Here is a 57,671-nt window from a genome sequence, read left to right on the forward strand (position 1 = left end):
GATGGCATCCGCTATGGTTTGTTCACCAATCACCTCATACCATTTGTTGACCGGCACCTGTGCTGTGAACAGGGTGGAGTGTTTGCCATGGCGGTCTTCAATGATGTCCATCAGTATGGCCCGGTTCTGCGCATCCAGCGGTTGCATCCCAAAGTCATCCAATATCAACAGGTCCTGTTTTTCTATTTTGGCTATTTCTTTTAAATAGGTGCCGTCCGCTTTTCCCATTTTTAACCGGGAGAACAGCTTGGTGCAATGCTCGTATTGCACTTTATAGCCCAGTGAACAGGCCTGGTGACCCAAGGCTGACGCAATAAAACTTTTTCCTATTCCGGTACTGCCGGTTATAAGCAGGTTTTCTTTTTTCTTGATAAAATCACAATCGGCCAGTCGCAGCAACTGATTTTTATGGAGCTCCCGTTCATTGGTAAAGCTGATTTGCTCAATCGATGCCTTGTAACGGAACCTCGCTCGCAGCACACTCCTGTCCAGTTTTCTATTGTAGCGATCGTCCCATTCCGAACTAACCATTAGGCCAACCAGTTCATCAGGCGTGTAGCGGACGGCTGTATCGGTTTCAAGATTGGTCTGGAAGGCACGTAACATGCCAAAAAGTTTCATGGTTCTCATTTTTTCGATGGTTTGCTCATTCATTGGTGTTGTTTTTATTGATAATAATGATTGCCCCGGATGTTGTCATGGCTGGGCATGGGGGTAGATTGGGACTCTTCCGGATCCGTCAGATCCAGCCCTTTTTGTAAGATATCTTCAATCGCCCGATAGGAGTAAAGGCCATACGCATGCCCTCGCTGGCAGGCCCGGATCAGCCGTTCGTGTCCAATCCGCTTCCCAAAAGAGAGGATGCCATTACAAATTTTATAGGCTTGTTCCGGATGTCGTTTTTTCAACAGCACCTGACTAATGTAGTGCTCCACTTCGGGTGCAATCACGCGGGCGAGGCTTAAAAAATAATCCGGATTCCAGGCGACCTGTACCTGATGCTGACTGGCCATATGACTACCCTCCGTACTGTAATTGTGTGCACTGCGCACCCGGCGGTGCGTGGCAATGCGTTCGTATTTGTAATAAATCTCCACCTCAGAGACACTGAAGAGTATACGTACCTTTTTACTGATATATCCATACGGCACACTGTAGTAGTGCTTATCCACGCTCAGGCAAACATGGCCATTTTTCATAACCGTGGCATGAACGGACCGGCGTAGTTCATAGGGTTTGGCCGGAAGGGGCTGCAGGGCGATCTTTTCCAGTTCATCGAACTGCTCGCGGCGACTGTAGGAACGGCCTTTAAACGGAGTGTTGTTGTGCTGCTCCAACAATAACAGGACCTGCTCATTCAATCGTTCCAGTGTCGTAGCGGGCCCCTCCGACAGCGCCACAAAAACGCGGCTGTACATGATTTTTACAGCCCCCTCTACCAGGGATTTGTCTTTGGGTTTGTAGGCCCGGGCCGGGAGCGGCGTCATCCCATAGTGATCGGCAAAGGCTTCAAAATTTTCGTTTAATGTCGGTTCGTACCGGCTGCTTTTGACAACCGCCGATTTTAGGTTATCCGGAACAATGGCATTGGGGGAGCCCCCAAAATAATGGAGGGCATGCTCACAGCAACCGATAAAGTCCTCTACCCGCTGCGACATGACAGCTTCCATATAGGTAAGCTGGCTGGCACCCAGTATGGCTACAAAGACCTCGGCTTCCTGCAGTTCACCGGTCGCTTCATCCAGAACAGGTAGTTTTTCCCCGGTAAAGTCAACATAGACCTTGTCACCCGCGGTATGCTCCATGTGCATGCTGGGCTGTACACGGCGCTTCCATAAATGATAATGACGGTAAAATGCAGTGTGCCCAAAGCCTGCAGGATGCTCCCGGCGGTAAAGTTCCCATAACCGCAGTAGTGTCATCCCTCGTTGCCGTAAGCGTTTGTCGTTGTCCCTAAAGAAGGCGAGCAGTTCCTTGAGCCTGGTATCCGGAACAACCTCCGGTTCCTTGCAGAATAGTTCGTCTAAATCCTTATCGGACAAGCGGCTGAGCTCTTCCCAGGAAGTGGAAAGCGCATCGACTATGTCCAGGTATTTTTTTACCGTATTACGGGATACACCGGTTAATTTGTTTATCTGCAGTTTATTGTGGCCCTGAAATGAAAGTTTTAGTACTTGACGAAGTTTACTCATCTTAATCGGGTTGTTTGGCATTGTAACTGGTATGAACAGCGAGAATAAGCCATTCAACCAGCATCCTAACTAAACCGATGAACGTACCATAAACAACTAAATGAAGTGCTCAGTTTGACGCGGAAAAGTAGTGGTCAATTTGCCCCGGAATTCAGTGGTCAATTTGCTCCGGAAACCAGTGATCAGTTTGGCGCGGAAAAAAGTGCTCAGGTTACGCGGAATTTCCAGTCAGTCACCCACCGGCAAAAAAGTGAACATCCATTTTACCGGGTTCTGCCAGTCCTTTCCCTTGAAACTGCCCACGGGCGCTTTGATCAGGACAGTGTTCCAGCCTTTCTGCAGGAAGATTTTGGTTGGTTCCCGGTATTCATAGCCTTCATCCACCAATGGAATTTCGGCATGTCCCCTTTGCCCGGCTCTTTTCCATTGTGGCGGTGCAATTGATTTCCCGTTTACCCAAACCGCGCTGCCCTTGTTATCCCAGGCACCCGGGGGCGGTGAGTCGGCGGCAGTTGACCGGGAGAGATTATTGAATCCAATCCAGAAATCTTTCTCGCCGGCTTCAACTGAATGGATCCTGGTGGTAAAATACCAGGTGCTGTTTTCTTTTGGTTCATCAATGATGCCTTTAATCAGGGGTGCCCACCAATGACGGAGTATGATCGTGCCGCCTGTTACCTGTTTAACTATGGGCGATTGGCTTTCATTCCATCCGGCCGCTTCGGGTTCAAATGATTTGGACAGGTTGCCGCCATTGTTAAATGGGCCAACCAGTTTCCAGCGAAGATCAGATTGCCTGGAGTAGGGAAAGGATTGGTTCCTGAAATACAGGAATTTGTTTTCCAGTAAGCGGTTTTCAAAGGCGGTGAAGGATTTTTCATCGCCATCGCTGATATTGGCGATCCAGCCTGCCTGTCCGCCACCACGCCAGATTCTTTCGGCAAAGCTCAGGATGCCCGGGTAAACGGCATTCATGCGCATGATATCATTTTCAGTTCCGGCTGCCCTGTCGTGCCACACACAAAGCGTGCCGCCAAGCGCTGAATTATCTCCCTGCTCACGATTTCCAATTTGCCGGTGAAACAGGGTTACCGGAATTTCCAGCGGATCCATATGATTCAGGTAGAGATGCCTCGAGTCTATGTACTGAATATTGGCATTGCCGCTGGCATGTGTATTGTCTTCCATCCACAACTGGCGGATGGTATTCCCGGTAAAATTTCCGCCCGGTTGCCAGCCGACTAGTTTTTTACCAAAGCCCTCTACAAATCTCGTTATCTCCGGTATGAAATTCCTGTTGGTAATCTTCACTTCATCAGCACCAATATGCAGATAGGGTAAATCGTAGGTGGTAATAAATTCCCTCAGGATGTTTTTTACATACACCAGTCCGGAATCAGATTGCATATCCGTTTTCATGGCCCTGGTAAAAGCCGCACTATGCCCGGGCATATCAATCTCCGGCAGGAAAGTAATATGCCTTTTTTTGCAATAGTCTATCAGGTCTTTTAGCTCAGTTTCCGTATAATATTCGCCTTTGTCCCTTAACATATGCTCGGGAGCATTTAATTGCGGATATATCCTGCTGGCCAGTCTCCATGCGATATCTTCCGTGGCGTGGAAGTGAAACAGGTTGAGCTTGTACCTGGCCATGGCATCGATCTGTTGTTTCAGCAGGTCCACCGTCATATAATTCCTTCCCACATCCATCATATATCCCCGCCAGGGAAATGCCGGCCAGTCCCGGATCTCGCAGGCATCCACCATTAGACCGTCACGCATCAGTTGTGCCAGGGTCTGGATGCCATTAAATATCCCATGCGGGGTATTGGCGATGAGTTGGATACTATTCTCCTTAACATCCAGTTGGTAGGCTTCTTCCTTACCTGTTGGTGAGGCAATGTTCCCGAGGTTCAGTTCTATATAACTGGCAGCAGCAACCGAACTGGTTGTCAGTTCAGGGTGCCAGCCGAAACCAGCCAGTATCTTTTGTAACCGGATGGCTTCCTCCATCAATTGTTGGTCGGGTACCAGGATGTATTTACAGTTATGGAGGGAGAAATTTCCCTTCGTCCATTTTATTTCCCGGGGCAGTGGAATGATACCTGGATTTTTCTCCAGTCCATATACATAGGGGAATACCAGGTGTTTCCATAGCAGGTATCCTTCACCGGTGAGGTGCAGTCCGTCATTGGTGTATTTGGTATCTAACTTTCCATCCGGGTTGGTAAAAGATGGATACAGGTCAACAAAACTGAAATCATGCCTGGAGGCTTCCCGGGACAGGCTTTCATTCAGTTCCCTGATCTGCCGGGCTTTGCTGGTATGTCCGCTGAATTTCCCCAGGCTTTCATTCACGGGTAAGAGGCTTTGCACGAAAAGTTTGGTGGCCGGGGATTGCTGTTTGATTTCATTTGCAATCTGCAGGATATTTTTTAGCAGGCTGTCGGTGCTGATGCCTCTTGCCAGGTCATTTACCCCGATCATCAGGAAAACCTTGGATGGTTTTCTTTTTATGACTTCGTCTATGCGGTTGATAACCCCAACAGAAACATCACCGCTGATGCCCCGGTTTTTAAGGGTGGCATCGTTAAACAACTCAGCCCACTCGCTGCCGTCAGTTATACTGTTCCCGATAAATATGACATCGTTTTTTGATTGCGGCAGGTGTTGAAACAGGGTCCAACGCTGGTGGTAATAGGTGGAGAATAAAGAGTCGGGGTAACGGCCCGTTTTTATTTTAAAGGTGGATGCCGGCAGGTTGGCAGCATTTACCAGGTTACCATCGCTGTAGGGTTTCCAGCCATAATAAACATGCTCCGGTTTTTGGGCGGTGACAATCGTTATGCCGCCTTCCGTAATAGTGGCTTCGGCCTCCTGGTTGCCATCCAGTGAAAAACCCCTGAGGGCCTTGCCATCGGATGTCTTTAATCCACCTCCCAGGTGTTCAAATTGGATCCTCAGCCTGCCATTGTTATAGGTTGCGGACAGGGGCAGGGGGCCGGAGGGAATGGTGTGTTGCTGGTAGGTTTGATGCAGGGCCCACCTGGCCAGTCTTTCGCCCACGTCTTTTTTATTGGTGGGATGTACGTCATTCCTGGCCCCGATATCACTGCTCACGGCCATGCCTGAGTGCGGAATGATGGCCAGTGTTTTTCTTTGTTCCTCCCTGAACTGTGGCCATAGCTGTCCCTTGTATTGGATGGTGTCGATGGAGGAAAGCTGAACGAAATAGTAGGGTAGGTTTGGTTGCCGCCATTTTTTACGGTAGTCATCAATCATCAGTTTGGACAGGTCTGCGTATTCCATCACCCTTTCCATTTCCTGTGCATTGCTTTCGCCCTGGTAGTTCAGGATGCCTTTGATGGGCAGAGGAAGCAAAGGTTCTATCGCTGCCGTGTAAACGAAGCCCGGTTTGTAGGCATGGAATTTTCCGTTTTCGTCTGATGGTATCCGTTGTACACTGCCGGTATTTTGTTTTCCCCTTTCCCTGATCCAGGTGGGTAATGCCGGATTGTTAAGCCAGTCGCCCTGCAGTTTTCGGGAAAACTCCCGGCTGTTTTGTAAAGCATCTTTTGCAATAAATGTTTCCAGCGGTGCCCCGCCGATGCCGAGGTTGATCAGCCCGATCGGAACATCCATCTGTTGGTTGATTTGTTTTCCGAAATAATAGGCAACGGCGCTCATGGACTTCATACTGTTGCTGTCGCAGCTTTGCCACTGGCCCCGCAGGAAACTGGCGGGGGGTAAGCGTTGAACGACGGAATCGGTATAGCTGGTACCGTAAATATTTTTTCCTGCATAGGTGGGGTTGTAAAATCGCAGCAGGGGCTGGTGACTGTTGGATTTTTCTTCCCGGAAATGCGCTTCCCTTTCCATGGGCCATTCCATATTGCTTTGCCCGATGCACAGCCAGATATCGCCCACCAGTATGTTCTTCAGGATGATCTTCTCATTGCCCGAGGACAATTGCAGGGTTTGCGGGCGACTATTGGTGCTTGTTGGTTTTAAAGTAATACTCCAGCTTGAATCTGGTTGAACCCTGGCGGACTTCCGCTCTCCGGCAAAGGAAAGGGAAACTGTTTGTCCGGGTATTGCCTTGCCCCAGATGCGGATGGGTTCCTCTCTCTGCAGCACCATATTGCTTGTAAAGATTTTTGCCGGCCGGAGTTGAGCGGTACTGCTCAGCGGCAGCAGGAAGAGGAGCCATAATATGCGGGACATGTTGAATTCTTTTAATCTGTCTGAATGCTGAAGACAGCATTGCCCCGAAATTATTAAGTCTGACTTAATAATCAAATTCAATCTCTGCGCTGCTCCTGAAATGATGCCAGAACCAGCGCCGCAATATCCTTCGTGGTTTGCGTGGGAGAGAGGCAGTCGCAATTGCTCAGTCCGAGTACATAGATGTCTTCCGACGGGATATATACACCCATGGATTTGAATCCGAAAATGCTGCCGCCATGTTCCCTGCTGGGGATGCCGTTGATGTCCCTCAGATGCCAGCCATAGCCATAGGTAAATGTCTCGCCATTGTTTAGTTTGTATTGGCTGAATACTTTTTTGGTGGCGGCTGAGCTTAATAAGAGGTGTTGGTTTAGGGCATTCTGCCATTTCAGCATATCCGTAGCCGTTGACATTAAGGATCCTGATGAAAAGGGGATACTGTAACTGATGGTGGTTTTGTTGACATAGCCGATTTCTTTTTGGTGATAGCCGTAGGCCCTGTTGGGGATGATCTGCCGGTCGCTGGCATAACGCGACTGGTTCATGCCTGCTTTGCTGAAAATATGATGTTGAATATAATCTTCGTAAGATTCTCCCGATACCAGCTCAATAATATAGCCCAGCAACACATAGCCTGAATTATTGTAGTCAAACTTTTCTCCCGGTGCAAAATCAACCGGTTCGTTTTTGAAAAAGTCCACCATCATTTTCGGTGTCATTTCTTTTTGGGCAATATCCCGGAGTGATTGCATTTTGGTAAAATCCCTGATGCCCGATGTATGGGTCAGTAAATGGTGGATGGTTATCCTGTCGCCCGCGGGATAGTCCGGGATGTACCTGCCAATGGGGTCGGTTACTTTTAACCTGCCCTCTTCTTCCAGCATCAGGATGGCGATGGCGGTAAACTGTTTGGTGATGGATCCCAGTTGAAAAACCGCATCCGGGTTGAGTTTGGTGCCCCATTCCAGGTTGGCTTTCCCAAATGCTTTATGGTATATGGGTTTACCTTTTTTAGCTACCATGAATACGCCACCGGGACCGCTGGTATCATTGAATTGGGTGGTAATGATACTGTCTATTTTGTGTGCGAGGTTTTGTGAATAGGCTGATGTGAGGGGGAGGAAGAATGTAAATAGGATAAGGAGGCGGTTGAATTGGTTCAGGTGCTTCATGTGTTGTATTGTTGGTTGAATGTGGTTATTGGTAGTTGCCGGTTTTATAGACGAGGTTTCGGAGATCTGGGTTACAATTCTTTATGATTGCCTGGTGGTTCATTCACCGGCTATTTGCCCGCAGCTTTGCGGAGACGGAGAAATGAAACTGGTTGGGCCATAGAATGATTTGCTGGGGGCAGATGCTCCGGAAATCCTATATTTGCGTAATTAGTTACGTAAAAAACTACTTATATGGATTTTTACAATCAAACCGGCAAGATGGCGATTGGCAGCCGGCTTCGCCAGCTGACAGATAAAATCACAGCAGATGCTGCCGATATTTACAAGCTCTATCAAATCGATTTGCAGCCGAAATGGTTTCCTGTTTTTTATGCGCTGGCACAGGGAAACCTTACCATTACCGGGATTGCCCGGCAAATCGGGCATTCTCATCCTTCGGTTAGTAAGATCGTTGCTGAAATGTCTGATAAGGGCCTGGTCACAGAAAAAAAGGATAAGGAAGACGGTCGCAAAAATATGGTAAGCCTCTCCAGAAAAGGTAAGGTTCTGGCAGAGAAAATCAAAGACCAGTATTCTGATGTTACCAATGCAGTGGAAGCCATATCAAAAGAAGCGCAACATGATCTTTGGAAAGCCATTGAAGAATGGGAATTTCTGCTCAACCGTAAAAGTCTTCTTCAGTATGTAGCGGAACAAAAAAAGCAAAGGGAAAGTAAAAAGGTCAGGATTATTCCGTTTAAGCCGATCTATGCGGAAGCCTTCAAAAAATTAAATGAAGAATGGATTTCGGCTTATTTTAAAATGGAGGATTCCGATTACAAAGCGCTGGACCACCCGAAGGAGTATATTTTGAACAAAGGCGGTGCAATACTGGTGGCTTTATACGAGGATGAACCAGTGGGAGTGTGTGCCCTGATTAAAATGGACGACCCGGAATATGACTATGAACTGGCTAAGATGGCAGTGTCGCCCAAAGTGCAGGGAAAAAGTATAGGTTGGTTGTTGGGGCAGGCAATTATTGAAAAAGCAAAATCGCTGGGTGCGAAAAAGCTGTACCTGGAAAGTAATACGATGCTAAAACCTGCTATCAACCTGTATTATAAATTGGGCTTTAAAAAAGTGGCTGGTCGTGCCACGCCCTACGAACGCTGCAACATCCAGATGGAACTTGAATTATAACAGGTAAACTTTTACTCTTCCATGCGCAGTCCGGGCAAGGGTTTCAAGTGAAGCAATAAAAAAAAGCCCCGAAAATTCGGAGCTTTTTTCCGTGCCCAGGACTGGATTCGAACCAGCACGCCGTTTCCAGCACCACCACCTCAAGGTGGCTTGTCTACCAGTTTCAACACCTGGGCATCGCTTTAAAAGCGGATGCAAATGTAAGGATTTCATTTAATTACCACCAACAGTTTTCTAAACAGTTTTTTGCTGCTGGGGAATCAGGATCCGGAAAGTGGTTCCCTTTCCAGGTTCTGAGTGTTTTACGAAGAGTTGTCCCCCGTGGTATTGCTCAATGATCCTCCTCGAAAGGGATAGTCCGAGTCCCCAGCCCCGCTTCCTGGTGGTAAAACCCGGATCAAAGACTTTGTTGACATTGCCCCCCGGAATTCCCTTCCCCGTATCAGCCACATCAATAATGATGTCTTGTCCCGATTTTCGGATATCTATCGATATGGTTCCCTTCCCCTCCATGGCATCCAGGGCGTTTTTCAACAGGTTTTCAATCACCCAGTCAAATAGGGTGGGCGATAAGGGGACTATCAGTGGCAGCTCTTCGGGTTTGTGAAATTCGAAACGGATTCCCCCCGAAGCTCTCCTTTTGATATAATCAAGCATGGTTTCCACCTGCACCACGAGGTCCGTAGGTTCCACCTGTGGCGTGCTGCCGATCTTACTGAACCGGTCACTTACCAGTTTGAGGCGGTTTACATCCTTTTCCAGTTCATGGGTGATGGCATCCTGCTGGCCCGATTCCTTCAGCATTTCCACCCATCCCTGCAGGGAGGACAGCGGGGTTCCCAACTGGTGTGCCGTTTCCTTTGCCATGCCTGCCCAAAGCTGGTTCTGGGCCGAACGGTGGCGCGTATTCAGCAGCATGAGCAGCAGGATGATCAGGATCCCAACAATCACGAGTTGAATAATGGGATAGTATTGCACTTCCTTCAGCAGCCTGGTGTTTCCGTAATAATATTTGTTGGCAATGTAGGGACTGTCGCTCAGTACCAGGATAAAAGGTTCGTTGGCCCTTTTGAACTCACGCAATCTTTTTTGCAGGAAACCCGGGTCCCCGGCTGCTTTCGCCGAATCAATATTGATAAAACTGACTATGCTGTCCTGTTCATTGGTTTCAATAATGGGAATGGCGGTCTGGTCGTTGCGGATCATGTTCGGAAGCGTGAGGGGCATATCGGGATTGTCGAATATGGCCTTACTGGCGTTTACCCAGAGTTCTACCTTGTCTCTCTCTTCCTGCGCTATTTGCTGCGCCAGGTAACGCGAATAGAAGATGGTCCCGGTTACAATTGTCAGTGCAAGCAGGGCCAGCCAGGTGCGCCAGTTGTAGAAGGAGGGAATCATCCGTCTAATTTAGCCATTCAAATAGTTTGCAAACTGTATTTTTGGCCACTAATTTATTGTCGATCGATTTTGTCAGCACAAGTAGCCATAGTAATCCTTAACTGGAACGGTAAAAAATACCTGGAAAAATTTCTTCCTTCGGTAATGGCATCGGGTTATGCAGATATGGAAGTGGTAGTGGCGGATAACGCGTCCACAGATGATTCTGTGGCCTGGTTACAGGAAGTATATCCTGCTGTGAGGATCATCAGGCTTCCGGTGAATTACGGTTTTGCCAAAGGGTATAATGAAGCATTGAAACAGGTGCAGTCTCAATATTATGTGTTGCTGAATTCTGATGTGGAAGTATGTCCGGGTTGGCTGGATCCTATGATGAAATTGATGGCTGCGGACGATACTATCGGTGCCTGTCAACCGAAAATCAGGATGTATGGAAATAAATCCTGTTTTGAATATGCCGGTGCCAGTGGCGGCTGGCTCGATGCCCTGGGTTATCCGTTTGCCAGGGGACGGGTCTTTGATTATTGTGAAACCGACGAGGGGCAGTATGATGATATCACCCCCGTGTTCTGGGCCAGCGGCGCGGCATTGCTGGTGCGGGCGGAATTATATCACCGCATTGGCGGACTCGATGAATTCTTTTTCGCCCACCAGGAGGAGATTGATTTCTGCTGGCGCCTGCAGTTGGCCGGATATAAAGTAATGGTATGTCCGCCATCTGTTGTGTACCATGTGGGCGGAGGTACGCTGCCAAAGGGTAATGAGTGGAAAGTATTTTTGAATTTCAGGAACAACCTGGTCATGCTCGCGAAAAATCTTCCATGGAGCCAATTGATTTGGAAGATACCTGTTCGCTTTATGCTGGATGCCGTATCTGCCTGGAAGAGCCTTTTGGAAGGGCAGGGGATCTATTTTAAAGCCATCATGGAAGCCCATATCGGTTTTGTCGGGTGGGTATTGATCAGGAGAAAGAAAAGTATTTTTCCCGTCAGCAGAAAAGGAGAATTGCATGGATGGTACCACGGAAGTGTGGTGTGGCAGCATTTTGTAAAAGGAAGAAAACATTTTTCAGAAATAGTAGGCAGTAAAAAATGATTATTATTGCCGAACCTTTATTTTTGCACTGCAATAATTAAAAACTATGGCGCATCACCAAGCACAAGAATTTGATAATCCACTGGAGCAAGATTTTACACATAGCTGGGTAAATTCTTCCACATATTTATTTTATCTGCAGGTATTCTGTATACTGGCTTTCGTGCTTGGCGGATGTTATGGTTTGTACACTGAGCGTTACAAGGGTAAGCCCCGTGTAAATGTGCCTGAGAGCACCATGTACACACCCAAGTACAAATAAAAATTTTCAAGAAAAAATTTGGCAGAAATAAAACAGTTCTTATCTTTGCCATCCCAATTGAAAAACAGCTCTTTAGATACACTGTCGAAGCCTCAGAAACAGCATTGTTTTTATTAAGTTTGGGCAGTTAACCAGCGGAAGTAGCTCATTTGGTAGAGCACGACCTTGCCAAGGTCGGGGTGGCCGGTTCGAGCCCGGTCTTCCGCTCCAATAAAAAGATTCCAGACTTACCGTTTGGAATTTTTTTTTGCGGATATTTGATCTTTCTGTCGATATCCACCCGACGGGTGCCACCCGACGGGTAAACCATCCACCCGGGTGGTGGAACAGGTAGACACGCAGGACTTAAAATCCTGTTCGCCGAAAAAGCGAGTACGGGTTCGATTCCCGTCCCGGGTACTTTTTAAATTTATAATCCCCTTGATGGTTTAAACTGTCAAGGGGATTTTTTTTTAAGGCGTCTGACATTGGGGTTTAAGGCGTCTGACGTTTAGCATTACTGAATACCGTGGATCCCAACGTCAGACGCCTTTCCGTGGATCCCAACGTCAGACGCCTTTACAATGGATAATGTTTTGATAATATTCCTGAACGGGTAAATCCCTGAGATTTGCCGCAATCTTCCTGAGCCCAAATCAAACTCAGAGACCTGGCTGGGAATAATACTGACATACCATGAAAACGATTTTTAGTATCGGGCTTTATCTGGCTCTTCTCGCTTTTAGTTATTCTGTCCAATCGCAATCCCTTAAAGAACTTGAAAAGAAAAGGGTTATGCTGCCCAATGGCTGGAGCATCACACCGGTAGGTAGTCAGATACCTCTGGGGGACCTGCCGCTGAACCTGGTGATCAGCCATAACAAAAAATTCCTGGCAGTTACCAATAATGGCCAGAGTACCCAAACGATCGACCTGGTGGAACTTTCTTCGGGGAAAAGAACAGACAGTATCATTATCGGAAAATCCTTTTACGGACTGGCGTTCAGCAAGGACGACCGTTTTATATATGCGTCCGGTGGAAACGATAACCGGATCAATAAATATGAAATCACCCACAAAAAACTGAAGCTGGTTGATTCATTGGTCATTGGTAAACCCTGGCCGAATAAAATCAGTCCGACCGGTATTGAGTTAGAGGAAACCAAACTCAATAAGTTATTTGTGGTGACTAAGGAAGACAGCAGTCTCTATGTATTTGACCTGACTTCCAAAAAGATACTGAACAAGGTGTCCCTGGGTGCGGAAGCCTATGCCTGCCGCATCTCGAAGGACCTGAAGACCCTTTATATCAGTGCATGGGGAAGAGGAAAAGTATTACTGTATGATATCGCAGCGAAATCCATCAGGGCCGAGATTCCTGTGGGCAGTAATCCTAATGAACTTCACTTAAGCAAAGATGGCAGGTGGCTGTACGTGGCCAATGCCAATGATAACTCGGTGTCGGTGATTTCGGTGACTACTGAAAAAGTGATTGAAACACTTAATGCCGCATTGTATCCCAATTCACCCAGCGGTTCCACCACTAATGGTGTGGCTCTTAGCGAGGACCAGAAAACACTTTACATAGCCAACGCTGATAACAACTGTTTGGCAGTATTTGATGTATCGGTGCCGGGCAGGAGTAAATCAAAAGGCTTTATTCCTGTGGGATGGTTCCCGACCAATGTAAAAGTGTCGGGTAAGAAAATCTATGTCACCAATGGAAAGGGATTGTCTTCATTTGCCAACCCGGAAGGTCCTAATCCAACCAATAAACGCCAGGTAGTGATAGACCACCAGGGAGACAGCCTGAAGCCGAAAAAAGTGCAGTATATCGGTGGCTTGTTCAGGGGAACCCTTAGTATTATTGAAGAACCCAACCCTGTACAACTCGGCGTTTATACCAGCGCGGTATACAGGAACAGTCCATATTCGAAGGAGAGGGAACTGGTAACGGAAGGTGAAGCAGGCAACCCGGTTCCAATGAAGGTGGGTGATAAATCTCCCATCAAATATGTGTTTTATATTATCAAGGAGAACCGAACCTATGACCAGGTGCTGAGTGATATTCCGGGTGGCAACGGTGATACCAGTCTGCTGCTTTTTGGGGAGAAAATTACTCCCAACCAGCATAAGATCGCCAAAGAATTTGTACTGCTGGATAATTTTTATGTGGATGCGGAAGTGAGTGCAGATGGCCACAACTGGAGTATGGGGGCTTATGCGACGGATTACAATGAAAAGACCTGGCCCACCGCCTACGGACAAAGAGGCGGGGGAGGTGAGTCGCTGGGTCTAAGGGCGATTGCGAATAATCGTGATGGTTATATCTGGGATCATTGTGCCCGAAACAATATAACCTACCGGACCTATGGCGAATTTGTGAAACGCGGATTGGAACCAAATCTGCCGGTACTGGAAGGACATGTGGCGCCGTTTATGCCCCATGATGCGCGTTATCGCGACACAATGCGGATCAACCAGTGGAAAAGGGATTTTGATTCCCTGGTAGCAGTGAATGCTTTGCCTCGCCTGTCCACCCTTCGTTTAAGCAATGACCATACAGAAGGTATGCGGCTCGGAAGGCCTACTCCCTACGCACATGTGGCGGACAATGACCTGGCCGTGGGCATGATGGTGGAGCATCTGAGCAAGAGTCCGGTTTGGAAAGAGAGTGCAGTCTTTATATTGGAGGATGATGCGCAGAACGGTCCCGACCATGTGGATGCGCACCGGAGTACCGCTTATGTGATCAGTCCCTATGTAAACCGCAGATCCGTTGATCATACTATGTACACTACTTCGGGAATGTTAAGAACAATGGAGCTGATCCTGGGACTGCCGCCCATGACACAATTTGATGCAGCAGCCACGCCAATGTGGAGATGTTTTACCACCACACCTGACTTTACGCCGTTTAGCAGTCTTCCATCCAATGTTGACCTGAATGAGGTGAACAAGAAAAATGATGACCTGGCCAAAAGAAGTGAGCAGTTTGACTGGACCAAAATTGATGCAGTACCGGACCTGCTTTTCAATGAAATTCTCTGGCAGGGACTGAAAGGCAAGCCGGCGCCAGGCCCTGTACGTGCAGGCTTTTTGAAAGAAACAAAATAGCAGTGGTCAGTTTTTATAAATACAGGCACTGGCCTCTCCATTGTGAGGGGCCAGACTGTTTTTTAGGTACCAGATCGTTTCACATACCTTAAAACAAAATATTCGAATTCTGATGACAGAACAATACAGCAACGAAGAACTTTTTTTTCAATACCTGTTACAATATAAATTCAACGAAAATGATTTAGACTATTCATTAATTGAAAAACACACCGCTGTCTTACAAACCTTGTCTGCTATTGGTAATTCCGGAATTAGTGTATTTGACATCAATAAACGACAGGTTGTCTATTATTCTTCGAATTTCGGGGAACTGTTAGGGTATATTCTATCCGATTATGAGAAAACGGGGCAGCAGTTTTTCTATGAGAAAATCCATCCGGAGGATAAGCTGAAATTGAATATTAATGGGATTTCAATTTTAAAAATATTCAACAATTTTTCCAGTAATGAAAAGGTGAATCATAAGGCGTTGTATGAATATAGAATGTTAAATGCTGAAAACAGGTACGTGCGCCTTATTGAGCAGTACCAGGTTTTGGAATTGGATAAATCAGGTCAGATATGGCTAATGATCGGGTTGGTTGACCTTTCTCCCAATCAGGAAGAGTACAATGGGATTAAAACTCAGTTATTGAATTTCAGAACAGGGAAAATCATCCCAATGGAACTGTCTCCGAAAATACAGTTTGAATTAACGAAAAGAGAACTGGAAATCTTAAAACTTGTAAAAGACGGGTATTTGAGCAAGGAAATTTCCAGCAAATTGTCTATTAGTCTGAATACAGTAAATACGCACCGGCAGCGGTTTTTAGAAAAACTCGGTGCCAATAATTCCTTTGAAGCGATAATGTTTGCTTCAAAATACGGGCTTCTGGATTAAGACTACTGATAAATCAGTATTGTATAAAATTGGGATTTGAGGGTCATTTGCACTTTCAAGCTTAATCTCAATAATCATGGCACGCACAGTTCTGTTTTTATACCTTATCATATTTGCAACCCAATCATTTGCACAACCATTTCAATCAATCCGCGGTACGGTTTTGGATTACGCATCAAATGCGCCACTGCCATTTGCTACGGTAGTAGTACTCGGAACAAATCCTGTGATTGGTGCAATTACAGACAGTTCGGGGAATTTTCAAATTCAAAATATTCCTGTTGGCAGGTATGATTTACAGGTTGAATTTACCGGTTATGAACCTGCAATGATTCGTGAAATAATCGTCGCCTCAGCAAAGCAGAATTTTTTGACTATCCAGCTGAGAGAAAATATTTCTGTGTTAGGAGAAGTAGTTGTAAGGCCTCGCGTAAGCAAGGAACTTCCAATTAATGCTATGGCCACTGTAAGTGCCAGAATGCTGAGTGTGGAGGATGCAAAAAGATATGCTGGTGGTTTTGATGATCCAGCTCGTTTAGCTGCTTCGTTTGCCGGTGTGGCAGGTAATACAGATCAAAATGGAATCATCGTAAGGGGTAATGCTCCAAGGTTTTTGCAATGGAAAATGGAAGGAGTAGAAATCCCAAACCCGAATCATTTCGGAGACTTGAATTCTTTCGGTGGGGGAGCTCTTACCGCGCTAAGCAGCCAGATGCTTTCAAACTCCGATTTCTTTACGGGGGCATTTCCTGCTGAGTACAGTAACGCATTGTCTGGCGTATTTGATATCGGTATGAGAACAGGAAATAATCAAAAACGGGAAAATACCTTTCAGGCAGGCATTATTGGTATTGACGCATCTTCTGAAGGACCTTTTAAGAAAGGAAACCGGGCTTCTTACCTATTTAATTATCGTTATTCCACATTTGCCTTATTGGGGCCACTATTACCCGATGACGCCGATGGAATTAAATACCAGGATCTGTCATTCAAGCTGAATTTTCCAACGAAAAGGGCAGGAATCTTCTCGGTATGGGGTATTGGATTGAGAGACAGGGCAGGCGCAAAGGCTAATATCGATAGTGCTGAATGGCAGTATTCCCGGGATAGTGAAGAGGATGAAATGAAACAGTATATGGGTGCGGCCGGAATCAGTCACAAATATCTTTTCAGCAAAAACACCTATGTGAAAACATCCCTTGCAGGGACAGTAAGCAGTACCGATTGGGCAACCCAAAAGCTAAATCATCAGTTATCCCTGCAGCCGAAGAGTATGATTGAAAATAAAAATTGGAATATTGTTTTATCCTCCTTCATAAACAAAAAATTTAGTGCAAAGCACACCAACAGGACGGGAATATCGCTGACGGGCATGCTGTATGATATCAAGCTCAATAGCACACCGGCATCAGACGGGTTGCTTCGGGAAATAGTTAAGAGCCGGGGGAACAGCACCCTGGTTTCCGGGTATAGCAGTTCCTCATTTAACCTGACCACCAAACTTTTAATGAATATTGGAATTAACAGCCAGTATTTTACATTAAACAACAAGTACACAATTGAACCCAGACTTGGGTTTCGTCAGCAGGTCGGGGGAAACCAATCGATTGGTTTTGCCTATGGATTACACAGCCGGATAGAAAAATTAAACTATTATTTCAATAATTCACTTTTAACAGGGGAAACAGCAGTAAACAAACATCTTGATTTTACAAAAGCGCACCACTTTGTACTTAGCTACGATTGGAAGATTACCGACCTAATTCATTTTAAAATAGAACCGTATTTTCAGAAATTATTTTCCGTACCAGTAATACCAGACAGTTCCTTCTCCTTCATAAATCTTCATAATGATTGGTTTTTTGCTGAGAAGTTGCAAAGTACAGGCGGGGGGAGAAATTATGGTCTGGATATTACAATTGAAAAGTATATTTCCGAAGGATACTATTACCTGTTTACGGCATCAGTATTTAATTCGGAATATAAAGGCGGGGACGGAGTCTGGCGTAACACCAGATTTAATCGTAATTACGTATTTAATATTTTATTTGGTAAGGAATGGAAGGCTGGTAAAAACAAGCAGAACATTTTTAGTTTGAATACCCGTTTTTGCTACCAGGGCGGTAACCGATATTCTCCTGTAAACGAAGCAGCATCTCACCTGGTAAATGACATAGTTTATGATGAAACAAATGCATTCAAAATGCAGGCACAATCTTCCTTAAATGTACATTTTACTGCCAGTTACAAAATAAACAGGAAGGAAAGCTCCCGCGAGATAGCATTCAAAATACTGAATCTTACCGGGCAACCTGATTTTTACGGATACCAATACAATCAAATAGATAACAGAATAAGTAAGGAGCAGTCTATTGTAATCATCCCAAACCTGAGTTACAAAATAGAATTTTAATGGCAACATAAATACCAGAGCCACTTTCGGCTGCTGATTTCACCTGAATAATTATTCATAACTGTACTCCACTTTTCCCATCAACTGCTGTTGTTTGTTATATACCAGTTCCATCCGTTTCAGGCCATTAGGAAGGTATTGGTAATACCATATCTGGTATTCATTGGTGCCTTCCGGGATAACCGTCATTTTTTTCAACTGACCGTTCTCGTTGTATTCGAACATGTAGTCAGGTAAAAGCCTTTGTGCCTTGGCGTTATATCGTACGATATCAGTCAGCCGGTTAGCCTGGTCATAATAATAGAATACGGTTACAGCGGGGAGGTTACGGCGCACAGCTTTCTCTTCCACCACATTCCCGTTTTCATCGAGCACGAAACTGACCCTGGTGGTATCCACATTGTTCCTGATTCGCAGCATTCCGGAAGGTTTGCCTGCAGCATCATAAGACCACTGGTGCGTTTCCGTAGTGGTGACATTGTCAGACGTGCTGCTGGTGCTGATTTGCAACAACCTGCCATCTGCATCGTAGCTGTAACCCGCTTTGCTGCTGGCATTCTGTGCGCTGTCCTTACTGGATGCCAGCTGACCCTTTTCGTTATAGGTTGCCTCGAAAAAGGAATCGCCCATTACGGCCGTACGGGTAATGGTGCTGATGGTTTTTTTCCGGTTGTCAACCCGTTGTTCGCAACTGAAACCGGCTGTTTCGGCAGAATTTCCATCGTAACTACTGAGGGTGATCTTTTTTATATTTTCACGGGTTAGCTGGTTGTAAAGCTGGTTTGTCTGGCTGGTGGTGAGGATATCCTTATAATAGTATTGAGCAAAAAGAACTTGCTGGAAACTGGTCAGGATAAGCGCTAACAGGATTTTTTTCATTCCGGTAATTGGTTTGTACATACGATAATATTGCAAGATACGGGCCGCATATAGTTTTCAATGCTTAAATAATTGTATTTATTTTTAATCAAATTTCAGCAAGTGTCCCATTACCAGGAAAGAACCGAAAAAGACTGCTTAAACTGCGGAACCATTGTCGAAGGCCTGTATTGTCACAAATGCGGACAGGAAAACGTTGTGCCCAAAGAAACTTTCTGGGGGCTTCTGACCCATTTCGTGTATGATATCACCCATTTTGACGGGAAATTCTTCAGTACCGTCAAATACCTTGTCAGCAAGCCCGGGTTCCTGTCGCTTGAATTCATCAAAGGACGCCGCGCCAGTTATCTTCATCCCATCAGGATGTATGTATTTACTTCCGCTTTCTTCTTCGTGATCTTTTTCACCCTTTATAATGCGAAAACACTGGTTCCATCTGAAAAGGAAAAAAATACACAACAGCGGGAAAAGTTGCTGGCAGCCAAAGAAAACCTGCAGGAAAATTTTAGCACCGGATTGGACAGTTCTGAACGGATTGCCAGTTCTAAGGTTATACTGGACCTGGACAGGGAACTTGCCATCCTGGATAAAAAGCGGGGTAGCCTTACGGAAGAGCCAATGATTGAATATGACAGCGCCAAAGCTGAGGGGCTTAATTTTGGTAAAACCAGCCTGAATTATAAATCCGTTTTGGCCTATAAACGGATGCAGTTGGAGTTGCCAAAAGATAAAAGGGACGGCTGGATTAAAAAGGCATTTATGACCCGAATACTCGCTGCCGTAGAAGCGGGTGAAAAACAGGGAGAACGGGCATTTGTGACCGGGTTTATTAACAACCTCATGCACAGTTTTCCCAAAATGCTGTTTGTTTCCCTTCCGCTTTTTGCACTGTTGCTCCATCTGTTGTATGGCCGGAGAAAGGACCTGCTTTATTCGGATCATGCCGTATTCACCATCCACCTGTATTGCGCTACCTTTATTTTACTTCTTTGGATTTTCGGGCTTGAATACCTGTATGATATTTCGGGTTGGTTGATTGTTGAAATAGTGAGACTGGTATCCGTTTTTGGAATTTTTCATTATCTGTATAAAGGTATGCGCAGGTTCTACGGGCAGAGCCGGGGAAAAACGATCGCTAAGTTTCTTTTATTAAATATGCTGTCTTTCTTTATGATGGTACTGCTGCTCACCATTTTTACAATGATCAGTGCCTCGCAGATTTCACCAGACGGCAGTCATTAATGTTAATATTATGCACCAGGAGGCAATCAGTCAGTTCGGGCGGTTATTGGGTATCATGGATGAGTTAAGGGAGAAATGTCCCTGGGATAAAAAACAGACCATCCAATCGCTCCGGCAGCAATCAATTGAGGAATTGTATGAACTCGCTGATGCCATCAGTGAGGAAGACTGGAAGGGGATAAAGGAAGAACTGGGGGACCTCTTTCTACACCTGGTGTTTTACGCGAAAATCGGCCGCGAAGAAAACCAGTTTACGCTGGAAGAGGCGCTGGCGGGTATCTGCGATAAGCTGATCCGCCGGCATCCGCATATTTATGGGGATGTAAAAGCGGGAACAGCGGAAGAGGTAAAAAGAAACTGGGAACAGCTTAAACTCAAAGAAGGTAAAACTTCTGTGCTCAGTGGCCTTCCGGCTTCGCTTCCGGCCACGGTAAAAGCCATGCGCCTGCAGGAGAAGGCTAAACAGGTGGGATTTGAATGGGATCACCGGGAGCAGGTCTGGGATAAGGTGAAAGAGGAAATGCAGGAATTGCAGGACGCAGTTGCCTCCGGGGATGCTGACCATACAGAGGAAGAATTTGGCGACCTGGTGTTTTCGCTGATCAATTATGCACGGTTTTTGCAGGTCGATGCGGAACATGCACTGGAACGAACCAATAAAAAATTCATGCAGCGTTTCATGAAAATGGAGTCCATAGCCACCGCAAGGGGCCTGCAATTACAACACATGAGCCTGGCTGAAATGGACGCCCTCTGGAATGAAATAAAAGCCGAAAAGCCGAAAACTTGATCAAATTCATTATTTATATCTTTAAGCGCAATGCCTATTTCCTGCTGGCAGCGGCATGGTTGTTTACGATTGCGTTTATCATCAATAACTATTTTGCCGGTGCATCCTCTGCACCATATCTCCGAAAGGGCATTGAAGAAAGGCTGCAACGCCTGGAGCAGAAGACCAACCAGTTGGCGAAAGATACCACCCTGCTGAAAGTGCTGGCCGAAGGAAGTTATGGGGAGAAACAGTTGAAGGAACTGTCATCTTCCGATTTTGGTGTTTTCATTTACAAACCGGCCCAGTTTGATAACTGGTCGCTTGCCTTCTGGAGTAACCAGGAAATTGAACCAACTTCTGATATCATTTACTCCCGCGACTCTCACCGGCTGTTCAAGCTGCAGAACGGGCAATATGAAGTTATCAGGAAAATAATACCCCTGGCCAGGGAAAACCTGCTGATGATTGCCCTCCTGCCGGTTCGTAAGGAATATTTTGTCCAGAATAAAAACCTGCAGCAGCAGTTCGTCGGGTTTTCGGCTGCTGAAAACAGTTTGAGCCTGGTGGAAACACCCACTGATTTTCCTGTTCGCTGCCAGAATGGGACCATCCTTTTTTACCTGCAGCCCAAAAGCAGCGAAGTCATTGGGTATGCAAACGAATGGGCACTGGCACTGGATGTGCTGGCCATATTACTGCTGCTGATTGTGGTGCATAATATCGCCAACAGCATTGGGGAGAAATATGGTTTTTTACGCGGGTTGATTTTTTTGTCTGGCACAATTGTTTTACTCAGGGGAGCCAGTTATTTTGTTAAAAGCCTTTTCGCCTGGCGGCAATTTGAATTATTTGATCCTTCAATTTATAGTTCCAGTGCGTTTTTGCCTTCACTGGGTGACCTGTTGATCAATGTATTGCTGTTTTGCTGGATACTGCTCTTCATTTATAAGCGAAGCAGGGCTATCGATCTTTCCCGGTTCAGCACCAGCCTGCTTTGCAGGCCCGTTGTTTCCTTTGGGGCTTTATTGCTGGTGAGCATCAGCTTCTCATTTGCCATAGTGATCAGGAGCCTGATCGCGGACGCCCGCATTTCATTCAATGTCACCAATTTCTTCAGTCTCGATATTTACAGTTTCCTGGGATTCGTGGTGCTGGCCACCCTTGCCCTCAGTTATTTCCTGGCATCCAGTGTGATCATGCGGGCATTAATGCCCCTGCTGAAGAATGAGGCCTATTTTCTGTATGCATTTGTAGCAGCCTTAGGACTTCTGCTGATCAGTTTCACCCATTCCGCCAACCTGGTGGAACTGAATATATTTGTCCTGGTATGGCTGTTGGGCTATATCTGGATGATGCGCCAGCCAATCCTGCAAACCTGGAGTGAACAGTGGTCTGTTTCAGTTCTATTATTATGGATATTCCTGTATTCGGTTTCCATTTCCATGATCATAATCGGGGAAAACAGCCGAATTGAAATGGAGCAACGGAAAAGGACAGCCGAAAAACTATCGACCCAGGCTGACCCCACCAGTGAACGCCTGCTCAGTATTGCCCTTACTTATTTTGACAATGATTTCCTGTATGCGAATTTTGACCGGTTTCGGCTGGCTTCCTCCAACCAATACCTGAAAGACAGCCTGATCAACAAGAATTTCGTTCCTTATCTCAATATCTACGATACCCGTATATATACTTTCGATGAAGCCGAACGGCCCCTGTATAACGATGCCCCGGTGTCCTATGATACACTGGACATCATTTTCAGGATGGAAGGAAAGCCCACCAATGTGGCCGATATGAGGTATTTTGAAAAGGCTTTTGATAAGTATGCCTATATCAGCCGAAAGATGGTGACCGATCATCAGGGAGTGGCAGTTGGGTATGTGTTCATCCTTTCCGAACCAAAAAAGTATAAGAACGATGCCCTTGTGCCGGAACTCTTCCGTACGAGGAAGGATTTTCTTCCCGATGAATATTCACCGATATACAGCTATGCGATCTATAATAACAGGGAACTGATCGATTATTACAACGATTATGCATTCCCTACCAGGCTGAGCAATGCACAGGTTCCGAAAAACAATTTCACCTACAGGAAAAAAGCTGATTATGATGAATTGTGGTACCGTGATAACAATAAGGTGGTGGTGATCGCCAGGCTGAATAATCTGTGGCTCGAATCCATCACCCTGGTGGCTTATCTCTTCAGTACCTTCCTGTTGCTGCTGGCGATATTCAGGCTGATTACACTAATGGTAAGGTCGAGGCTGAGGTTATCCTATATCCGCAAGGAAATGCAACTGAACCTGCGAACCCAGGTGCACGGTACGATCATATTCATCAGCCTGTTTTCTTTCCTGGTGATAGGGGCGGCAACCATTTTCTTCTTTATCAACCGGTATAATAAGAACAAGCAGGACCAGTTGAGCAAGGCCATCCAGATCATGACCAATGATGTGCAGAACAAGATGGACAGCCGGACCTTCTTTGATTACATGCTGCGCCTGTATGACAGTGGTTATAATGAATACCTCGAAAACCTGGTGCAGGAAGTGTCAGAGATCCATGGTACCGATATTAATATTTATGATACCAAGGGTGAACTGCGCCTGTCTTCCAATCCGTTTATCTACGAAAAGGGCATTTTGAGTGTGCGGATGAATCCTGAGGCCTATTTCCGGATTCACCGGCAGCGGCTGGTGCAATACACCACTGAAGAACAGATGGGGGAGATAAGTTACCAGAGCATCTATTCCCCTGTGCGTGATGATGAAGGCAACGCCTATGCCTACCTGAATATGCCTTCTTTTGATTCACAGGTGGAGCTTAAAAAGGAAATCTCCAATTTCCTGGTGACCATCATCAACCTGAATTCTTTTATTTTCCTGATCGCCGGGGTGATTGCATTGTTCATCACCAACAGGATTACTTCATCGTTTTCCCTGATCAGCGAGAAGATGAGGGCGGTGAGCCTCGGGCAGCACAACGACGCCATAGAGTGGCATCGGGAGGATGAGATAGGGGAGCTGGTGAAGGAGTACAATAAAATGGTATTGAAACTGGAAGAAAGTGCCGTGGCGCTGGCTAAAAGCGAGCGCGAAGGGGCATGGCGTGAAATGGCACGCCAGGTTGCCCATGAGATCAAGAATCCACTGACGCCGATGAAGCTCAGCATCCAGTACTTGCAGAAAGTCATCGACAACAATAACGGGGATGTGAAACAGCTAACCAGCAATGTTGCCCGTACGCTGGTTGAGCAGATCGATCACCTTTCGCATATTGCATCTGAGTTTTCGCAATTCGCCAATATCAGCAATGCGCACAATGAGGTGTTTGATCTTCATGAAATATTGCATTCACTGTCGTTGTTATATGTCTCCAGCGAACAAGTTCAATTTTCCTGGAAACCGGTTGCGGGAAAAGTGATGGTGAACGCGGACAGGACACAATTGAATCGCCTTTTCACCAACCTGTTGCAGAATGCAGTTGAAGCGATGGGGGAAAAGGAAGAGAAAGTAGTTGAAGTAAATGAGGCTTTCGGAGACGATCATGTAATCATCAGCGTGCACGATAACGGTCAGGGAATCCCGCCTGAAATCCGGTCCAGCATTTTTATCCCGAATTTTACCACCAAGACATCCGGAACAGGCCTGGGACTGGCCATGAGCAAGGGAATTGTGGAACAGGCAAGGGGGCGAATCTGGTTTGAAACGAATGAAAATACGGGCACTACTTTTTTTGTCGAGTTACCCTTAACCAGTCTTCCAGTTGCGTCAAGGTGAAACTGCTGAGGTTAGTCATGGCCGTTAGTCCGCCTTTCCTGGCGCTGATGACGCCATACCTGATATCTTCATAGCCTTCTACCTGGTGGGCATCGGGGTTTATTGACAGGAGACATCCTTTTTCCATGGCATAGGGAATCCAGCTCCAGTCGATATCAAGTCGCCTGGGGTGGGCATTGATCTCAATAGCCACATTGTGTTCAGCGCAGGCATCGATGATCCGGCGATGGTCAACCGGGTAACCGGGCCTGCTCAGCAGCAGGCGGCCGGTCATGTGACCAAGGATGCTGGTGGCCGGGTGTTTGATGGCAGTGAGCAGGCGCTGCATCGCTTTTTCTTCCGTCATTTTCAGGTTACTGTGAACAGAAGCAATGACCAGGTCGAAGCTGCTGAGGACATCATCGGCATAATCGAGGCTGCCATCGCTGAGGATATCACACTCAATACTTTTGAATATCCTGAAAGGAGCAAGTTTGCTGTTCAATTCATCTATGTAAAGGTGTTGTTCACGGATACGCTCAACCGAAAGTCCGTTTGCGTAAAAGGCAGACCTGCTGTGGTCGCTGATCACCAGGTATTCATAACCTTTTTCGATACAGGCTTTTGCCATGACTTCAATAGTATGGAGACCATCGCTCCAGTTACTGTGCGAGTGGATTACGCCCCTGATATCGGAAAGATTGATTTCCGGTGCCAGTTGGGACTTCAGCGCCTGCTGCACCGTTTCAGGCAATTCGCGCCGGTAGACTGGAATCGGATGAAGGTTATAAGTCGTGAAAATCTCCTCCTCTGTAGCAAAATTCCTGTCGGTGTCAAAGCCTGTAGTTTCTTTGAAAGCCTGCAGGAAAACATCCGAACAGCTCGCGGCAAAGTTCCTGGCGATGAATCTGTCTGCACCTGAATGGTACACCACCAGTTTGGCACCGTCACTCGCTATTGCGGTAATGGTATCTTCTTCCCGGCTGGTTTCAAAGTTTTGTGACTGCAGGAAAGACGCCAGTTCACCGGCCGGAATGGTGGACATCATTTCAATGCGGGTGATGGTAACCGATTGACGACGGATCTCGCCACTCAGTTCCACCTGCTGTGTTGGGAAAGCATCGCGTATAATTTTAAGTGCCTGGGCTGCATAGGTTTCTATTTCGGCATATAAGAAATGTCCCTTGTTCTGGTTGAAGAACTGGATGGATTGCTTCACGCTTTCCTGTGTTTTCTCGCCAAAGCCCTTGTACATCAGCAACCTGTTTTCATTGCAGGCGTAGAGCAGTTCGCCGAGTGACTCAATGCCCATTTCCTTCCAGATGGTGGCGATCTTTTTTGGCCCCAGCCCCTTGATCTGCATCATCTCTAAAATTCCCGGTGGTGTTTTAAGGATTAGGTCTTCCAGTGCCTGCAGTTTTCCTGTACTGAGCAGCTCAATGATTTTTTTTGCTGTGCTGTCGCCGATACCCTTCAGGCCTGCAATCTTATCGGTGGAAATATCCGTCAGTTGTGCCGGCAGTTTTTCAATATTGAAAGCTGCAGCGGCATAGGATTTTGATTTGAACGGGTTGTCGCCATGAATATCCATCAGTTTGGCGAGCAGTGAAAATTGGTCGGCGATAGCATAGTTATCCATGGGGCAAATTTAGCCGCTAGAATTCAGAATGTGGAAGGAGGGTGTCGTATAAGTTTTGTGCCCAGCCCATTAAAATGAAAAAGGTCCCGGTAAACCGGGACCTTTCGTATCATTTTTACTAAATGATTAAGCTTTCTTTGGAGCGGCCTTTTTAGCAGCAGCTTTCTTAGGAGCAGCTTTCTTAGCGGCGGCTTTTTTAGGAGCAGCTTTCTTAACAGCGGCTTTCTTTGGAGCGGCCTTCTTTACAGCAGCTTTTTTAGGAGCAGCTTTCTTAGCGGCTTTTTTAGGAGCAGCCTTCTTAGCGGCGGCTTTCTTTGGGGCAGCAGCTTTTTTAGGAGCAGCTTTTTTTGCAGCTTTTTTAGGAGCAGCTTTTTTTGCAGTTGCCATTTTTTTAGAATTTAATGATTAGTAATTGGGTTACCAGAGGTAAAAATATAAACTAATCTTTAACTGCAAAATTTTTTTTTGCTGTTTAATCGGAATTGATTAAGCGCTTACTTCTACCGGGGATACAGAAACGATGGTTTTGTTTTCCCTGGTTTTGCGGAATTCTACCACACCATCAGCAGTTGCGAAGATGGTGAAATCCCTTCCTACACTTACGTTCTTGCCAGGATGGTATTGGGTACCACGCTGACGAATGATGATGTTGCCGGCGATAGCAGGTTGTCCACCGTAGATTTTTACACCCAGGCGCTTGCTTTGTGAGTCGCGACCGTTCTTAACACTACCTTCACCTTTTTTGTGTGCCATGACGTATGATTTTTAAATGGTAATCTGAATTACCAGGTTATGCGATTTCGTTGATCTTGATTTTGGTAAAGTGGGTCCTGTGACCTATTTTCTTACGGAAACCTTTCCTTCTTTTCATTTTGAAAGCGATCACTTTGTCACCCTGCAGGTGATCAACGATCTCAGCTTTTACTACTGCCTTCACATCGGCGCCTGCGGTGAGGCTGCCATTGTTGTCTAACAGCAATACTTCTGCGAATTCTACCTTGTCGCCGGCGTTACCAGATAATTGGGGAACGTACAATGTTTGGTCTTTAGAAACCTTGAATTGCTGACCGGCTATTTTAACAACTGCTAACATAACTTACCAAAATTAGGAGTGCAAAGGTAAGGGTAATTTCCTTACCTCCAAACAGATTTTCAGAAATATTTACCTCAAATTTAAGACGATTCCTGCAAACTAGCCCCTAAATTTGCCGGCATTCATTCCCTACAGCACCATGAAATTCAAGTCTTTTCTTGCCAAGCCCTTTGCCTCCTATGTGTACAAGCAGGTAAAGCGGTCCATGCAAACGGCCGTGAACGACCAGGATGCCATCTTCCGTGAGCTACTGAAAGTGGGGGCGGCTACTCAGTTTGGCAAGGATCACCACTTTGGCGAAATCTCCGGCCCGGAAGAATTTCGCCAGGCAGTACCCGTTCGCGACTACGAGCTCCTTAAGCCATATATTGAGTTGGTGAAGGAAGGAAAGCACAACGTGCTCTGGAAAGGGAAGCCTATCTATTTTGCCAAGACCTCCGGTACCACCAGCGGGGTCAAGTACATACCGATTTCCAAGGAGTCCATTCCCAATCACATCAATTCGGCGCGTAACGCCTTATTATGCTATATGGCCGAAAGCGGAAATGCTGCCTTCGCCAACGGTAATATGATTTTCCTGTCTGGTTCACCTGAACTGGAAAGGATTGCCGGCATCCCGACAGGTCGGCTCAGTGGCATCGTAAACCACCATGTACCCAGTTACCTGCGCAAAAACCAGTTACCATCTTACGAAACCAATTGCATCGAAGACTGGGAAACCAAGCTCGATAAAATTGTGGATGAAACGATTAACCGCAACATGACACTTATCAGCGGTATCCCACCCTGGGTGCAGATGTATTTTGACCGCCTGATGGAACGCAGTGGAAAGAAAGTCGGCGAGCTGTTTCCCGATTTCTCGATCCTGGTGCATGGGGGAGTGAATTTTGAGCCCTACAAGGCAAAGCTATTTGAAAGCATCGGTCGCCCCCTGGCCGCCATTGAGACCTTCCCGGCCTCCGAAGGTTTTTTCGCTTTCCAGGACAGCCAGCATGCAGAGGGATTGTTGCTCAATACCAACAGCGGCATCTGGTTTGAATTTATCCCTGTGGGTGAGGTTTTTTCTGAAAACCCCACCAGGCTGGGCTTGCGTGATGTAAAAATTGGCGAGAACTACGCCATGATCATTACCAGCAATGCGGGATTGTGGAGCTATAACCTGGGGGATACCATCAGGTTTGTATCTACTGACCCATACAGGATTGTTGTGTCCGGAAGGATCAAGCATTTTATTTCAGCATTCGGCGAACATGTGATAGGGGAAGAAGTGGAATACAGCCTGATGAAAGCAGCCACAGAAACAGGCGTACACATCACCGAGTTTACCGTTGCGCCGGTGATCTCACAGGACAGGGGGAAATCATATCACGAATGGCTGATCGAGTTTGAAAACTTGCCGGAGGATATGAACGCTTTTTCCATTAAGGTGAATGAAAACCTCCGTAAGAAGAATATCTATTATGATGACCTGATCAGGGGTAATATTCTTTTACCGCTGAAGATCACTTCCGTCAGGAAAAACGGTTTTATTGACTATATGAAAAGCATTGGCAAACTGGGTGGACAGAACAAGGTACCCCGGCTCAGCAATGACCGGAAACTGGCAGAAGCCCTCGGCCCATGGCTGGAAAACTAACGTTCGTTTGAATAATATTCAGGAAAAGAGCCCGGTTGCCATATAATAATTGGCAACCGGGCTCTTTCATTGAGGAATTACCATGATTTTAAAAGAATTTTTGGGACAATTAATTCAAAAACGTATAATTTTGGCTCGCATTTTAAAACAAGGCATTTTATCTGTCAGAAGAGATGAAATCATTCCAACCACATACCGCCTTTTGTTTTCTACCGCGACCACGACGTGGTTGCTGATAGGACGAGCCCTTTGCACCGGCCCCTATCAGTGAAAAAAGCCCAATCGGATTTTACTTTACACTGTTCGTGTACGCTAAAAAAATTACTGATCCTTAATTTATTGTAAGTGGAAACACCATCCATTATTGTCAGGGTAGCCACTCCCGATGATATTCATTATGCTACTACCATCACGGATGAGATGGAGTCATCAGCAAAGGCACGTGGAACCGGTATCGCCAAACGATCACCGGAATACATCGAGCTGAAAATGCGTGAAGGGAAAGCTGTCATCGCACTTACTGCAGATGGTACCTGGGTTGGCTTCTGTTATATCGAAACCTGGAGCCATGGAGAGTATGTGGCCAATTCGGGACTCATTGTTTCCCCTTCTTTCAGGAAAAGCGGCGTAGCCAAACGGATCAAGGAACGCATTTTCGAATTGTCGAGAAAGCTCTATCCGGAAGCAAAAATCTTTGGTCTTACCACCGGACTGGCCGTGATGAAAATTAATTCCGATTTGGGCTATGAACCGGTAACTTACTCTGAGTTGACACAGGACGAGGCATTCTGGGCAGGTTGTAAAAGTTGTGTGAATTATGATATCCTGATGAGCAAGGATCGTAAGAACTGCCTCTGTACCGCCATGCTGTATGATCCTAAGGATCATTATAAGCCGGAAGAAACCGCAGAGGACTTCAAACAGCATTCAAAAGCTTATGAGCGGCTGATGCGTTTCAAACAATCAAGGTTCATCCAGGCGTTCAGGAAAAAGTCTTCCGGGGTTGCCGGCGGTGGCGGCGACGCAACCAAAAAGAGGATGTTCTCGATCTTTAATTTCTTTTATAATCTTTAACCAACATATAAATCGATGAAGTCTCAGAAAGTTGTTTTAGGATTCAGCGGTGGATTGGATACCACCTTCTGCGTAAAATATCTCTACGAAGACCTGGGATATGAAGTGCATTCCATTATTGTAAATACCGGTGGTTTCAGTGAGGAAGAGTTGAAGAAGATTGAAGCCCATGCGTATAAGCTTGGCGTGAAAACCCATACCACTGTAAACGCCGTAAAAGATTACTACGATAATATCATCAAATACCTCGTATTTGGCAATGTGCTGAAAAACGCGACCTATCCTTTAAGTGTAAGCGCAGAACGGCTGAGCCAGGCCATTCATATCGCAGAACATGTGAAGAAGGTCGGCGCCGATGCGGTAGCGCACGGCAGTACAGGGGCCGGTAATGACCAGGTTCGTTTCGATATGGTCTTCCATGTGATGATACCCGATGTAACAATTCTCACCCCCATCCGCGACCTGCAACTGAGCCGCGAGGCTGAGATCATCTACCTGAAGGAGCGTGACGTGGAGATGAACTATGAAAAAGCACAGTACTCTATCAATAAGGGGCTCTGGGGAACCAGCGTGGGAGGGAAGGAAACGCTTTCCTCAAAAGGGATGCTTCCCGAAGAAGCATGGCCTACCCAGGTGACCAAAAAACAGGCGGAGGAAGTTAAGCTTCATTTCGAAAAAGGCCAGCTAACGGCAATAAATGACCGCAGTTTTGATCATCCGGTGGAAGCCATCCAGTACCTGCAAACCATTGCCGGTCCGTTTGGAATCGGCCGTGATATTCATGTGGGTGATACCATTATCGGCATCAAGGGCCGGGTTGGGTTTGAAGCCGCCGCACCGATGGTGATCCTGAAAAGTCATCATGCCCTCGAAAAGCATGTGCTCACCAAGTGGCAGTTGAGCTGGAAAGACCAGTTGGCGCAGTTTTACGGAAACTGGCTGCATGAAGGCCAGATTCTTGACCCCGTAATGCGTGATATTGAAGCCTTCCTGGAAAACTCACAACAGCATGTTACCGGTGACGTATTTGTGCAGTTAATGCCCTACCGTTTCCAGGTCATCGGTGTAGAATCCGGATTTGACCTCATGTCTTCAAAATTTGGCCGTTATGGCGAAATGAACAGTGGCTGGACCGGGCAGGATGTGCGTGGCTTCAGCAAGATTTTCGGTAACCAGACTGCGATATGGACTATGGTGAACAAGGAAAACCAGAAATAATTATGATTCGTATTGGTATCATAGGTGGTGCCGGCTATACCGGTGGTGAACTGATCAGGTTGCTGGTCAATCATCCGCATGTGGAGGTCGTTTACGTGAACAGCAAAAGCAGTGCAGGCAAGCCTCTTCATGCAGTGCACCAGGACCTGCTGGGTGAAACGGAAATTTGTTTTTCCGGTGAGTTGCGGGATGATATCGACCTGATGTTCCTTTGCACGGGCCATGGCGAGGCAAGGAAATTCCTGGAAGCCAATCCTCCTGCTTCACATGTCAAAGTGATCGACCTGTCAAACGATTTCAGGATATCGGATAAATCATCCCTGGGCAACCTGCAATTTGTGTATGGCCTGCCGGAACTGAACCGTGAGTTGATCCGTACTGCAAGTGCAGTGGCCAACCCCGGTTGTTTTGCCACCGCCATCCAGGTTGGACTATTGCCGTTGGCAAATGCCGGACTGCTGGATGAGGTTTATACCACCGGCATTACAGGATCTACCGGTGCCGGTCAATCGCTTTCAGCCACTTCCCACTTCAGTTGGAGGGCCAATAATATCCAGGCGTATAAAACACTAACCCACCAGCACCTGGGCGAAATCGGGCAGTCGCTCCTGCAATTGCAACCCGATAGTGATATCGACCTGAGCTTTGTGCCCTGGCGCGGTGATTTTACCAGGGGTATATTTATCAGTTCTACCCTGCACCTCGATTTGCCCGGGGATGAACTGGCGGATCTGTACAAGGAGTATTACCGGGACCATCCCTTCACTTTTGTGAGTGAAAATCCGATCTTTTTAAAACAGGTGGTCAATACCAATAAAGCCATTGTGCAACTGGAAAAAGTTGGTTCGAAACTCGTAGTGCATTCTGCCATTGACAATTTACTTAAAGGCGCCAGCGGACAGGCTGTACAGAATATGAACCTGATGTTTGGACTGCCGGAAGATGCAGGGCTGAGGCTGAAGGCGGCGGGGTTTTAGGGGGGAGGGGTGAATGGGTCAATGGGTGAATGGGTGAATGAGTGAATGGGTCAATGGGTCAATGGGTGAATGGGTGAGGTTTAACTATAAACTAAAAACTACAAACTGTTACATGAAACTCTTCGATGTATATCCTTTAAACAACATCACGATCGTGCGTGCAAGCGGATCTTCGGTGTGGGATGATGCGGGTAACGAATACCTCGACATGTATGGCGGGCACGCGGTGATTTCCATCGGTCACACCCATCCGTACTGGGTGAAGCGCATTGAAGACCAACTGGAGCAGATCGCGTTTTATTCCAATTCGGTAATGATCCCGCAGCAGCAGGAACTGGCTGAAAAGCTGGGCCGATTGTCGGGAAAGGAAAACTACCAGTTGTTCCTCTGTAATTCCGGTGCAGAAGCCAATGAGAATGCCCTGAAGCTGGCCTCCTTCCATACCGGCAGGAAGAAAATTGTAGCCTTCAGGAAATCTTTCCATGGTCGTACTTCCCTGGCGGTTGCGGCTACTGATAATCCGGCTATAGTGGCGCCGGTAAACCAGACAAACAATATCATCTTCCTTCCATTTAATGATGTGAGTGCCTTGCAGGCCTGTTTTAAAGCCCAGGGTGAGGAGATAGCGGCGGTGATCGTGGAAGGAATCCAGGGAGTGGGTGGTATCAATGTGGCAACGGATGAATTCCTTCGTGCCATCCGCAGTAATTGCGACCAGTACGGTGCCGTTTATATTGCCGACTCTGTACAGTGTGGCTATGGACGAACCGGATTGTTTTATTCGCATGATCATGCTGGAGTGAACGCCGATATTTATTCGATGGCAAAAGGAATGGGCAACGGGTTTCCGATAGGTGGTATTTCGATCGCCCCACATTTACATCCGAAGCATGGCATGCTGGGAACCACTTTCGGCGGTAATCACCTGGCCTGCGCCGCAGCCCTGGCAGTGGTGGAAGTGATGGAGGAGGAGAACCTGATGGAACATGCTGCAGCGCTCGGTAAATATATAATGGAGGCACTTAAAACAATGCCGGTAATACAGAATGTAAGGGGAGTTGGACTGATGATCGGCTTTGATGTTCCCGAATCGCATAAGGATCTGCGTAAGAACCTCCTGTCGAAGCATCGCATCTTTACCGGTGAGGCAAAACCGAACGTAATCAGGCTGCTGCCTTCACTGGCATTAGGCAGGAAAGAAGCTGACCGGTTCCTTTCGGCACTGCGCCAGGAACTTTTAGGCTAAATACCAGCATTCATTCACCATTCACTCATTCACCATTCAACAATTCTCTGTTTTCCCATGAAACATTTCACCTCCGTTCACGACGTATCCGACATCAAGGCCCTGGTGAAGCAGGCGCTGGAATACAAGGCTGATCCATATAAGGATCAACGCCTGGGATCCCGTAAAAGGATCGGCATGCTGTTCCTGAACCCCAGTATGCGTACGAGGCTGAGCACACAGGTGGCTGCCCAGCAATTGGGTATGGATGCAGTTGTCTTCAATGTGGGAAGTGAAGGCTGGTCACTTGAATTTGAGGAAGGTGCCATCATGAACGGCACAACCGTGGAGCACGTGAAAGATGCGGCGCCTATCATGGGAAAATATTTTGATATCCTTTGCATCCGGACTTTCCCATCACTCAAAGACCGGGATGCAGATTATAGTGAATTTTATATCAACCAGTTCATCAAATACGCAGGTATTCCTATCGTCAGTCTCGAGAGTGCTACCCTGCATCCCTTGCAGAGTCTTACCGATATAGTGACCATAACAGAAGCGATCTCCGGACCGGGCTTTCAACCAAAAACAGTGAACCGCAAACCGAAAGTGGTCCTTACCTGGGCCCCGCACGTAAAACCCCTTCCCCAATGTGTGGCCAACAGTTTCGCGCAATGGGTGAATACCTGGGGAGAAGCAGAATTTGTGATCACACATCCCGCAGGTTATGAACTGGATGAACAGTTTACAAAAGGTGCAACCATCATGCATGACCAGAATGCGGCCTTGAAGGACGCGGACTTCGTATATGTTAAAAACTGGAGTGAATTCAGGGATTACGGTATGATATCCTGCACTGATACCTCCTGGATGCTGACCAATGAAAAACTTGCGCTGACCAACCAGGCCAAAGTGATGCACTGCCTGCCCGTGCGGCGCAATGTGGAATTGAGCGATGAGGTACTCGACGGGCCGAACAGCCTGGTGACCACACAGGCGGGTAACAGGGTGTGGGCAGCGCAGGCGGTTCTGGCAGAATTGGTGAGATAAAATCCATCAAACAACAAATAGTTTTACTTGAACAATCTATTCGTCATAAAAATTGGTGGTAATGTCATAGACAATCCGGCAGCATTGGAAAACTTTCTCGCCGATTTTGCTGCTATCCGGGCGCCAAAGATTCTGGTGCATGGAGGGGGAAAGATTGCTACAAGACTGGGGGATAAACTGGGCATTGAATCGAAATACATCGATGGAAGAAGGATCACCGATGATGAAACCATTGACCTGGTGACCATGGTCTACGGGGGACTGGTCAACAAGAAAATCGTAGCACAATTGCAATCGCTTGGCTGTAATGCGATGGGCGTTACCGGTGCAGACGGCAACCTGGTTCCGGCAATAAAACGTCCCGTGGAGGAAATCGATTACGGCTGGGTGGGAGATGTGGCCGCGGAAAGTCTTCCCGCCAGCCGCTGGCAGTTATTGCTGGACAATGGCATCGTTCCTGTGCTGGCCCCATTAACGCATGACAACGCGGGACATATTCTGAATACCAATGCTGATACCATGGCTTCCTCCATTGCGGTGGCATTGTCGGCTGTTTATTCCACCAGGCTGATATATTGTTTTGAAAAAAAAGGGGTGCTTGAGTTTGTGGAAGATGAACATTCGGTTATACATACCATTACAAAAGCATCTTATGCCCGGTTGAAAGCCGAACAGAAATTGTTTGCAGGCATCCTGCCCAAGCTTGATAATGCCTTCGCAGCGATAGATGCGGGTGTGAAGGAAGTCCTGATCGGGCATGCAGATGACCTGCTGCAGAATACCACAGAAACCACCACCGGAACCCTGATTACTGCATGAAGCAAGTTCAACTATATGAAGATGCCATTGCTTTATTGCAATCATTAATTGCCACCCCTTCCTTCAGTAAGGAGGAAGATAAAACTGCGGAATTGATCGGCCGGTTTTTGCAGGACCGTAAAGTTGATGTCCATCGCTCGGGAAATAATATCTGGGCGCTGAACAAATCCTTTGATCCGGCCAAACCTACATTGCTGCTGAATTCCCACCATGATACCGTAAAGCCGAATCCGCAATACACCAGGGATCCTTTCCTGCCAATGGTGGAAGATGGAAAATTATATGGGCTGGGTAGCAATGATGCGGGTGGACCATTGGTTTCGCTGATCGCTGCCTTCCTGCATTTTTATGCGCAGGCTGACTCGCCCTGGAATATTGTACTTGCGGCAACTGCGGAAGAAGAAATCTCCGGATTGAATGGGATTGAGGCTTTGCTGAAAGCACCGGAGTTCCTGGGTGCAACCGCACAGGGTGGGCACCCCTACCCGAATTGGTCAGCCATCGTTGGTGAACCAACACAGATGCAAATGGCGGTGGCAGAGAAAGGCTTGCTGGTACTGGATTGTACCGCGCACGGAAAATCGGGTCATGCGGCCAGGGAGGAAGGCATCAATGCCATTTATAAGGCAATGGACGATATCAACTGGTTCCGGTACTTTCGTTTTCCAAAGGAATCAGCCACACTGGGCCCGGTGAAAATGAATGTCACGGTCATTCAAACCGAGAACAAGGCCCATAATGTGGTTCCGGCGACCTGTCTGTTTACTGTGGACATCAGGGTGACAGATGCGTATACACATGAGGAAGTGCTGGACATAGTGAAACAATATGTCAGCGCTGAAGTGAAGCCGCGCAGTATGCGGATGCGTGCAAGCGGCATATCGATGGAACACCCGCTGGTGGCGGCCGGACTCTCCATGGACAAATCCTGTTATGGATCACCCACCTGTTCCGATAAGGCGCTCATGCCTTTCCAGGCATTGAAAATCGGTCCGGGCGACAGTGCCCGCAGCCATACCGCCGACGAATTCATTTACCTTAGCGAAATTGAAAACGGAATATCAGAATACATTGAACTGATAAGTAGAACGATAAAAACCAGGCCTGAAATTCACCCATTCACCCATTGACCATTCACCATTCACCATTCACTACATGAAACTCTGGCAAAAAAATATAACGTCTTTAAAAGAAGTAGAGAGATTTACGGTTGGACGTGACCGTGAGTTCGATACCATGATGGCCAAACAGGATGTGCTGGGAAATATGGCCCATGCGATTATGTTGTCAGAAATCGGCCTGCTGACAAAAGAAGAAGCTGCTGAACTGCTTGCCGAACTGAAAAAGATCTATGCCCGTGCAGTGGCTGGTGAGTTTGTGATTGAAGAAGGAGTGGAAGATGTACACTCCCAGGTGGAATTTCTCCTTACCGAAGCCCTTGGTGATACCGGCAAAAAGATCCATAGTGCCCGCAGCCGGAACGACCAGGTGCTGGTGGACCTGAAACTGTTCCTGCGCGATGAGCTGCAGCAACTGGCGGAAGCCATCAAGCCATTTTTTCAATTGCTGCAGTCGCAGAGCGAAGTGTATAAGGACCACCTGCTGCCCGGGTATACCCATCTCCAATTGGCCATGCCATCCTCCTTCGGGCTTTGGTTCGGCGCCTATGCGGAAAGTCTGGTGGATGATATGGTAACTCTCCAGGCTGCCTATAAAGTAGTCAATAAAAATCCGCTTGGGTCTGCCGCAGGTTATGGATCATCTTTCCCGATCAATCGTACCCGTACTAAGAAGCTGCTTGGATTTTCCGACCTGAACTATAATGTGGTATATGCCCAGATGGGCAGGGGGAAGGCTGAACGCATTGTAGCCATGGCGCTAGCCAATATTGCTGACACACTGGCCAAATTATCAATGGATGCCTGCCTTTTCCTGAACCAGAATTTTGGATTCATCAGCTTCCCGCCGGAACTGACAACTGGTAGCAGCATCATGCCGCATAAGAAAAACCCGGATGTGTTTGAGCTCATCCGTTCTCATTGCAATCGCCTGAAAGCCCTGCCCAATGAGATCATGATGATGACCACCAACCTGCCATCGGGTTATCACCGCGATCTCCAGTTGTTGAAGGAGCACCTGTTCCCTGCCTTTGGTACGCTGAAGGATTGCATCAATATGGCTGCGCTGATGCTGCAGCATATTGAAGTAAAAAAGAATATCCTGGCCGACGAAAAATACCGTTACCTGTTCAGTGTGGAAGAGGTGAACAAACTGGTTTTGCAGGGAATGCCTTTCCGGGACGCCTATAAAACGGTTGGTTTATCCATAGAGGAAGGTAGTTATACATATGAAACTAAGGTTCAGCACACCCATGAAGGAAGCATCGGAAACCTCTGTAATGACGCGGTTGCTGATGCAATGAATGAGGTGCTGGAAGGCTTTAATTTTCACCAAACAAATAAAGCATTGGAGCAATTATTGCGTTAATTTGCCGTTTTCTGACCTGTCCAACCGCTGGTACAGGCGGTCTACTAATCAAGATAAGATGCAGAAACGTATAGCAATATTTGGATCCACCGGTTCAATCGGAACCCAGGCGTTGGAAGTAATTGCGGCAAACCCGACCTTGTTTTCGGCTGAAGTACTCACTGCCCAGCAGAACGATGAATTATTGGTGCAGCAGGCAAGGCAGTTCAATCCGAATATTGTAGTGATTGGTGACGAAAACCGCTACCAGAAAGTGAGGGATGCATTGGCCGGAACAGATGTGAAGGTTTTTGCTGGTGAAAAGGCCCTGGAAGAAGTGGCGGCGATGGATTGTTATGACCTGATGCTGGCGGCCATTGTTGGTTTCGCGGGATTAAAGCCAACCCTCCAGGCGGTGGAAAATGGTAAAACCGTTGCACTTGCCAATAAGGAAACCCTGGTGGTGGCAGGTGATATCGTGATGAAAAAAGCCATCGAAAAGCGGGTGCCCATTATTCCGGTAGATTCTGAGCATTCAGCGATTTTCCAATGCCTGGTGGGAGAGAACCTTAATCCGATTGACAAGATAATTCTAACGGCATCCGGCGGTCCTTTCCTTGGCAAGAAACCCAATTTCCTGGTGAATGTAAAGCGTGATCATGCGCTGCAGCATCCCAACTGGAGCATGGGAGCGAAGATTACCATCGACTCGGCCACCCTCATGAATAAAGGGCTGGAAATGATTGAGGCCAAATGGCTGTTCAACCTGAAGCCAGACCAGGTGCAGGTACTGGTTCATCCGCAAAGTATCATCCATAGTATGGTCCAGTTTGAGGACGGAAGTATCAAGGCCCAGATGGGATTGCCCGATATGAAACTTCCCATCCAGTATGCCATGGCATTTCCGCAGCGACTGGTAAACAGCTTCCCCCGGTATGATTTCAGAAAACCAAATACATTGACATTCGAAGAGCCGGATATTAAAACATTTCGCAACCTGGCACTTGCCACAGAGGCGCTTTTCAAGGGGGGCAATCTTCCCTGTATCCTCAATGCAGCGAATGAAATCGCGGTTTTTGCCTTTTTAAGGAACAGGGTAGGATTCCTGGATATGACCGATGTTGTTGAAAGGACCATGGAAAAAGTTTCCTATATCGAGAATCCTACCCTGGAGGAATATTTTGAAAGTGATGCGGCCGCCCGTGAATTTGCGGCAACGCTCATCCATCTTTAAATCTTATTTGATGATTAGGGTGTCGGCACTGAAAATCTGCTGGCCATTGTAGAACCGCAGCACATACTTGCCGGTGAACGGTAGCTTGAACTTGAAGGTGGTATCCTTTACATATACCGTTTGTTCACAACCCGTAGAAGGCAGGTCCGGGTTAGGTTTGCTGCCTACAGCCTGGATATCATATTGTTTTTCCCCTGAATTGAAAGAATCAAATCCTTCGAAACGGTAACATAAATTGGGTGCGGTAACCCTGACAGCCGCAACGATCGTGTCACCAACATTGGCGGTATCGGGCAGATTGGTGGCCGAGATTGTAATTGGGACAAGTATTCGCTCTGACGGCGGGATATTGTTCGTTTTAAGGCAGGCGACCAGACCCACCATGGCAAATGCAATAAAAACTATTTTTTTCATTCGGTTGTTTTGTTTCCTGACAAGAGAGGCGCCGGAACCGTTGTCCGGTTATAAAATTTTATCTTCCTGATAGGGTTTTTTACCGGATATTTGTCACTATTCAAAAAATTGGACCTCACTGATTTATCTATGACTTTGTTAGCAATTAATTGGGCGGAAGTTGGTGTTAAGGCCGGACAATTTATCCTATCCTTTTCGATCATTGTAATTCTTCATGAGCTTGGACATTTTTTACCTGCGCGCTGGTTTAAGTGCAGGGTGGAAAAGTTTTACCTGTTTTTTAATCCATGGTTTTCACTGTTCAAAAAGAAGATCGGGGAGACGGAGTATGGTTTAGGCTGGGTGCCCTTCGGCGGTTATGTGAAGATTTCGGGCATGGTGGACGAGAGTATGGACAAAGAGCAGATGAAGCTGCCGCCACAGCCATACGAATTCCGGAGCAAGCCGGCATGGCAGCGACTGATCATCATGGTGGGCGGAGTCGTTGTGAACCTGATACTGGGTTTCCTGATCTATGCCATCATGTTGTGGTATTGGGGCGAATCCTATATTCCAACCAACAAATTTACCTACGGTATAGCTACTGATTCACTGGCCCAGAGCATTGGTCTGCGGGATGGTGATAAAGTGATGAGTGTGGATGGTGAATACATTGACCGCTTTAATAAGATACCCCTGAAGGTATTACTGAGCGGCGCAAAAACCATTGAGGTGGAGCGGGATGGCAAACCGGTGGTGGTAAATATCCCCGAGGATTTTGCTGCCAAGCTGATTCATTTCAAGACCATCAATTTTATTGATATGCGGATGCCATTCCTTGGGGTGGATTCTGTGGTGGATACCAGTGCCGCGGCGAGGGCCGGACTGAGGGCTGATGACAGGATACTGGCCGTGAATGGTCAATCCACGGAGTATTTTCATGTATTTCGTAAGCTGATCCAGGTAAACAAGGAAAAGAATGTAAAGCTTGATGTGCTGCGAGGTACGGATACGATGCAGGTGTCGCTGCTGGTTCCTGCAACTGGTACCATCGGTGTGTATAATAAAACACCCAGGGACCAGTTTGAGGTAAAGGAGATCAAATACGGATTTTTTGAGGCCATTCCTGCCGGTTTTGTCAGGAGTCTTGAAACCCTGGAGTCATACTGGCTGCAATTGAAACTGATCTTCAGCGGCAAGGTAAACACCAATGAGTCGCTGGGCAGTGTGATCAGTATCGGGAAGATGTTTGCTCCGGTGTGGGATTGGCAGCAGTTCTGGGCTCTGACGGCGTTTTTCTCCCTCGTTCTGGCCCTGATGAATATTTTGCCTATACCGGGACTTGATGGCGGTCATGCATTGTTCACCATTTTTGAGATCGTATCCGGGCGCAAGCCGAGTGATAAGTTCATGGAATACGCGCAGATGGTCGGCATGGTGCTGCTCCTTGGCCTGATGGCCTACGCCCTTGGCCTCGATATTTTCCGGCTTTTTAAATAGCGTCTGACGTGCGTCTGACGTACGTCAGACATATGTCAGACGCACGTCAGACGGTCGATTCTATAAAAATTGCATAGATGCGTGGTTAGTAAAGCCATGTTTCTATGCAATTTTTGTTGGTGCGATCCCTCATGCAGGCTGGTATTCCTGGTTATCCTTGTTTGCTGGCTCATTCGGGCCTTTCGGCCATCGGTGTTTCGATTAAAGCGTCTGACGCGCGTCTGACGTACGTCAGACGCGCGTCAGACGCTTTAATTATTTCCATAAGCCCGGTTGAGGAACTCGTAGCGGGCATCATGCTTCGCGCGGATGGCTTTGGATTCGGTATCGAGGATCATTACCGGCGGGTCGGTGGATTTGGGTTCCGCTGCCGGCCATTCGGGCAATCCATTCCCGTTCGGATTTCCTGTAATGATGAAATTGGCAAAATACTGAAGCATGGTAGCCGATACCTTGTGGTCGTCTTCGGTCCAGGCATAATCCTTAATCAATGCAAGGTTACCCATGCAATATTCGATTTCGCAGGCATGCGGAGCACCAAGCGGTTCCGGCATTTTTGTCCCCGGTTGTGCATTCCTGTTAGTGCCTCCTGCCAGTCCGGGTGTAAGCGACTGGTCCACCATCAGCGGACGCAGTTTGGAATAAAGGTAACGGTACACTTTCTGGTTGCTGTGCTTGCGGTGCAGGTCAAACCATTTCCAGGTACTGTAGGCGATAAAACGGTCGGAAGCCAGGTTGGTGGCCGACCACTCGATCTCTTTTTCAGAACCATGCGGATAGAGTTTCAGGACCTCCTCAAAGTCTTTCGGGTATTCAGCTTTTACGCGGTTGATATAATTCTCCTCTTTGTATGGTTGCCCCTGCATAAAGGCCATTCCGGGGATTTCTGCCGAGTTCCAGCCCAATAATAGCGGCACCTGGCTCTGTTCGCGGGCGGTAAAAATTTCAGGCAATGTTTTTGGATAAAAATAACCGTCGATGACTGTCGGGAACCCGAAACGCTTTGAATCCTGGTAAACCTGGAAGATCTCGGCCGTACTCATATTCCTCATTTCTGCCAGGCTTCTGATGCCTGCTTTCTCCATAAATTCCACACCGGTTTTTTCTGCCTGAACCAGCGGCACAGGTGCAAGGGTTGGGTGGATGGCAGCACCGCTTTCACCAATGGCGCCATGTATCAATCCCTTTGACAGGGGTGAAGCCATTTGTGCACTCACTGAAATGGAACCCGCGGATTCACCGGCAATGGTTACACGATTTGGATCACCCCCGAATGCTGCGATGTTTTCCCTCACCCATTTCAGTGCAGCATGCTGGTCAAGCAGTCCATAGTTGCCCGAGGCCCTATAAGGTGCTTCCCTGCTCAACTCAGGATGCGAAAAGAACCCGAAGATGTTCAGGCGATAATTTACCGTGAGCACTACGATCCCTTTTTTCGCCATACTGGCACCATCGTAGCGTGGCTCGGATCCATCACCGGCAACAAAACCGCCACCATAAAAATAGACCAGCACCGGCAGGTTCTTTTTGTTATTGCGGGACGGAGACCATACGTTAAGGTAGAGACAATCTTCGCTCATGCTCTCGGTTCGCGCACCCATGTCACCAAAGACGATTCCCTGCACCGGGCCGGGACCAAATTTTTTCGCTTCCCTGATGCCTGTCCAGTTTTTAGCCGGCTGGGGAGCTTTCCAGCGGAGTGGTCCAACTGGCGGCTGGGCAAATGGAATACCCAGGAAAACCTGCAGGTCAGATTTGATATCGTACACTCCCTCAAGAATACCGTTTTTGATGGTTGCCCTTACCGGGAATCCTTTCACAGGCTGGGCCATGAGGCCGGCATTTGTGGCCAGTATCAGGATCAGCAACAAGCGTAGTAGTTTCATTTTACCTCTATTTATTATTATTGTGTCTTTTTGATACAATGAATGTAAGTATTTTTACAGTTCACAATATTTTATGTCGAGAAAAATAGCCAATCCGGCAAAACAGGCAGACGGGAAAGACTATCTCGCGCACATTGCGTATGATTCGGTAGTCTTCGGGTTTTCCGGCGATAAACTGAAGATCCTGCTGATGGAATACCGTAACACCGGTTTATTTGCCTTGCCGGGAGGTTTTGTTGGCAGGAAGATGAACCTTGATGATGCTGTCAGGGCGGGACTTGAGGAACGCACGGGCCTGTCGGGGATTTATATGGAACAGTTCCATACTTTTGGTGATTGCAACAGGCAGGATGCTTCCGTGCTTAAAAAAATTATGAAAGCCAATGGTATAGAAGCAGAAAAAGATCATTGGTTGCTGGATCGTTTTATATCCGTTGCCTATTATGCGCTGATCAATTATAAAGCGGTAAAACTACAACCTGATGCTTTATCGGATTCCTGCGACTGGTACCCCGTGGATGCACTGCCACAACTGATTTTGGATCATGGGAAAATTGTAGAGAAGGCTTTGCAGGCATTGCGCTGGAACACCGATGACCGGATCATTGGCATGAAACTGCTGCCGGAAAAATTCACCATGAAAGAACTGCAGCAGGTTTATGAGAATATCCTGGGTGAACAACTCGAGCGTGCTAATTTCCAACGCAAGATGATTGCATCGGGGTTACTAACCAGGCATGCTGCGCAGTTCACGGGCAAAGCACATAAGGCACCATACCTCTACAGTTTCGCAGAGAAAAAGACTTCCGTCTTTTGACAGGTGTTTGGCAACCGGGTGCACAATCATGTAGGTTTCTTAATCAAGCTGTTCCCGGAATACAGTTTTAAAGGTCTATACCAATCTTTTTCATAAGGATGGATGCGTTCATACTCTGGCAGATACCCGTTTTGAGTTTGTAATCGAAATACAGTTCTTCACCTTCCACGGAAACATCAAAATGATAATTGGTGATGGCATCGGGATACTGCTGTGCCAGTTCCGTGAGGGCCAGGTCGTGGGTGGCCAGCAGTCCGCAGGCTGATTGTTTGATCAATTGAATGATCAGGGCCCTTGAGCCAGTCTGGCGGTCCTGTGAATTGGTTCCGCGCAGGATCTCATCCAGCAAAAGAAAAACGGGTTCTTTGCGGTTGACAGCTTCGATGATGGATTTCAGTTTACTCAGTTCGGCATAAAAGGTGGATGTATTTTCCTCGAGGTTATCGGCAATACGCATGCTGCTCATAATACGCATATTGGATACCGTTAGTTGAACCGAGCAGGAAGGAGCGCCGCTCATGGCCAGTACCTGGTTGATTCCGATGCTGCGCAGGAATGTGCTTTTCCCGGCCATATTGGAACCTGTAATCAGTGCAATAGCGGGCAGGTGATCGGTGCTGAAATCGTTGTTGATCCTTTTTCCCGCGGGAATCAGCGGATGGCCAATTCCCTTTCCTGAAAAATGCCCGGGTGTTTCTGTCAGTTGCGGAAAAACCCAAGCTGGGTGATTGAACGCCAGTCGCCCCAGGCTGTTAAGTGCTTCCATTTCTGCAAGGGCTTCGAACCAGCGACCGATGAACCTGCTGTTCCGGTGTTTCCATTTTTCGAGTGACCATACCTGTTGAAGATCCCAAAGCGTGAAAGTGTTGAGGGGCACAAACACCAGCGGGTTCAGGCGGTAATCGAAGCGGTCAAGGATCTTCCGCAATTGAAGTGTAGCCAGGGATGCCTGGGGCAAATTTGCAGGGTGTAATAATGCCTGGATATCTTTTAGTTTTTGGCTGGTAAAAGAGGCCTTTTCAATGGTTTGGAGGGCATCGGAAAGCGTGTTGAGTTGGGGTACAATGCTGTCAAGTGCGCGGTATTGGGGCAGCACTTTGCGGCTGATGCTAAAAGCAATGATCATGAACAGGATTACCAGGGAATAGAAAACGGGTGATTCCACTATTCCCAGGATATGTAGTGCCAGCACGGAAAGTGAGCCGACAGGGAAGAGGATCGCCAGCCAGCGCCAGCCTTTTTTGGGAAAGAATCCTGCCGGTTGAACAAGCCAGTTTTGCAGGCTGGTTTCCGTTTTCAGGCCGACAGGCGTCAGTAACCCAATGGCCTGGAAACGCGCACTCCAGTCGGGCTGGCCGGACAGTTCCCTGGCCGCATCCTGCCTCGCCCGGATGGTATCATTGGACGCAGGCTCCAGCAACCAGTTTGCCAGCAGTTGATGTCCCTGTTCACTGGTACTCCGATGGATATACTGGAAAAGGGAAGCCTGTCCGAACAGGTCAAGGTCACCCGAATAGGCATGGTTTTTAGGCGCCAGGGGCAAGCCATTAAACCGCTGGTTGAACTGGTGGCCGGCGATCTGTTCTTCTTCCTGGTGGATACTGATCAGGTGTTCCAGCAGGCGTATATCATCTGCCAGCCCGAGGCTTTTCCGCAAAAGCCAGAGGAAGATGCCTAATGCCACGGCGAACACGAGAAATGCCGCCCCAGGGCCCATTTGCCAGGCCTGGTACACCAGCCAGGCTCCTGCCAGGAGTGTGCCCACCCGGGCCCAGGCGATGGTGTTTTTCTGTTTGGCCAGTTTTTCCTTTTCTTTCCTGAATGCTGTTTCTTTTTCCTTGTGATATGTCAGCGGATCCATGTAAACCATGGGCTGAAACTAGTACATTTTACCATCCATTAACTATCCGGTCATCCATTTTATACTATCTTTGCATACTGAAAGTTGCGTGAGTTTTTATTTAACTGACTACTCAACATTCACGAAATGGGGCTGTACTGGCTTCGACAGCGTAGTTCTTTGAGAGTGTAAGCATGTCGTGCGTTGGATAATTAGCACGTAAATCTGAATACCCGAAATTCAAATGGCAATACACAGTATGCCATGGCTGCCTAATCAGTGATTAAGTAGTCATTAGGGCCGCGTTGAGCAGGTTGGTCTGTTACCAGGCTCCGCCGCCGACTCAAAAACAAATACAGGCTGCTGCAAGTGAAGGCTGTGACACTTGCTTAAGACCATCCAGCTAAGGAAAGAATCGGTTTGTTGGTTCCCTGTTCTTTCCCGACAAATAATAATCAAATAAACATGTAGAAAGCTTTCGGCGAATATGTTTGGACGGGGGTTCGACTCCCCCCAGCTCCACTGAAACTCCACCAAAGGCCCGCGATACATTTGTGTTGCGGGCTTTTTTTTGCCCTGCTCGGGCAGCGTAATTTTCATTATTATTCAATAATAGCATCGCTCATTTATGAGCCAGGAATGCTGGTGCCAATACTGAAGACTGCTCCTTCATTTCAATAAAATGATCATCAGGGCTCACAACAATTGATGGCTGGTCAGACCTTTTGAATTATTTTGCACCAATGAATATGCAGAACAGGATCACAGATGTTTTCAGGAATCAATTTGGAAGCCAACCATTACTATTTCGTTCACCCGGCAGGGTCAACATCATCGGTGAGCATACTGACTATAACGAAGGTTTTGTATTGCCGGCGGCAATCGACAAATACATTTATATCGCAATAGCTCCCAGGACTGATAAAGAAATCCATCTCTACTCGCAGGATTTCAGGGAGGGTTGCGTGTTTTCCCTGGACAATGCATTAAGCCCGGTAGCCGCAGGCTGGCCGAATTATATCCTGGGTGTAGTAGACCAGCTGCAAAAGAAAGGCTGCCCGCTTTCCGGCTTTAACCTGGTGATCGACGGTGATGTGCCGATCGGTGCCGGACTTTCCTCCTCCGCTGCAGTGGAATGTGCTACCGCCTTTGCCCTGAACCACCTGTTTTCTTTGCAACTTGACAGGATGGAAATGGTGAAACTGGCGCAACAGGCCGAACATACTTTCGCAGGTGTCCGTTGCGGAATCATGGACCAGTTCGCCAGTATGTTCGGAAAAAAAGGACATGCCATCAAACTGGATTGCCGAAGTCTTGAATATGAATATGTTCCGCTTGACCTGAAAGGGTACAAGATCGTGCTGCTCAATACCAACGTAAAACATAACCTGGCATCCACTGAATACAATACCAGGAGGGAACAGTGCGAACAGGGGGTGGCCTGGGTTAAGGAACACCATCCCGAGGTAAAAAGCCTGCGGGATATTACCCTGTCAATGCTGGAACAATTGGTGCTTCCCAAGGACGAACTGATCTACCGGAGATGCAAATTCATAGTGGAAGAAAACCTGCGCCTTCAGCTTGCCTGTGAAGACCTGAACAGGGGCGACCTGATAGCGCTCGGATCAAAAATGTTCCGGACACATGAGGGGCTCAGCAAAGAATACGAAGTAAGTTGTAAGGAGCTTGATTTCCTGGTGGACGCCGTGAAAAACAATCCGGCTGTGCCGGGTGCCAGGATGATGGGCGGCGGCTTCGGCGGATGCACCATTAACCTTGTAAGGGAAGATGCAATTGAGGGTTTGGTTGACAACCTCAGGCATTCCTATGAGGATCAAACCGGACTTAAACTGACCTACTATATCGCGGATATCGAGGACGGGAGCGGGTTGGCTTAACGCGCTTCCCACTCTTTGTAGAACTGCTCAATAAATTGTTCCATAAAATGGTGCCTTTCCGCAGCCATTTCTTTTCCCGCTGAAGTATTCATCCGGTTCATCAACAGGAAGAGTTTTTCGTAGAAATGATTGATGGTGGGTGCGTTGCTTTTTTTGTATTCCTCCTTAGTCATGTTCAGGTTGGGCGGTATTGCCGGATCGTAGATCTTCCGGTTCCTGAAACCTCCGTAATGGAAAGCGCGGGCAATACCAATGGCGCCAATGGCATCCAGGCGGTCTGCATCCTGCACAATGTTCAGTTCAACAGACTCAAAAGCTGCCATCTCTTTACCGCCTTTGAAGGAAATATGGGTGATGATCTGTTCTACATGGCGGATTACTTCTTCTTCCACCTGCAGGCTGCTGAGGAATTCCCTTGCCTTTGCAGGTCCGATGCTTTCATCGCCTCCATGGAATTTTGAATCGGCGATATCGTGCAGCAAGGCACCCAGTTCAATGATCAAAAGATCGGGCGTTTTTTCAAGCCCTGCCGTTTCCTGTCTCGCAATCTCCCTGGAATTCTTCCAGACCCTTTCAATATGAAACCAGTCGTGTCCTGCTTCCGCCTCTGCCAGGCAGGACTTTACGTGTGCAATGGTTTGATTGATGATGTTATTTTCTTCCATGAGTAGCAGCGTGGTTCTATTGGCTGACCTGCAAGATAATTGATGTGTTTGTTTCGTGATGAGTACACTTATGATGTAATTTCAAGGGACCATGACAAATTTTAACCGATCCCGTTTATTGCTTGCCTGCCTGTTGCTGCCGGCTTTCCTGCCGGCCCAGGTGCGCCCGAATCCCGTTAAGAAACTCTTTCCTGAAGGAACGGTATTCCATGAAAATATTTCCTATGCAGGGGACACCCTTGCCAAGCACCTGTTGGATATCTATCTTCCGGCCAATACAAAACCAGGTATGCCGCTGGTGATCTGGGTTCATGGCGGGGCCTGGCTTTCAAATGACAAGTATGCAGATATGGGTTATATGAAAAACACCATCAATGCCATACTGGATAATGGATTTGCACTTGCATCCATTGATTACCGGCACAGCACGCAGGCCGTGTTTCCCGCGCAGATCCAGGATTGTAACCAGGCCATTGAATTCCTGTACCGGCAATCAGAACAATATGGCTTCGACCGGAAGAATTTTTTCCTGATGGGATTTTCTGCCGGTGGTCACCTTGCTTCCCTGCTTGGACTGGCTGCCAATAATAGTATGAAAGAATTCACTGCACCCGGTTCCCGGGTATCTTTCCGGATAAAAGGGGTGGTTGATTTTTATGGCCCCGCGGACCTGACTGCCATGCCAATGCCGGCTGAGGATGAGACCGGGAAAGACCCCATCACCTTATTGTTAGGCGCACCTGTAGTTGAAAGGCCGGACCTGGCAAGAAAAGCCAGTCCGGTCAGCTATGTTGACCCAAAGGATCCGCCGTTTTTAATTATACAGGGAGAAAAGGATATGTCGGTTCCAAATACCCAGTCGAGGATGCTGCATTCCTGGCTGCACCTGGCCGGTGTGAAATCTGATCTCATCATCGTTAAAGACGCGCCGCATTACGGTGAAATGTTTGATGCCGAAAAAATAAGAACGGCAGTAACAGCATTCCTGAAAGAACATAGTGCCAACCGGTAAACTGAAAATAGCTTAAATTGATTGCTGAATTTAATATCTCATTCTTATATCTAATCATTGTTTCATATGAAAAAACTTTTTGCAATTAACTCCCTTGCTTTTATGTTATTGACCGCAGCACCTGCCGCCATGGCGCAGGATATCCTTGCAGTAAAGCCTGCTGATCCCGCAATAGAAGGCCGCTGGGATATAACGGTGATGGTTGATGGAAAAGAGTATCCATCCTGGCTGGAGGTAACCCATTCGGGAAGGAAAAGACTGATTGGTCATTTTGTTGGCATGAGCGGCAGTGCCCGACCTATTTCCCAGGTCTTTTTCAATGACGGAAAACTCAGGTTCAGTCTTCCGCCACAGTGGGAAGAACAGGACAATGACTTTGTTTTCGAAGGCAGCCTGACTGACGGAAAATTACATGGCAGCATGATTGCGCCGGATGGCAGGAAACATAACTGGACAGCCCAACGTGCTCCATCCCTTCGTTCTGCCGCAGCGCCCTCCTGGGGTAAGCCGGTTAAATTATTCAATGGTGTGAATCTCGATGGCTGGCAGGCGATGGGAGAGAACCAGTGGGTAGTAGAAGGAGGCGTGCTGAAGAGTCCGAAATCTGGTGCAAACCTGGTAAGTGTACAAAAGTTCAATGATTTTAAACTGCATATTGAATTTCGTTGTCCCAAAGGAAGCAACAGTGGTGTGTACCTCCGCGGACGTTACGAAGTACAGATAGAAGACAGTAAAGGCAAGGAACCCCAGAAGGATTTGCTGGGTGCCGTTTATGGCTTTATTTCACCCAGCGAAATGCCTGCAAAGGATGCCGGTGAATGGCAGACATATGATATCACGCTTGTTGGCCGGATGGTGACCATTGTACTCAATGGCAAGCAGGTTGTCTGCAACCAGGAAATTCCCGGTATTACCGGTGGGGCATTAGACAGCAGGGAAGGTGAGCCTGGCCCCATCCTGTTCCAGGGCGACCATGGTCCGATTGAATTCCGGAATATCGTGATCACTCCGGCCAAATAAAGAGGGCAAATTATTTGTAACAATATTCGGCAGATAGTTATGAAAATAAAAGCGTTGGGATCCCAGGGACTCATGGCTTCAGAACTGGGGCTGGGTTGTATGGGCATGAGTGAATTTTACGGTGAAAGAGATGACCAGCACTCGCTGGCCACCTTGCAGCGGGCATATGAACTTGGCGTCACATTCTGGGATACAGCTGATATGTATGGGCCATATCTTAATGAAGAATTATTGTCCAAAGCATTGAAAGGCATCAGGCAGCATATTACCCTGGCCACCAAGTTTGGCATTACCCGGGGCGGAGAACAAGCGACGACGAGGGGAACCAACGGGAAACCGGAATATGTATTTCAGTCCTGTGAGGGAAGCCTGAAGAGATTGCAGGTGGATACCATTGACCTTTACTATCTCCATCGTGTTGATCCGGACACGCCGGTTGAAGAAACAATTGGTGCGATGGCTCAACTGGTGAAGCAGGGCAAGATCAGGGGTATCGGGTTGTCGGAGGCATCGATCGAAACAGTGAAGAGGGCACATGCTGTTCATCCTGTTTCAGCCGTGCAAACAGAATATTCCCTGTGGAGCAGGGATCCGGAAAGCGGAATGCTGGAAACCTGTAAAGAGCTGGGTATTGCTTTTGTGGCTTATTCGCCGCTGGGACGGGGTTTTCTAACGGGACAGATCAAACGCTTTGAAGACCTGGCGGAGAATGACTGGCGTCGGTCTGCACCAAGGTTCATGGGCGAAAATTTTGAGAAGAACCTGGCGTTGGTTGAAAAGGTAAAACATATAGCTGCTGAAAAGAATTGCACTCCTGCGCAACTGGCACTTGCCTGGGTAATGGCGAAGGGGGAACATATCTTTCCTATACCCGGCACCAAAAGGATCAGTTACCTGGAAGAAAATCTGGGGGCGTTGAATGTCAGATTAACAGCAGAGGATCTTGGGATAATTGATTCAGTCATTACACCGGAGATGGTGGCAGGAACACGCTATACAGAAGCGGGGATGAAGTCTGTCAACAGGTAAGCAAGGAGAAAATCTGGTATGAAACCGATGATTTATCGATCTTTGCCCACCTAAAATACACCCTATGCGCATCGCGATAAATGGTATGGGCAGGATTGGCAGGCTGCTGTTCAGGCGCCTGTTACATCAACCTGGCGTGGAACTGGTTGCTGTAAATGATATCATGCCTGTTGACAATCTTGTATACCTCCTGAAATATGATTCTTTATATGGCCCGTTTACAGAGCCGTTAAGCCTGGAAGGAAACACCATTGTTGCTGGTGGCCGGCAGGTGAAGGCCTACCAGGCATCTGATCCGGGAATGCTCAATTGGGCAGCACTGGGTGTGGATGTGGTACTGGAATGTTCCGGAAAATTTACCAGCCGGGAAGGTGCGTCCCGACACCTGCAGGCCGGTGCTAAAAAAGTGCTGTTATCAACCACTGGTGCCCCGGAAATCCCCCTCATGATCTATGGCTTTAACCAGCACCTGTTGCATGCGGGTATTGACATCGTTTCACCAGGCGGATGCATGACCAACTGCACTACACATATACTTTACCTGTTGCAATCTATCGGTATCGAATCAGCGCATTTCAATATACTGCACTCCTATACTTCCCGCCAGGAACTGGTGGATACTTCTCACAGTCAATTCAGGCGGGGAAGGGCAGCAGCCGAATCCATTATTCCGGTTGAAGTTGACCTGGTTCAGTCACTGGAGCGAATATTTCCTTTGAAAGGCAAGCTGGCAGCACTTTCTATCAGGGTGCCCGTTACCAATGGTGCACTGGTGGATTGCACCCTTCAAATGGCAGAAGATGTTACCGTTGAGCAGATCAACCATCTTTTCCATACAGCTTCTGAAAACTCATACAGGCAAATTCTTGCCTACACGGAGGATCAGCTGGTTTCTGCAGATTTCAAGGGTAATACACATTCCGTGATCATTGACGGAAGCCTTACATCCGTTGTGGGACGGCAGCTGAAGCTGATTGCCTGGTTTGATAACGAATATGGTTATACGAGCAGGATGCTGGACTGGCTGGCTTACTGGAAACCGCTGATGTAATCAGGAACCAATGATTTACTCCTGGGTTATACCGTTGTGCTGTATTGGCGCCGCTTCCTTACTGACAGCGGCATTGGGCTTGTTAAGCAGGATGGGCGCTTTGTCCGGTGGTTTGATCGCCTTCCTGATTTATGCCGGAGGCGGGTTAACCGGCATTGCCTTGCTCGCCGGATTTTTTATCCTTGGGGCAGGTGCCACTTTGTGGAAGAGTAACACTAAATCAGGGGCTGGATTGTCAGAAGGGAAAGTGCCGGGAGGACGAAGCGGGTACCAGGTCTGGGCCAATGGGGGTGTGGCCGGAGTAGCCGGGCTTGTTTCCTTTATGTATCCCGTTAACACTGAATTTTTCCTGCTTTTGATGGCAGCAAGCCTCGCGGCCGCCACGGCAGATACGCTGTCTTCAGAACTGGGGGTGGTGTACGGCAGGAAGTTTTACAATATCACCAGTTTCAGGCCTGACCGGCGGGGTGAAAATGGTGCAGTAAGCCTGGAAGGAACGCTGATCGGGATGGCCGGCGCGGCGGTGTTGGCAATTATCTATGGTATCGGTGTGGGGCACCAGCAGTATTTTATCACGATCCTGGTTGCCGGGGCAATTGGCAATATAGCCGATTCGATTTTTGGTGCCACCCTTGAACGGAGGCAGCTGATTGGCAATGATCTTGTTAATTTGCTGAATACGGCAACCGGTGCATTTGTCGGCGCACTGATGTATTATTTTGTTGTCCGGTAGCCTGTACTCAATCAGTCATACATCCACGCCTATTGCGGTTTACGATTTTATTTTATACTTTTTCAGCAAATTAAAATCCAATGGAATTCCAAACCCTCGAAGAACTCACCAATCTTTATTTATCCCGGCTGGATGAATTGTCCACAGCGGATGCCGAAAAATCTACGCATGAACAACAGTTGAAGACCTCTGTTGCCGCATTTGACGGAACGGTGGATGTGGTCGGAAATCGCCCTTTCCTGGAAGAGGTTGATCAGTACGTGCGTCTCCTGCACCATATCAAATCATTGAAAGATGAAATAGCTGAAACAGAGAAAGAATTACAATCCAGGCTCCAGATAATTACACCGCTTGTACTTACCCAGTCTGTCAGGAGGCGCGGCAAGAGATTTACCTACAAATTCATGCTGGAAGAAGGCAGGCTTAAAGTGGTGATGGATATGCCGGCAATCACCAGCCAGGTGATCAGTTATCAATAACTTTATAAAACGGATATTAGAAATTTGTGCTCATGAAGCGAATCATTCTCCTTTTTCTGGTACCGGCTTTTTTACTTTCCGGTTGTGACACCACCCAGGCGATTTTAGGCGGCCTCCCCGGATCCACTGATCCGAATACCCAGCAGATTGCAGCGGGATTAAAAGAAGCGCTCACCATTGGTACGCAGCACAGCACGGGCCGCTTGTCTGCTGTCAATGGATTTTTCTCCAATGCTGCGATCAAGATCCTGATGCCGCCGGAAGCGCAGAAAGTTGAATCAACCCTGAGGAATCTTGGTCTGGGCAATCTGGTGGACAAAGCCATTAAATCCATGAACCAGGGTGCAGAGGAAGCATCCAAATCAGCCATGCCCATTTTTAAAAATGCCATCCTGCAAATGTCCATCACTGATGCTGTGGGTATTTTAAAAGGCGGAGATTTTGCGGCGACCAATTATTTCAGGGATAAGACCACAACGGAACTGACCACAGCTTTCCGTCCGGTGATTGAGTCGGCCCTGAAAAAAGTGGATGCCACCCGTTACTGGAACGATGTATTTACTGCTTATAATAAGTTCGCAAGAAATCCCGTGGATACTGATCTCTCTGCCTATGTAACGGAAAGGGCCATCAGCGGCATATTCCATGAAGTGGCACTGGAAGAACAGAAAATCCGGAAAGACCCGGCTGCCAGGGTAACCGATTTGCTGAAAAAGGTTTTTGGCAATACCCAGGGACAATAATTGTTCCGGGAAAGAATTTATTTACTGCGCGATCCAGCCGCCATCAATGGAAAGGCTGGATCCGGTGGTCAATACAGCTAAAGGATTTCACATTCGGGTAACATTAAAAAGGTCAAATTGCAGGTGGGCATCGTTTCAGCCATCAATTTATGGAGTTACTCATATACACAATTGCGGGTCTGGCGATTATTCTACTGGTCGTCTGGACTTTCCGGGTCAATATGAAAGAACGTTCAAAACTGACCGACAGGTTGAATAAGGACTTCCCGCATCATGAGAAACATAAGGAAGCCGAGGATCCGGATGATGTGAAGGGCGACTAGAATCATCCCGTCATATGACCTGGGATCAGTTTGAATTTCTATTATTTAGAGTATTTTGGCAGCGTATAAATATTCTGAATAATGGATTATTTTAAAGCCTCCCTTCAGCTGCACGAAGAATTGAAAGGGAAAATCGGGACCTATAACAAAATTGATATTAAATCGCTGGCAGATCTCTCCATGGCCTATTCCCCGGGCGTAGCGCAGCCCTGTCTTGCCATAGCAGAAAGTCCGGCAAATGTTTACAAATACACCGGTAAGGGAAACCTGGTGGCGGTGATCAGCGATGGGTCCGCCGTACTGGGTTTGGGGAATATTGGCGCATTGGCAGCTATTCCGGTTATGGAAGGCAAGGCGATGCTGTTCAAGAAATTTGCGGGACTGGATTCTGTTCCCATTTGCCTTGATACGCAGGATACGGAAGAGATCATCAAAACGATCCGTCATATTGCACCTGTTTTTGGTGCCATCAACCTGGAAGATATTGCCGCTCCCCGTTGTTTTGAAATAGAGGAAGCCCTGCAGGACCTTGGGATTCCTGTATTCCACGATGACCAGCATGGTACGGCCGTGGTGGTGCTGGCTGGGTTACTGAATGCGGCAAAAGTTGTGGGCAAGAAGATGGAGGACCTCAGGGTGGTCATCAATGGCGCCGGCGCTGCAGGTACAGCCATTGCCAAATTGCTAAAATGCATCGGGGCCGGGAAAGACGACATCTGCTATAGTGTGAAGGATGTAATCATGTGCGACAGCACCGAAGTGATACACCGCGAACGAACCAACCTGAACGAATCCAAACATGAATTGCTGGAGTTTACCAACTTGGAAAACCGCCATGGCAAACTGCACGATGTGCTTGAAGGAGCCGATGTGTTCATAGGCGTTAGTAAGGCCGGTTTGTTGCATGCGGATGATATCCGGATGATGGCAAAGGATCCCATCATCTTTGCGCTGGCGAATCCCACCCCGGAAATATTCCCGGAAGAGGCATTTGAAGGCGGGGCTGCAGTAGTAGCTACCGGCAGGAGTGATTATCCCAACCAGGTGAATAATGTGCTTTGTTTCCCGGGCATCTTCAAAGGAGCACTGGAAGCAGGCGCCACCAGTATCAGCTTTGCAATGCAACTGGCGGCAGCGCATGCCATTGCTGATTGTGTGGAAGTACCCGGCCGGGACCTGATCATTCCGTCCCCGCTGGACCTGAATGTGGCGAAGAATGTTGCGGCTGCAGTGAAGTTAACTGCTTTAAAATCAATGCCAGAGGCTGTCTGATAAGATTTACACCAGGATTGCAGGGTGACAGTTGTTACATTAGGATGTGATAGCCGTCACCTTTTTTCTTGAAAGTCCTTGATAGTTTTGCTATCAAATTGAGATAATGATGGCAAATACCAGGCTTAGATCAGGATTTTTATTTTTCCTGCTGCCACTGCTCAGTACCGCTGCCATTGCACAGGATTCTACGAAAATACTCTCCCTGGATGAAGCGGTCAATGCAGCACTTGCAAACAATTCACAGATAAGGATTGCGCGGGCCGATGAAAAGATTGCGCAGGCAAAATTCAAACAGACAGATGCTGTGTTTATGCCGCAGGTTTCTTTTTCCTATGCGGCCATGACCACCAATAACCCGCTGAATGCGTTTGGCTTTAAACTCCAGCAGCAGGTCATCAAACAAAGTGATTTTAATCCCGATCTGCTCAATAAGCCTGGTAATACCGGCGACTTCGTAACAAAGCTGGATGTATTACAGCCAATCGTTAATCCCGATCACTGGTTCATGCGAAAAGGCGCGCAGAAGCAGATTGAACTATACCAGTTGCAAACCCAGCGCGGGGAAGATTTCATTCGATTTGAAACAGAGAAGGCTTACCTGCAGTTAAATCTTGTGTACGAATCCGTGAAGGTGCTGGAAGAAGCACTTGCCACCACCAAAGCCCTGTATACGTTTACTAATAACCGTTATGAGCAGGGGCTTCTCCAGAAATCAGACCTGCTGAATGTGCAGGTGCAGGTTACTGCCATGGAAGCACATCTCGCCACTGCGAAGAACAATATCCGCAATGCTTCAGATTACATTGGATTTCTGATGGGGATGCAGACCGGGATCATTTATGAAACCACTGAATCAAGGAAGGCGGAGGGTTCTGCAATGACGGATTCACTTCCGCTGAACCGGGCCGATTTCAAAGCCATGAAGGCTGCCATCGAAGCCACCGACCTGATGATACAGTCAAACAAAAAAAGTTACCTGCCGAGGCTGAATGCATTCGGAACCTACCAGCTCAATGACAAATCAATGCTGGGTTTCGGCTCTAATGCCTACCTGGCCGGATTACAATTATCCTGGGATATATTTAAAGGGATGAGGACCAAAAACACCATCGCTACCCAGGTGGCAGAAAAAAACAAACTGGCGCATCAGTTGGATGACCAGGTGGCCCAGGGACAACTGGCCCTGAACAAAGCCCGGCGGGACCTGGCAGATGCTGAGTTTACCATAAGGCAGCGGGAAGCGGCAGTAGCGCAGGCGGAGGAGGCATTCAGGATACTGAATAACCGGTACCAGCAGGGCCTGGTAAATACCACCGATGTATTGATGGCGCAAACGCAATTGTCACAGCAGAAACTGCAGTTGGCCCAGGCCAGTTACAACCGGCAGGTGACCATTTCCCACATAGCATTACTAACCACTACTTCCAGATAATATCAAACAGCAATTATGATACAGCGTTTAACAGCAGCAGGATTGGTGATCGCCATGGCATCAGTTTTCACAGCCTGCTCTTCAGATGAGCATAAAACAGCCGACACGACCATGGTACAGCCCGTGAGTGTGACCGTTAGTTCACCTTCAGTTGACACCAAACAGGACATTTCTGTGAGTGGAAAAGTGGAGTCGGTACATACAGCTTATATCAGCACCCGTCTTATGGGTATTATTACCAGACTCGATGTGAAGCCGGGTGACCGCGTGCGAAAGGGACAGGTACTGGCTACCATCAGCAGCCAGGATATCCAGGCAAAAAGAGCCCAGGCTGAAGCCATGATTGCCGAGGCTGAAGCCAACCTGCAGAATGCCACCAGGGACCTGGATCGGTTTACAGTACTGTATAAACAACAGAGCGCTTCTGCCAAGGAACTCGACAATGTTACGCTTCAGTATAATTCTGCCAGGGCAAGAGTACAGGCAGCGCAACAGATGAAAAATGAGGTGAATGCCATGATGGGATATGCAACCCTGACCGCCCCATTTTCAGGAACTGTGACCCAGAAG

General features: G+C 47.5%; 47 protein-coding genes, 3 tRNA genes and 1 other RNA gene (1 of these 51 running past the window's edge). 36 read left to right on the forward strand and 15 right to left on the reverse strand.

The features are described 5' to 3' along the window. From BC349_RS13855 to BC349_RS13870, 4 genes are all read right to left on the reverse strand, one after another. Positions 1-654: ATP-binding protein (locus BC349_RS13855; protein WP_187257354.1), on the reverse strand; the 654-nt coding region annotated here is incomplete at its 3' end. A gap of 11 nt (positions 655-665) precedes the next feature. Then, a complete protein-coding gene (gene istA / locus BC349_RS13860) occupies positions 666-2,192 on the reverse strand; it encodes an IS21 family transposase (protein ID WP_222840114.1) in 1,527 nt (508 codons plus the stop codon). A gap of 228 nt (positions 2,193-2,420) precedes the next feature. Further along, complete coding sequence (locus BC349_RS13865) at positions 2,421-6,416, reverse strand: family 20 glycosylhydrolase (protein WP_187257381.1); 3,996 nt, start codon at positions 6,414-6,416, stop codon at positions 2,421-2,423. 77 nt (positions 6,417-6,493) lie between these two features. Then, positions 6,494-7,591 carry a serine hydrolase domain-containing protein gene (locus BC349_RS13870; RefSeq protein WP_187257382.1) on the reverse strand — a complete coding sequence of 366 codons (1,098 nt, stop codon included), beginning with the start codon at positions 7,589-7,591 and terminating at the stop codon, positions 6,494-6,496. A gap of 234 nt (positions 7,592-7,825) precedes the next feature. Here BC349_RS13870 and BC349_RS13875 point away from each other — a divergent pair, with 234 nt between their 5' ends. Further along, the gene (locus BC349_RS13875; protein ID WP_187257383.1) at positions 7,826-8,773 is read left to right on the forward strand and encodes a bifunctional helix-turn-helix transcriptional regulator/GNAT family N-acetyltransferase; all 948 of its coding nucleotides are present in this window, start codon (positions 7,826-7,828) and stop codon (positions 8,771-8,773) included. Between the two features lie 92 nt (positions 8,774-8,865). On the opposite strand, the gene BC349_RS13880 is transcribed toward BC349_RS13875, so the two are convergent. Together BC349_RS13880 and BC349_RS13885 are read right to left on the reverse strand one after the other, a co-directional pair. Further along, positions 8,866-8,949: transfer RNA gene (locus tag BC349_RS13880), tRNA-Leu, on the reverse strand. A 58-nt stretch (positions 8,950-9,007) separates the two neighbouring features. Then, positions 9,008-10,171 (reverse strand): sensor histidine kinase, encoded by a 1,164-nt coding sequence (locus BC349_RS13885; protein WP_187257384.1) that lies wholly within the window; start codon positions 10,169-10,171, stop codon positions 9,008-9,010. A 69-nt stretch (positions 10,172-10,240) separates the two neighbouring features. On the opposite strand from BC349_RS13885, the gene BC349_RS13890 reads away from it, so the two are divergent. The 7 genes from BC349_RS13890 to BC349_RS13920 all read left to right on the forward strand — a co-directional run bounded on the left by BC349_RS13890 (position 10,241) and on the right by BC349_RS13920 (position 17,920). Beyond that, the gene (locus BC349_RS13890) at positions 10,241-11,266 is read left to right on the forward strand and encodes a glycosyltransferase family 2 protein (RefSeq protein WP_246456961.1); all 1,026 of its coding nucleotides are present in this window, start codon (positions 10,241-10,243) and stop codon (positions 11,264-11,266) included. A gap of 46 nt (positions 11,267-11,312) precedes the next feature. After that, on the forward strand, positions 11,313-11,528 hold the full coding sequence (locus BC349_RS13895; RefSeq protein ID WP_187257385.1) for a hypothetical protein: 216 nt from the start codon (positions 11,313-11,315) through the stop codon (positions 11,526-11,528). A gap of 134 nt (positions 11,529-11,662) precedes the next feature. Then, a tRNA-Gly gene (locus tag BC349_RS13900) sits at positions 11,663-11,738 on the forward strand. 102 nt (positions 11,739-11,840) lie between these two features. Next, positions 11,841-11,927: transfer RNA gene (locus tag BC349_RS13905), tRNA-Leu, on the forward strand. A 276-nt stretch (positions 11,928-12,203) separates the two neighbouring features. Continuing rightward, the gene (locus BC349_RS13910) at positions 12,204-14,624 is read left to right on the forward strand and encodes a beta-propeller fold lactonase family protein (protein ID WP_187257386.1); all 2,421 of its coding nucleotides are present in this window, start codon (positions 12,204-12,206) and stop codon (positions 14,622-14,624) included. Positions 14,625-14,736: 112 nt separating this feature from the next. Further along, positions 14,737-15,507, forward strand: a complete 771-nt coding sequence (locus BC349_RS13915) for a LuxR C-terminal-related transcriptional regulator (RefSeq protein WP_187257387.1) — start codon at positions 14,737-14,739, stop codon at positions 15,505-15,507. 76 nt (positions 15,508-15,583) lie between these two features. Continuing rightward, on the forward strand, positions 15,584-17,920 hold the full coding sequence (locus BC349_RS13920; RefSeq protein WP_187257388.1) for a TonB-dependent receptor: 2,337 nt from the start codon (positions 15,584-15,586) through the stop codon (positions 17,918-17,920). A 51-nt stretch (positions 17,921-17,971) separates the two neighbouring features. Here BC349_RS13920 and BC349_RS13925 read toward each other — a convergent pair whose 3' ends face one another. Continuing rightward, positions 17,972-18,799 carry a hypothetical protein gene (locus BC349_RS13925; protein ID WP_187257389.1) on the reverse strand — a complete coding sequence of 276 codons (828 nt, stop codon included), beginning with the start codon at positions 18,797-18,799 and terminating at the stop codon, positions 17,972-17,974. A gap of 102 nt (positions 18,800-18,901) precedes the next feature. On the opposite strand from BC349_RS13925, the gene BC349_RS13930 reads away from it, so the two are divergent. Genes BC349_RS13930 through BC349_RS13940 form a run of 3 tightly spaced genes read left to right on the forward strand, consistent with a single transcriptional unit; the run spans position 18,902 to position 24,595 of the window. Next, entirely contained in the window at positions 18,902-20,041 is a 1,140-nt protein-coding gene (locus BC349_RS13930) for a DUF3667 domain-containing protein (protein WP_187257390.1), read from the forward strand. Positions 20,042-20,051: 10 nt separating this feature from the next. Further along, positions 20,052-20,831 carry a nucleoside triphosphate pyrophosphohydrolase gene (gene mazG, locus BC349_RS13935; RefSeq protein ID WP_187257391.1) on the forward strand — a complete coding sequence of 260 codons (780 nt, stop codon included), beginning with the start codon at positions 20,052-20,054 and terminating at the stop codon, positions 20,829-20,831. Next, the gene (locus tag BC349_RS13940) at positions 20,828-24,595 is read left to right on the forward strand and encodes a sensor histidine kinase (protein WP_187257392.1); all 3,768 of its coding nucleotides are present in this window, start codon (positions 20,828-20,830) and stop codon (positions 24,593-24,595) included. The genes mazG and BC349_RS13940 overlap by 4 nt, the downstream gene beginning before the upstream one ends. On the opposite strand, the gene BC349_RS13945 is transcribed toward BC349_RS13940, so the two are convergent. From BC349_RS13945 to rplU, 4 genes are all read right to left on the reverse strand, one after another. After that, complete coding sequence (locus tag BC349_RS13945; RefSeq protein ID WP_187257393.1) at positions 24,543-26,213, reverse strand: DNA polymerase/3'-5' exonuclease PolX; 1,671 nt, start codon at positions 26,211-26,213, stop codon at positions 24,543-24,545. The genes BC349_RS13940 and BC349_RS13945 overlap by 53 nt on opposite strands. Positions 26,214-26,339: 126 nt before the next feature. Then, on the reverse strand, positions 26,340-26,600 hold the full coding sequence (locus BC349_RS13950) for a hypothetical protein (protein WP_187257394.1): 261 nt from the start codon (positions 26,598-26,600) through the stop codon (positions 26,340-26,342). Between the two features lie 99 nt (positions 26,601-26,699). Next, complete coding sequence (gene rpmA / locus BC349_RS13955; protein WP_187257395.1) at positions 26,700-26,966, reverse strand: 50S ribosomal protein L27; 267 nt, start codon at positions 26,964-26,966, stop codon at positions 26,700-26,702. A 37-nt stretch (positions 26,967-27,003) separates the two neighbouring features. After that, entirely contained in the window at positions 27,004-27,306 is a 303-nt protein-coding gene (rplU, locus tag BC349_RS13960; RefSeq protein ID WP_187257396.1) for a 50S ribosomal protein L21, read from the reverse strand. A 139-nt stretch (positions 27,307-27,445) separates the two neighbouring features. On the opposite strand from rplU, the gene BC349_RS13965 reads away from it, so the two are divergent. From BC349_RS13965 to BC349_RS14010, 10 genes are all read left to right on the forward strand, one after another. Further along, positions 27,446-28,942 carry a GH3 auxin-responsive promoter family protein gene (locus tag BC349_RS13965; protein WP_187257691.1) on the forward strand — a complete coding sequence of 499 codons (1,497 nt, stop codon included), beginning with the start codon at positions 27,446-27,448 and terminating at the stop codon, positions 28,940-28,942. 345 nt (positions 28,943-29,287) lie between these two features. Next, positions 29,288-30,016 (forward strand): GNAT family N-acetyltransferase, encoded by a 729-nt coding sequence (locus BC349_RS13970; protein ID WP_343063725.1) that lies wholly within the window; start codon positions 29,288-29,290, stop codon positions 30,014-30,016. Between the two features lie 15 nt (positions 30,017-30,031). Continuing rightward, a complete protein-coding gene (locus BC349_RS13975; RefSeq protein ID WP_187257397.1) occupies positions 30,032-31,234 on the forward strand; it encodes an argininosuccinate synthase in 1,203 nt (400 codons plus the stop codon). A 2-nt stretch (positions 31,235-31,236) separates the two neighbouring features. After that, positions 31,237-32,211: an N-acetyl-gamma-glutamyl-phosphate reductase gene (gene argC, locus BC349_RS13980; RefSeq protein WP_187257398.1), complete on the forward strand. Its 975-nt coding sequence runs from the start codon at positions 31,237-31,239 to the stop codon at positions 32,209-32,211. A gap of 112 nt (positions 32,212-32,323) precedes the next feature. Continuing rightward, positions 32,324-33,457, forward strand: a complete 1,134-nt coding sequence (locus BC349_RS13985) for an aspartate aminotransferase family protein (protein WP_187257399.1) — start codon at positions 32,324-32,326, stop codon at positions 33,455-33,457. A 57-nt stretch (positions 33,458-33,514) separates the two neighbouring features. Continuing rightward, positions 33,515-34,486 (forward strand): N-acetylornithine carbamoyltransferase, encoded by a 972-nt coding sequence (locus tag BC349_RS13990; protein ID WP_187257400.1) that lies wholly within the window; start codon positions 33,515-33,517, stop codon positions 34,484-34,486. A 27-nt stretch (positions 34,487-34,513) separates the two neighbouring features. After that, positions 34,514-35,305 (forward strand): acetylglutamate kinase, encoded by a 792-nt coding sequence (gene argB, locus BC349_RS13995; RefSeq protein WP_187257401.1) that lies wholly within the window; start codon positions 34,514-34,516, stop codon positions 35,303-35,305. After that, entirely contained in the window at positions 35,302-36,435 is a 1,134-nt protein-coding gene (locus tag BC349_RS14000; RefSeq protein ID WP_187257402.1) for a M20 family metallo-hydrolase, read from the forward strand. Before argB ends, BC349_RS14000 begins: the two co-directional genes overlap by 4 nt. Before the next feature lie 25 nt (positions 36,436-36,460). After that, positions 36,461-37,792, forward strand: coding sequence for an argininosuccinate lyase (gene argH, locus BC349_RS14005; RefSeq protein ID WP_187257403.1), 1,332 nt, complete (start codon positions 36,461-36,463; stop codon positions 37,790-37,792). Between the two features lie 58 nt (positions 37,793-37,850). Beyond that, positions 37,851-39,005 carry a 1-deoxy-D-xylulose-5-phosphate reductoisomerase gene (locus BC349_RS14010; protein ID WP_187257404.1) on the forward strand — a complete coding sequence of 385 codons (1,155 nt, stop codon included), beginning with the start codon at positions 37,851-37,853 and terminating at the stop codon, positions 39,003-39,005. 3 nt (positions 39,006-39,008) lie between these two features. Here BC349_RS14010 and BC349_RS14015 read toward each other — a convergent pair whose 3' ends face one another. Further along, a complete protein-coding gene (locus BC349_RS14015) occupies positions 39,009-39,419 on the reverse strand; it encodes a hypothetical protein (protein WP_187257405.1) in 411 nt (136 codons plus the stop codon). Positions 39,420-39,548: 129 nt separating this feature from the next. On the opposite strand from BC349_RS14015, the gene rseP reads away from it, so the two are divergent. Beyond that, the gene (gene rseP, locus BC349_RS14020) at positions 39,549-40,898 is read left to right on the forward strand and encodes an RIP metalloprotease RseP (protein WP_187257406.1); all 1,350 of its coding nucleotides are present in this window, start codon (positions 39,549-39,551) and stop codon (positions 40,896-40,898) included. Positions 40,899-41,149: 251 nt separating this feature from the next. Here the strand turns inward: rseP and BC349_RS14025 are convergent, their stop codons facing one another. Next, positions 41,150-42,784, reverse strand: coding sequence for a carboxylesterase/lipase family protein (locus BC349_RS14025; RefSeq protein WP_187257407.1), 1,635 nt, complete (start codon positions 42,782-42,784; stop codon positions 41,150-41,152). A gap of 73 nt (positions 42,785-42,857) precedes the next feature. On the opposite strand from BC349_RS14025, the gene BC349_RS14030 reads away from it, so the two are divergent. After that, a complete protein-coding gene (locus tag BC349_RS14030; RefSeq protein ID WP_187257408.1) occupies positions 42,858-43,601 on the forward strand; it encodes an NUDIX hydrolase in 744 nt (247 codons plus the stop codon). Positions 43,602-43,668: 67 nt separating this feature from the next. Here the strand turns inward: BC349_RS14030 and BC349_RS14035 are convergent, their stop codons facing one another. Next, positions 43,669-45,471, reverse strand: a complete 1,803-nt coding sequence (locus BC349_RS14035; RefSeq protein ID WP_187257409.1) for a MutS-related protein — start codon at positions 45,469-45,471, stop codon at positions 43,669-43,671. 119 nt (positions 45,472-45,590) lie between these two features. On the opposite strand from BC349_RS14035, the gene ssrA reads away from it, so the two are divergent. Both ssrA and BC349_RS14045 read left to right on the forward strand, forming a co-directional pair. Next, positions 45,591-45,966, forward strand: a transfer-messenger RNA (tmRNA) gene (gene ssrA / locus BC349_RS14040). 218 nt (positions 45,967-46,184) lie between these two features. Next, positions 46,185-47,339, forward strand: coding sequence for a galactokinase (locus BC349_RS14045; RefSeq protein WP_187257410.1), 1,155 nt, complete (start codon positions 46,185-46,187; stop codon positions 47,337-47,339). Here the strand turns inward: BC349_RS14045 and BC349_RS14050 are convergent. Further along, a complete protein-coding gene (locus BC349_RS14050; RefSeq protein ID WP_187257411.1) occupies positions 47,336-48,004 on the reverse strand; it encodes an HD domain-containing protein in 669 nt (222 codons plus the stop codon). The two genes, BC349_RS14045 and BC349_RS14050, sit on opposite strands and share 4 nt — an antisense overlap. A gap of 91 nt (positions 48,005-48,095) precedes the next feature. Between BC349_RS14050 and BC349_RS14055 the strand changes: the two genes are divergently transcribed. The 11 genes from BC349_RS14055 to BC349_RS14105 all read left to right on the forward strand — a co-directional run. Next, positions 48,096-49,016 carry an alpha/beta hydrolase gene (locus BC349_RS14055; protein WP_187257412.1) on the forward strand — a complete coding sequence of 307 codons (921 nt, stop codon included), beginning with the start codon at positions 48,096-48,098 and terminating at the stop codon, positions 49,014-49,016. Between the two features lie 66 nt (positions 49,017-49,082). Then, complete coding sequence (locus tag BC349_RS14060) at positions 49,083-50,036, forward strand: 3-keto-disaccharide hydrolase (protein ID WP_187257413.1); 954 nt, start codon at positions 49,083-49,085, stop codon at positions 50,034-50,036. Between the two features lie 39 nt (positions 50,037-50,075). Continuing rightward, positions 50,076-51,065 (forward strand): aldo/keto reductase, encoded by a 990-nt coding sequence (locus tag BC349_RS14065; protein ID WP_187257414.1) that lies wholly within the window; start codon positions 50,076-50,078, stop codon positions 51,063-51,065. Between the two features lie 64 nt (positions 51,066-51,129). Further along, positions 51,130-52,116 carry a type I glyceraldehyde-3-phosphate dehydrogenase gene (locus BC349_RS14070; protein ID WP_187257415.1) on the forward strand — a complete coding sequence of 329 codons (987 nt, stop codon included), beginning with the start codon at positions 51,130-51,132 and terminating at the stop codon, positions 52,114-52,116. A 10-nt stretch (positions 52,117-52,126) separates the two neighbouring features. Then, complete coding sequence (locus BC349_RS14075) at positions 52,127-52,849, forward strand: DUF92 domain-containing protein (protein ID WP_187257416.1); 723 nt, start codon at positions 52,127-52,129, stop codon at positions 52,847-52,849. A gap of 80 nt (positions 52,850-52,929) precedes the next feature. Then, positions 52,930-53,328, forward strand: coding sequence for a hypothetical protein (locus tag BC349_RS14080; RefSeq protein WP_187257417.1), 399 nt, complete (start codon positions 52,930-52,932; stop codon positions 53,326-53,328). A gap of 32 nt (positions 53,329-53,360) precedes the next feature. Beyond that, positions 53,361-54,071, forward strand: a complete 711-nt coding sequence (locus BC349_RS14085; protein ID WP_187257418.1) for a DUF4197 domain-containing protein — start codon at positions 53,361-53,363, stop codon at positions 54,069-54,071. A 149-nt stretch (positions 54,072-54,220) separates the two neighbouring features. After that, on the forward strand, positions 54,221-54,394 hold the full coding sequence (locus BC349_RS14090; protein ID WP_187257419.1) for a hypothetical protein: 174 nt from the start codon (positions 54,221-54,223) through the stop codon (positions 54,392-54,394). Between the two features lie 81 nt (positions 54,395-54,475). Then, entirely contained in the window at positions 54,476-55,666 is a 1,191-nt protein-coding gene (locus tag BC349_RS14095) for an NAD(P)-dependent malic enzyme (RefSeq protein WP_187257420.1), read from the forward strand. Between the two features lie 106 nt (positions 55,667-55,772). Beyond that, positions 55,773-57,101, forward strand: a complete 1,329-nt coding sequence (locus tag BC349_RS14100) for a TolC family protein (protein ID WP_187257421.1) — start codon at positions 55,773-55,775, stop codon at positions 57,099-57,101. A gap of 15 nt (positions 57,102-57,116) precedes the next feature. Continuing rightward, positions 57,117-57,671: the 5' portion of an efflux RND transporter periplasmic adaptor subunit gene (locus tag BC349_RS14105; protein WP_187257422.1), read on the forward strand. It continues 543 nt past the right edge of the window; the window shows 555 of its 1,098 coding nt (coding positions 1-555); the start codon lies at positions 57,117-57,119; its stop codon lies off the right edge, out of view.

The organism is Flavihumibacter stibioxidans, assembly GCF_014332695.1.
GTDB classification, from domain to species: domain Bacteria; phylum Bacteroidota; class Bacteroidia; order Chitinophagales; family Chitinophagaceae; genus Flavihumibacter; species Flavihumibacter stibioxidans.

What these genes read in the sequence shown, in the direction of transcription:
- istA (WP_222840114.1), bottom strand. Translation starts at nt 2,192, where the DNA reads ATGAGTAAACTTCGTCAAGTACTAAAACTTTCATTTCAGGGCCACAAT.
- BC349_RS13865 (WP_187257381.1), bottom strand. Translation starts at nt 6,416, where the DNA reads ATGTCCCGCATATTATGGCTCCTCTTCCTGCTGCCGCTGAGCAGTACC.
- BC349_RS13870 (WP_187257382.1), bottom strand. Translation starts at nt 7,591, where the DNA reads ATGAAGCACCTGAACCAATTCAACCGCCTCCTTATCCTATTTACATTC.
- BC349_RS13875 (WP_187257383.1), top strand. Translation starts at nt 7,826, where the DNA reads ATGGATTTTTACAATCAAACCGGCAAGATGGCGATTGGCAGCCGGCTT.
- BC349_RS13885 (WP_187257384.1), bottom strand. Translation starts at nt 10,171, where the DNA reads ATGATTCCCTCCTTCTACAACTGGCGCACCTGGCTGGCCCTGCTTGCA.
- BC349_RS13895 (WP_187257385.1), top strand. Translation starts at nt 11,313, where the DNA reads ATGGCGCATCACCAAGCACAAGAATTTGATAATCCACTGGAGCAAGAT.
- BC349_RS13910 (WP_187257386.1), top strand. Translation starts at nt 12,204, where the DNA reads ATGAAAACGATTTTTAGTATCGGGCTTTATCTGGCTCTTCTCGCTTTT.
- BC349_RS13915 (WP_187257387.1), top strand. Translation starts at nt 14,737, where the DNA reads ATGACAGAACAATACAGCAACGAAGAACTTTTTTTTCAATACCTGTTA.
- BC349_RS13920 (WP_187257388.1), top strand. Translation starts at nt 15,584, where the DNA reads ATGGCACGCACAGTTCTGTTTTTATACCTTATCATATTTGCAACCCAA.
- BC349_RS13925 (WP_187257389.1), bottom strand. Translation starts at nt 18,799, where the DNA reads ATGAAAAAAATCCTGTTAGCGCTTATCCTGACCAGTTTCCAGCAAGTT.
- mazG (WP_187257391.1), top strand. Translation starts at nt 20,052, where the DNA reads ATGCACCAGGAGGCAATCAGTCAGTTCGGGCGGTTATTGGGTATCATG.
- BC349_RS13945 (WP_187257393.1), bottom strand. Translation starts at nt 26,213, where the DNA reads ATGGATAACTATGCTATCGCCGACCAATTTTCACTGCTCGCCAAACTG.
- BC349_RS13950 (WP_187257394.1), bottom strand. Translation starts at nt 26,600, where the DNA reads ATGGCAACTGCAAAAAAAGCTGCTCCTAAAAAAGCTGCAAAAAAAGCT.
- rpmA (WP_187257395.1), bottom strand. Translation starts at nt 26,966, where the DNA reads ATGGCACACAAAAAAGGTGAAGGTAGTGTTAAGAACGGTCGCGACTCA.
- rplU (WP_187257396.1), bottom strand. Translation starts at nt 27,306, where the DNA reads ATGTTAGCAGTTGTTAAAATAGCCGGTCAGCAATTCAAGGTTTCTAAA.
- BC349_RS13965 (WP_187257691.1), top strand. Translation starts at nt 27,446, where the DNA reads ATGAAATTCAAGTCTTTTCTTGCCAAGCCCTTTGCCTCCTATGTGTAC.
- BC349_RS13975 (WP_187257397.1), top strand. Translation starts at nt 30,032, where the DNA reads ATGAAGTCTCAGAAAGTTGTTTTAGGATTCAGCGGTGGATTGGATACC.
- argC (WP_187257398.1), top strand. Translation starts at nt 31,237, where the DNA reads ATGATTCGTATTGGTATCATAGGTGGTGCCGGCTATACCGGTGGTGAA.
- BC349_RS13985 (WP_187257399.1), top strand. Translation starts at nt 32,324, where the DNA reads ATGAAACTCTTCGATGTATATCCTTTAAACAACATCACGATCGTGCGT.
- BC349_RS13990 (WP_187257400.1), top strand. Translation starts at nt 33,515, where the DNA reads ATGAAACATTTCACCTCCGTTCACGACGTATCCGACATCAAGGCCCTG.
- BC349_RS14000 (WP_187257402.1), top strand. Translation starts at nt 35,302, where the DNA reads ATGAAGCAAGTTCAACTATATGAAGATGCCATTGCTTTATTGCAATCA.
- argH (WP_187257403.1), top strand. Translation starts at nt 36,461, where the DNA reads ATGAAACTCTGGCAAAAAAATATAACGTCTTTAAAAGAAGTAGAGAGA.
- BC349_RS14010 (WP_187257404.1), top strand. Translation starts at nt 37,851, where the DNA reads ATGCAGAAACGTATAGCAATATTTGGATCCACCGGTTCAATCGGAACC.
- BC349_RS14015 (WP_187257405.1), bottom strand. Translation starts at nt 39,419, where the DNA reads ATGAAAAAAATAGTTTTTATTGCATTTGCCATGGTGGGTCTGGTCGCC.
- rseP (WP_187257406.1), top strand. Translation starts at nt 39,549, where the DNA reads ATGACTTTGTTAGCAATTAATTGGGCGGAAGTTGGTGTTAAGGCCGGA.
- BC349_RS14025 (WP_187257407.1), bottom strand. Translation starts at nt 42,784, where the DNA reads ATGAAACTACTACGCTTGTTGCTGATCCTGATACTGGCCACAAATGCC.
- BC349_RS14030 (WP_187257408.1), top strand. Translation starts at nt 42,858, where the DNA reads ATGTCGAGAAAAATAGCCAATCCGGCAAAACAGGCAGACGGGAAAGAC.
- BC349_RS14035 (WP_187257409.1), bottom strand. Translation starts at nt 45,471, where the DNA reads ATGGTTTACATGGATCCGCTGACATATCACAAGGAAAAAGAAACAGCA.
- BC349_RS14045 (WP_187257410.1), top strand. Translation starts at nt 46,185, where the DNA reads ATGAATATGCAGAACAGGATCACAGATGTTTTCAGGAATCAATTTGGA.
- BC349_RS14050 (WP_187257411.1), bottom strand. Translation starts at nt 48,004, where the DNA reads ATGGAAGAAAATAACATCATCAATCAAACCATTGCACACGTAAAGTCC.
- BC349_RS14055 (WP_187257412.1), top strand. Translation starts at nt 48,096, where the DNA reads ATGACAAATTTTAACCGATCCCGTTTATTGCTTGCCTGCCTGTTGCTG.
- BC349_RS14060 (WP_187257413.1), top strand. Translation starts at nt 49,083, where the DNA reads ATGAAAAAACTTTTTGCAATTAACTCCCTTGCTTTTATGTTATTGACC.
- BC349_RS14065 (WP_187257414.1), top strand. Translation starts at nt 50,076, where the DNA reads ATGAAAATAAAAGCGTTGGGATCCCAGGGACTCATGGCTTCAGAACTG.
- BC349_RS14070 (WP_187257415.1), top strand. Translation starts at nt 51,130, where the DNA reads ATGCGCATCGCGATAAATGGTATGGGCAGGATTGGCAGGCTGCTGTTC.
- BC349_RS14075 (WP_187257416.1), top strand. Translation starts at nt 52,127, where the DNA reads ATGATTTACTCCTGGGTTATACCGTTGTGCTGTATTGGCGCCGCTTCC.
- BC349_RS14080 (WP_187257417.1), top strand. Translation starts at nt 52,930, where the DNA reads ATGGAATTCCAAACCCTCGAAGAACTCACCAATCTTTATTTATCCCGG.
- BC349_RS14085 (WP_187257418.1), top strand. Translation starts at nt 53,361, where the DNA reads ATGAAGCGAATCATTCTCCTTTTTCTGGTACCGGCTTTTTTACTTTCC.
- BC349_RS14090 (WP_187257419.1), top strand. Translation starts at nt 54,221, where the DNA reads ATGGAGTTACTCATATACACAATTGCGGGTCTGGCGATTATTCTACTG.
- BC349_RS14095 (WP_187257420.1), top strand. Translation starts at nt 54,476, where the DNA reads ATGGATTATTTTAAAGCCTCCCTTCAGCTGCACGAAGAATTGAAAGGG.
- BC349_RS14100 (WP_187257421.1), top strand. Translation starts at nt 55,773, where the DNA reads ATGATGGCAAATACCAGGCTTAGATCAGGATTTTTATTTTTCCTGCTG.